The organism is Nibrella viscosa, from assembly GCF_039541875.1.
Taxonomy (GTDB): Bacteria; Bacteroidota; Bacteroidia; order Cytophagales; family Spirosomataceae; genus Nibrella; species Nibrella viscosa.
Map to the genome: position 1 here is coordinate 230,686 of NZ_BAABHB010000007.1, position 46,758 is coordinate 277,443.

A 46,758-nucleotide genomic window follows, 5' to 3' on the forward strand; every position below is an offset into this window, starting at 1 on the left:
ACGTGAGCGTAGTACAGATCCGCCACCACTACCGCATTGAAGTTTAGACCATACTTTCCGGTTTTGTTAGCTAACTTGGTAACGGCAGCCTGATAGGCCGGACTAACCTGGTTCTTGTTCTGCAAGACAGCCGCAGATGACTGACTACGGCTTGCATTGTCATCTGCCGGCGTATACAGTTGGGTAGTAGGCTGTGCCCCCAGCGAACCGGCATTGACCAGCAGCGTCATTTCCGTTGAGGTTAACGTTGTTTTAGCGGTTTGCCCTGAGGCAGTGGTGATCTTTACACCCTGTGCCCACAGACAGGTACTGCTTAAAAGCAGGGCCAGCATACCGGTAAAAGCAGTGATTTGTTTCTTGTGTATCATGGCTGTCTTATTTTGTGGCTGAGGTAGCCATCAGGGCGTCAATCTCTGCCTGATTGATAGGAGCCTGAGGCTTATCAAATACGGTGTTGAAGGCCATAAGCGAACGCATCAGCCGGTCATAATCCACACTCTGTAGCCCGTATTGCTGTCCGCCCGGACCCGCAATTGTGTACAGCTTCTGGCCGTTTATTTTAGTGGCCTGACTCATGGCATTGATCAGATCAACGGTGGGCTTGACAAAGCTGTTGAACCAGGCGTTGCCATTGGGGTTGGCTTTAAGCAATACCATGGGTGGCCGGACCTTGCCATTTCCTACTTTCTCCCAGTTAAGTTCGTAGGTATCAAATCCCTCCTGGGCCTGCACGGGCACACTGAACACGCCATCGGGTAAGGCAGCGAAAAACAGCAAAGTCTGATCCGCCTTTACCTGACTGTTCTGCACTTTTGTGTCTTGCAGTTTATCAGCCAGGGTGTTGTAGCGGCTGGTCTGGAAAGGGTAGCTGTACAGTACCTGCTCAAACTTTTTCTTTATGGCCGTTAGCTGTTGTTCTGGTGTTACCTTAAACGTAGGGCCTCCTGTGGCGTTGGTACTCTCCTGAATGCCTATTGCCAGACTGGTATTGGCTAGGTTACCTTTACCAAATTGCTGGACTTCTACATAATTATTGATGTACACAGTGGCCGTTTTGTTGACAGCTACCGCTTTGTCGCCCAGCCCTGCTCCGGGACTAATTGAGGCCACCTGTATACCCTGTGCCGCATTGATGCTGGTTGTGCCAGATCCGTTAGCGACCTGAGTATTACTGGCCAACAGGGGAGAGTTAGGCATGCCGGGGTTGATGGTTGCCCCGCCAAACTTGGTCGAAGCTATCTGCGCTGCGAGGAGGGCTGCTTTATGCTTCTCCAACTCCTGCTGTTGCGCTTTTATGAAATTGTTGTTGGGAATTCGTACAACATCAAGCCGGTACAGAGACTGCGTTTTTAAACCTGAAGGCAGGCTGTACGATAAGCGTACATCATCAAACTTGACGTTGGTGGCCATCAGGGCCTGAGATTCATCAAACTTGCCGGAAAACGGCACAAATCGTACCGCCAGATCGAAGTTCGCATCACTCTTTATTTTATCCCCACAGCACAGAATAGCCTGCATCTCGACAAAGCCGTTGGTGGCATCGCCTATAGTAAAGTACCGCTGCCCCTCGAACGGAAAGGAATAACTAACGGTTGCATTTACGCCATCGCGGGTCAGGCTGCTGTTGCATTCGCCCGTTGTGAACGTAACGGTCTGGGTCTCATTCACACTTTTGGGAGCACCTAATTTCCCGCTCTTATCCTTACTGGCAAACATATACTCGGCCCACACCGGTCCTATGTTCTGACAGTTGGCTACCGGCGATGTGGTGCAGTTACTTGACTTGATATACACCTGAATGCCAACGGTGAGCGAATAACTGGTAAATGGCTGCAGGGCTGCGTCGCGGTAGAAGGTTGCGTTGTAGCTGGCATCGTCGCCGGTGCCCGAGCGGTCCATCACCAGCCGTCCGGCTTCTGTCGTGGCGCATTTGACGCTGGCAGGAGCCTTGCTGTTGAATGGAGTTAGCTTGAACTGCTGACCTGGCTTAAAATCGAGCCGGAACGTACGGAAACTCTCCAGGGGTTTTCCTTGTGAGTCAACATCGTTGACTTCAATCAGCGCCCGTACCGGGTAGTTGAATTCAGCATAGAGCGGAGTAATAGACGCAACAGGATCTTTACTGCTGCCATTCGGCAGCACCGCAGCGATGATTGGCATACTGGCAAACGGATTCGGTTGCTGCATGGCTACCACGCAACGGTCCTCCTTTCGATACCAGAATTCGGCATGGACGCTTCCCTTGATTCTTCCACCTAATACCCGGTATTTCAGCAGAGCGCTACCATGCAGCCAGATAGGGTTGACCATTCCCCCCTCGAGCAGAGCAGCCGCCGTAACGCGCAGCGCTTCCAGCCGCCCCGAATAGAACCACATGTCGACGTCAATGCCCAGGGCAAGGTCCAGCGCTGCGTAAAGTTGTCCGTTGGCATACCAGCCATTGAGACCGGGTTTGCTAATGGCTGGTGCCGGCGGATTGCCGGTAGGGTCACCCGCACAACTTATGCCATTTTGCAGCACCAGATCGTACCCTACCTGCGCCGAAAAGTCGATATAAAAAGGACCAAAGGTATTGTCGTACTCAAAATTGAGCCCGGCTCCGAACGCGAGCGCTTTGCTGGAAGCCGATTTTCCGCCCATATAGCCCAACTGTTTCAGCAGGGCAGGGTCCACTTTGTAAGGATCGGGCGGTAACTTGGCTATTCCCGCCAGTTTGGCGTTGCCCATGAAGAAATAGGTGCCAAAATCCAGGCTGATCGCGTTTTTAAGGCCAAACGTAATGTTTACCCGCTGAGCCGGGTCACTAACGGGTTTCCCCAGATAGAAAAAGAAGTTTTCGGAATTCTTCAGATCCACATGCAGTCCGAGGGTACCATTCCCGATGGCGTAAAACGCCCCTTCCGAATAACTGGCCTTCAGCGATGCCGCTCCGGCTATAACGGAAGGCTTGCCGTCGGCGAAATCAATGGCAAACACGCCCCGGCCCTCAGCCAGTGGCTTGGCGGCTATCAGCAACTGCGCGTTGGCATCAATGGCTATGTTGCTCAGGCTCAGGGTGCCGTCACAACCGTTAAAACCAACGGTGAGCCTTCCCGTGAGACCCAGTGCGGAGCCGTCTGTGGTAGTAATGCCTACAGCCGCCTGGAAGCCGCAGCCGCCCCGTTTAGGTACGAACGAAACACTGCCGGTGGGCTCCCCGGTAGCGGTTGTGTCGAGCGTGAGCTGCATGTTGTTGAAGGCTCCTCCGCCAAACTTGCGGAAGTTGATCGCCGGGCTAATGGGTACACCTGGTGAGCCCAAATCCGCATACCCGCCCACCTGCCAGTACCGGAACCGGCCACTGTCATCCGCTTTGCTACCGAAGTATCCCTGAAGGGCTGCTCCGCCAAAACTCGCTCCTAATACTGCTACCGTCAATTCTGCTTTTAAGCCTTTACCATACTTGCCGTCTTCTGCCCCGTTATAGCCAAATAAATTTAAGGCACCACTCAGGCTGACAGGCCCCAGAACGCCACTGACGGTAGCTCCAGTGATACCGGTATCGATATATTTCCAGTCGGGTCTGCCTTTGGAGTTGTTACCCACCCAAAAGCGGACGTAGCCCGTTGCGCCGGCTTTAATAGACGATATGTTGGTTAGGTTCAGCCCACCTGTCAGGTTAAGGTCGTATTCTCCGGTTTTTTTAGAAGCGGCCTTGGTTACACTGACCTCTTTCAGCTCAAGGGGGAGGCCACTCTCGTCGCTGTCGCCCGCAATATACCGCTGGGGTGAGTTGAGACCGGCCGTAAACAGACCCGGATCAAAAAAGTCTTCGCCTGCTGGAGGACTGGTCTGAAAGGCCAGCCCCTCAACACTCATGCCGGGAGCCACCACCACGCCTGTATTCAGGCTCAGCGTCATATTCAGAACCGCTTTGGCGTTAAAACCGGAAGCGTTATAGGTAGCGGTAATGGCAGTGGTATTCGGCTGGCCATTTTTTAAAACGGTCAGGGCCTTACCCTGCTTCTGAATAGTCAGCTGTGCTTTCCACAGATCAACATAGGCGTCGTTTTTGGGAGAAACCACAAACTGAAACGACTCACCAACTTTGGTATAGGTACACGTCCAGGGCCATACCGACGGCTTGGAGGCATCATCACCCGTATTGTATTTAAAAATGGGCAGTACCACCTGTCCGTTTAATCCTCCGCTCACAAAACTGCTCTGCAGGAAGGTAAGAGACAGCTGTTCGGTTGAACAGTACCAGCCACCCATACTCCCATCGCCAAGCGCAATCAGGGGTGCCTTTTCGGTTCCGGCAAAGGCTTTGCCGGTAAAGCCATTGGCGTCGTAAATCATGCCTTTGACGCCAATTGGCACGTCTTTACCGTTATTGAGGGACTTCAGAAACGGCATAGTAATCGAGAGAGCAGGCATGTACAACCCGTGCCAGGTCGGGTCTTTGCCGGGATCATACCCTTCCGGCATTATGCCGGGGTTTTTTACATCGTCGTGATCATACATGGCCGGCACCAGTTTCCCAAGCGGATCGCGCATTGACAGCACAAAATCCGACATGCCTGCCACATAGAAATCATCTTCCGACTGCACCTGACCCATCCAGTTGCTGAAATCGGGTGTTGGCAAATCATAGGTCATCTTCATTTCCAGCGGCAGGTTGTCCTTTTTACGCAAAAGCCCCGGTGTAGTAATCCCTGCTACAATGCGCATACCGGCAAAGCCATTAGCGTCGTACCTGACGCTGGTAGCCGTGGCGGGAGTTGGAGGTCCTTCCACATCGTCGGGGCCTTTCAGCGAAACTTTCAAACTCCCACTGCCGAACTCCACCTTATCAGCCAGATAGAGCACTTTGTCGCCACAGGTTTCTGAACCGCTCCCGTTCCACTTTATACAAACCCGGCTGGCACTTAGCGGAATACCTTTGAACTTGGCTACTTCCGGCACACTAATCCACATGTTAGCATTGAAATAAGCATCGGCAGGGGTCAACGTCAGGTCGGTAATAGTGAAAACACCCCCCGTTCCGCCAAACTTTTTCTCAATTCCAAAAGGAACTTCCCATCCAATACTTTGCTTGGCGTTGTTAGCCTCAGAAACCAGCCCCTCCTTGTAGCTATCCCAGAATGACCCGAGGTTACTGATCTGATCGGAAGATAGCGCAGGCGGGTTGATATCGGGCTTCGTAAACGCAGGCCAGGGACCGGGCTTACTGGTTTGAATGGCCTGTACAAATCCGCTGATGACTTCACCGGCGGCATTACACTGGACATCAACCAGCCGGCAGCGCACCCTGGCATAAGATGAGTTGATAACCGGCATAGGGACCATAACCGTGCCCGACAACGTTTTTTTCGCCGGATCTTCTTTGACATCCAGCAGGAATGTTAGCGGAAAACCGCCCGCAATTGTGGCAGACTTCTGGGCAAGCGCTTTGCTGTTATCGACTACATCGCCCCCCGCCGGTGGCGTTTTGCAGGAGCAGGAAGCCGGCAGCATATAGGCAGTAGCTGTCATGTCCGTCGGTAGCGTAACCCCGGAGGGTAACGTCAGGCCTGGTATATTCAGGCCAACCGGAATGGGTGTCTGGGCGATTTCGATACCAGGTTTGATAATCTCCTGCACCGGCCCGCTACCGTAAGTGAACAGACAGACCGGGCTTTTACCATCGTTCAGCAAGTTGAGTTTTCGGCTGCGGTCGATGGCCTGTACCCGCCAGGCATACCGCTTGCCTACCACCAACGGCGGTTGGGTGGGGCCGTACAGGAACGTACTGGTTCGCAGGTTCCGCACCTCTACGCCTGAACGGGGCAGCGTTATCGCGTCAATAAACACGTTGGGGTCTATATTGACCTGGGGCAGTTCGACGATGCGGAGTGTGTACTCCACCTGAGTGGGTGATACCCCCACCGGAGGTGTCCAGGTAAACACCGTTGCCTGAGGGGTAGTGGGCGTTATGCTGGCGTCGCAGAGGGGACTAACCAGGATAGGGGGGTCAGCAGCCCGTACAACGATCGGGGCAGAGCAGCCCAACGGAAACTCGGCCGAAAGCGGCTGGCCAAAAGCTACACCGGTGGTATTGCTGACGGTCTCGTTAAAAATCCGGACGCATAGCTGGTATGTGCCATCTGGCAGGGGAAGTCCCCGGGCCAGCAGGTTTTTATCAATGCCTGTTACCTCAATCTGATTCAGGTCAAACAGTCCTTCCAGATCGGTGCGGTTCAGTAACGTCTGTCCGGGTGGTACCATTAGAGGTCTGGGGGGGCGGTAATTCGGAGCCGTACGGATTTCGACGCCGTTATCACCGATCAGTTGTCCGGACAGGCGAACCCGGTACGTAGTCGGGCTGGTGTTACTAATAAATACCCGCACTTGCTGACCGGTACCTGGATAATCCTGTAGGTAGGCGCTGTAGGGTGGCATTACGTTTACCTGAACCTGTAACGGAAATTGCTGCGCCCGGCCCATTAGCGTTATGAGGGCGAGCGATACTATTAATACGAGTTTACTGGCAGAATTAGAACGTAATACCATAGCCCAGGTTGCCTCTAAGTTCGTTGAAAGTCTGTTCCTGAATGCCTGTATGTGAATACAGGTAAATAAGCGATGCACTGATCGTCTGGCGTTTAGCCACCTGATAACCACCGTTAGCCGAAACGGTAAGCACGTTGCCCAATACACCCGCCTGCTGATTGAACAGATAGCTGGCGTTAACCGAGGTGGTCATCTTCTTTTCAAAAAATGCCTGCGTGGCACCCAATGTTGGACCATAAAAACGAACCATTCTGTTGCTGTCACCGACAGCCAGGGGCAGTTGGGTTTGCGTATACGATACCATGCCGTTGATCCCCCAGCCGGTAGTAGTCTGCTGGTAGAAGTAGCCTAAATTGAGGTTCGTATTGTTATTCTCTGTCTGACTGGCAGTACGGTTATTAAGGTCGCTAAGCTTCTGATAGGTAGTTGTCAGGGTAAAAACCTGCATTACATCTTCTTTCTGGAGCGAATAGCGGGTATTAACTGTTGCAGAGAGGTTATTTTGTGCCAGGCGTAGGGTATCAATCACAGGCCGCAGACCCGCCTGCTGACTAAGGCCATAGTTCGAGAGCTGAATGTCGATTCCGAACTTTGTAGCCGGATTGTACGAAACTACCAGTGAGCCAATGCTGCGGCCGGTACGGGCGTTTTTATTACCAGCCAGGTTGTCGTATTGTACGCCGTAACTACCCGCCAGCCGCAGTTTACCCGCCAGTAAGGTCAGATTGGGAGCTATAGCATAACTCTCTATATCGCTCTGGAAGTAGTAGGCCCCCATAGTCTGAAAATTGGGGTCAATGCGCTTATACTGGACCTTGATGCCGTATCCTTTTCCCTGATATCCCAGAGCCGCCTGAGTCGCCTGCGTTACCTGCGTCGACAGCCGGGGTGTAATAAGCTGCCCAAAAAGCCGGACAATTGGTGAGCTTCCCTCACCCGCCACAACACTGCTGCGCAGGTCGCGGGTGTAGGTGCTGACGGCGGCATCCAGTTCTACGGTAATATGCTTCAGAATGAGCAGCCGGCTGGTGGCTCCGACTACCAGATTTTCGGCAGGTTTCACGGTGCGCTCGGCGGTGAGTGGTACGGCCCCAATGGAGGTTGAATCGTCCTGCGCCCGCAGCATCACCAGGTCAACATAGTTGCCGGGCTTACCATAGCCCAGTTTTACGGCATATCCTGTGCGGCCGTAAGCGGGAATTACATCGGGTTCGGCCAGGTTGGAGGCTATGGCTTTGTTGAACCGGCCGTACACTGCGCCAAGCCTCAGCTTGCCGGGGTTCAGCTCTACCCCTCCGCCCAGAAACGTATGCCCCGCCAGCGTAAAGGGAGAGAAATATACATTGCGGTAGCCGGCATGTGCCGTTGCCCACTTATAGGTCGGGCTAACGCCAAACTGATTGAATGGCTGCCGGAACGATGCCCCCTGGTTGCCCAGCACCGCCGAAAACGGCAGCGACACTCCGCCGGGCAGGGTAACGGTAACCGCTCCGCTCAGGCCAAAAGGGGCGGGCTGGTTGCGGGCCGGGATACCGCCGGCCTTATAAAAGCCAGCGTAGGCGTTTAGTCCTCCCGACACCGTTACCGCCGGGGAAGACGTCTGGGCGAAGAGAGGGAGGCCGACGCTGCTAAGGCAAACAAGGAGTGGATAAAAACGCATACGCAGGGTGTTGTTTTTTGCCGTTTGGCTGAAACAAATGTACCCGGCAATGCAAGGCGCGTCAATCGGATAAATGTATGAGCGGAAAACTACGCGGACGGGCTAAATCAGATCCGACAGCCTTTAAAACAGCCAATTGCAGGCGCTGCGACCAATAGGTCGGCGGGTAGAGATCAGGTAGAAATCCGGGGGGCGGGGCGTATGGCGGCTTACTTAAACATACCGGTCTTCAGTGCCCTGGCCACGGCTTCTGATTTGGAGTTGACGTGCAGCTTTTCGTAGATGTTCACGATATGGGTCCGGACCGTTCCCATGCTGATGCCGCAGTGGTAGGCAATCAATTTATAGCTATCGCCCTCCACCAGTCGTTGAAGCACCTCGCGTTCTTTATCGGTCAGGGCCATCATGTCTGGTTTGACAGAACGCGACCCGGCCTGTTGAAAGGCGGCCAGTACCTTCAGCGCCACCGAAGGGGTCATAGCGGCACCGCCGTCCATAACATCCCGGATGGCATCGGCAATGCGGTCGCCGGGCGTTTTCTTGAGCAGATACCCGACGGCACCGGCCGAGATGGCGTCAAAAATCCGTTCGGTATCGTCAAATACCGTCAGCATCAGAATCTTAACGCCCGGCAGCCGGTTCGCGTCGCGCAGCAGCCGCACAGCCTCGATCCCGGTCCGGCCCGGCATGTCGATGTCCATCAGGATCACATCGGGTTGGTCGCGGCTTACGTTTTCGACAACCGACAGGGCATTGGCATAGGTGCCCGTCGGCAGCAGGTCGTCGGTAGCGTCGAAGAGGAGCGCCAGTGTATCGCGCAGCGAATCGTTATCGTCGTAAATGGATACCCGGATCATGCGAGGCAGGTTTTTGGCGTTAGGGTGCCGCAACCGCAGCGACCACAACAAAGGTAGGCGTTAGCCAACGTCTGTAAATCGGATAAATATATGAGCCTCAAGCTACCTCGGTGGTCAGTTGAAGCGTGGTGCCCTGCCCCGGTGCCGACCGGATGGTCAGGTTGCCGCCCATGGCTTTGGCCCGGTCCTGCATACTCTGCTGCCCCGTGCGCAGGCTGGGCAGTGCCGGATCGAATCCCCGGCCGTTATCCTCAATCAGAACCGTCAGCTGATCGTTCCGGCGCTCAAACCTGACCGTTGCCTGCGTAGCTTCCGAGTATTTCACCAGGTTGTTGATAGCCTCCTTGCCGATCAGATACAGATTCCGGCGCACCTCCATCGATACCGGCATGTTCTCTAGGTCCGGATCAATGGCAAACAGGAAGCGAATCTCCTTCGACTCCATCAGCGGCCGGGCATACTCCTGCAACCGCAGGGCTATGCGCTGCAGCGAATCGTTGCCGGGGTTGATAGTCCAGATGATCTCATCCATCGCTTCCAGGATCTGACGGGCATCGGTGTAAATTTTTTGTACCATTCGGTGAGCCGTTTCCGGGCGGTTATCGGTCAGCAGCTTATCGGTCATTCCGCTCAACAGGGAAATACTGCTCAGCGTACTGCCTACCTCGTCGTGCAGGTCATGGGCAATCCGCTTCCGGAGCCGTTGCGCTTCCTGCAAACGCCGGAGTTTGGCGCGGTTGAGCAGCCAGGCGGTCACGGCGGCTCCCAGCAGCAACAACAGCACGGCACCAGTCAGCAGGGCGTTGGCCTGCCAGCGGGCGCGGTCGGCTTCTTTCTGCTGTAATTGCTTCTCTTTTTGCAACAGGCGGATCTGCGCTTCTTTTTTGTCGGTTTCGTACCGGGCCAGCAGCCGCTGCACTTCCGCATTGGTCCGTACCGTAACGGTTGAGTCGATCAGCTGGTTCTTCTGAAGCTGAAACGCGTAGGCTTCTTTGTACTTGTTTTGTCCGGCATACAGGTCGGCCAGCTCCTGCGAGTATGTTTTTATTTTCTCCTTGTCCTGTAGCGTATTCGCCAGCGCCAGCGCTTTTTTTAAATAGGCTTCCGCCTGAGTTGTATCGTGAAGGGACTGGTATAACTGGCTGATGGTGTTGTACGCCGTAGACATAGCCTCTTTGTTGTCCTGTTTTCGGGCCAGCAACAGGGCTTTCTGCACATACGGCAGGCCGGCTGCCGGTTGCTTCAGGTCATCAAGCATCCGGGCTATATTGACCAGGCCATCGGTTTGTAACAACTCAAAGCCGATGGCCTGGGCTATTTTCAGAGAGGCCCGGTAGTGGTTTAGCGCTTCACGGGCCTGTCCGAGGTCATCGTACAGGTTACCCAGCTTATTTTCGTCGACCGATTCGTTTTGCTTATTGCCCGATTGCTGATCTATCGCCAGCGCCAGCCGGGCATAAGGCAGGGCCTGCCGGGCCTTACCCAGCTTTTTAAGCGCATCGGCAACGGCCATGTACGTATTTGCGTAGCGGGGTTGCAACTTGTACTGCTCCTGCAGCCGGATGGCCCGGAGTGCCGTTTGCATCATCGGCTCCCACTGCCCCAGTTTTCCCTGCGCCACGGCCACATTGCCCAGATAGGCGTATAACTGGTCTTTGGGTAAGTTATACTGTTCTGTCACCTCCACGGCTTTCTGAAAATACAGCAGGGAGCGCCGGTGTTCGGCAGACAGGTGATAGCGGGTTGCCCGGTTGTTGTAGCAAGTGGCTAAGCCCAGCCACCAGTCAAATTTTTTGGCCAGTGCCTCCGAGTGGTCTAACAGCGAATCGACACGGGTATAATCAGCCCGCTCAAAAAGGAGCTTCCAGGCGGTGCGGTTCAGGGCGCGGACATAGCTGGTATCGGTTGGCGTATGGGTTCGGAGGTATTGGTCGAGGGAGTCGAGTTGCTGCGGAATTGTCTGGCCTGTAACGGATGTAATGCAACCGGCAAAGCTGAGCAGCAAAACCAAACGAAGGTAGGTTTGAGCCATAGGGCACTAAGGGGTTATGTCCCCAATCTACAAAAAAAGCAGGTTCCCAGAACAGGCGGTTTAGCATTCGATTCTTTTTTTACAAGTAGAGGCCTTGCCTTACTCCACCTTATCCAGCTTGAACGAGAACGTGGTTCCTCTGTCTACCTTGCTCATAACGGAGACTTTGGAGCGGTGGGCATTCAGGATGTGCTTCACAATGGCGAGGCCGAGGCCGGTGCCGCCCCGCTCTTTGGAGCGGCTCTTGTCGACACGGTAAAAACGCTCGAAGATGCGGCTGAGGTGTTCGGGCGGGATACCGGGGCCGTCGTCTTTGACGAATACCAGCACCTGCTTTTTTTCTTCTTCCAGCGTCACCAGCACCTTGCCGTTATCATTGCCGTATTTGATGGCGTTCTCCAGCAGGTTGGTCATTACCTGATGAATGCGCTGCGGATCGGCTTTGACCCAGTAGGAACCTGGCCGGTCGGTTCTAATACGCAACGTGGTGCCTTTGGTATGCGCTTTCTTCTCCAACTGCTCAAAAGCCTCGGTGATAACCTGATGAATATCAACCCGCTCGAAGTGCATCTTCAGTTCGCCCGTTTCAAGCTGCGAAAGCGCTACCAGGTCTTTGACCAGCGCATCCAGCCCATCCAAGCTTTTAGCAGCTTTGGCCAGGAATTTATCGCGGACGTTCTCATCGTCAATGGCTCCGTCAATCAGGGTATGAATAAAGCCCTGAGCGGCAAAAATGGGCGTTTTAAGTTCGTGAGAAACATCGGCCAGAAACTCGCGCCGGAACAGTTCGAGTCGTTTTAGCTCTTCAATCTCTTTCTGCTTACGGGCAACGTACACAAAAATCTCGTCGTTGAGCTTCTTGAAGGGATTGTTGTTCTTGATGATGGTTTTCCGCGAAATATTAAAATCACGGATCTTCAGCTTATGGATGGTTTTGTACATTTTATTAACCTCCCGGTAAACCAGCAGTTCAATGGCGTACAGCACCAGAAAGAAAGAGACGGCAAACGACGACACGGCCACTACAAACAGCATATTGTTAGTAACGCCCTCCACAAACGTCAGGAAGACGACCGTCAGCACCGAAATCAGGAAGGCCAGTAAAAACGCAATAATGCGGGGACTCAGCGACATGCGTCAAAGTTCGGAAACTTATTCGACTTCAAACATATACCCCACCCCCTTCAGGGTCCTGATGTAGCCTTCGCCTACCTTTTCGCGCAGTTTGCGGATATGTACATCTACCGTCCGTTCGAGCACGTAGATGTCGGCTCCCCAGATTTTTTGCAGCAACTCTTCCCGGCTGAATACCTTGTTGGGATTCTGGGCCAGGAAAAACAAGAGTTCAAACTCTTTCTTGGGCAGAATGACCGACCGTTCGCCCTGGTTGACCGAATAGTTTTTGCGATTAATAACCAGATCGGCAATTTCGATCTTCTCACCCGGATCGGCCTTCTGGGCTTCGCGCCGGAAGAGCGCATTGATGCGGCTCATCAGCGCTCTGGGTTTAATGGGCTTGGTGATGTAATCGTCGGCTCCAATCTCAAAGGCGGCCACTTCAGAATATTCTTCGGAGCGGGCGGTCAGGAAAAGGATGTAGGCCTGCCGCAGTTCCGGAATTTCGCGAAGCTGGCGACCGGTCTCAATGCCGTCGAGCTGAGGCATCATAATGTCCAGCAGCACCAGTTCGGGCAGGAAGGCTTTGGCGACCTCCAGCGCCTTACGGCCATCGGTGGCAGTGCGAACGTCATAGCCTTCCTTTTGCAGATTATACTCTAGTAATTCAATAATATCCGGATCGTCGTCGACTACCAGAATGCGGTGAGTTTGTTGCGCAGCTTTGGCGGCACTCATCAGTGATGTTTAGCTAATTTGGTACCCCCAAGTTAGATAGGGTTACCGGGTATTTTATGAGCGTGGCTAATTTCTTAACATAAAGTTAACAAGACAAGTCGTCATTTTCGACTCACCAAAAACATTTTACCTTTCTCGTTGGTAATGACAAAGTCGGTCGGTGATACAAAGCTGACGGCTTCGGTCTGGCCTCTGGGTAATCGAATGCAGTGCAGCGGATGCCGGAAATTCACCTGATTATTCTCCACCGCAAATAATAAGACTTTTCCGTAGGTAAGCAAGGCAAACTGGCGACCGTCGGGACTGATGTCGGCACCTGTCACCATTGAGCGGATATATACCGAATCAACCGGCAACAGCGCGTACTCTCCGGCACGGGCGGGTAGCGCGTATTGCTTAACATAATGATTAGTCAGCGAACGATTTTTTGAGAACAGATACAGCCGGTTAGCCGAATACAGCATAGCTTCGCAGTCGAAATAGTGCTGGCTGGGCGGGGGCGGAAACGCAGCCTGGTCGGCATAGTGAAACACAATCGCATCGGCCGGGCCGGGCTGGGTCAGGTCTACGCGGTAAATGGTCAATTTCCGGCGTGTCTGCTGGTTATTACCAATATCGCCGATAAACAGCACGGTGGAGTCCTGCTGTGCCAGTTCTTCCCAGTCGACGTTGGTCAGGCCGGGCAGCGGCAGTGAATCCACCAGCGTCCCGTTCCGGGTAACCTGGTAGAGGGTGGGGCGGCCGCCACTGTCGTTGTGCGTCCAGAAGGTCTGCCGGCCGGCGCGGTAGGCCAGGCCCGAGCTTTCGCTGACCACGCGGGGCAGGCGACCGGTGCGGACAACGTGGTACAGCGGGCGACCGCGCTCGAAGCCGCTTTTGCGGATTTCCGGCTGGCAGGAACAAAACGCCACTTTAATGGCCAGCAACAGTTTTAACAACGAATACATCTGACGAATAGAGTCTACTAACCATGGATAGCCGGGCACCCAAAGTACAATTACCATCCTACGTTAAATTAACCAGCATTCTCATTTCGGTACTGATTGTCGTGTACGGCCTGTACATGCTGGAGGAAATCCTGGTTCCCCTGATCTTCTCCATTCTGCTGGCCATGGTGCTGTACCCGCTATGCCACCGGCTCGAACGGGTTCATATGCCACGTATCTGGGCCATTGTGATCTGTATTTTGCTAGCCGTAGCTGTACTGGCCGGGCTTATTTACCTGGTATCACTCCAGATCGGCAATTTTACGCAGGAAGCGCCGAAACTCATGGAACGCGGCAACGAATTGCTGGATAAACTACAAACGTTTGCCGATGAACACCTGAACATCGACCGGCAGCGGCAGGTATCCGAAGCCCGTAAGTACCTGAACCGGCTAATGGAAGAAAGCGGCACCATCCTGACCTCTACCCTGCTGGCCACCACCAACACCCTAACCACCATTTCGCTGCTGCCGCTGTTTATTTTCTTTTTTCTGCTGTACCGCGATTTTTTCCGGTCCTTTTTCTACAAAGTGTTCAGCGATACGCACCGGTCAAAGATAGACGGCATTTTCCAGCGAATCTATGCCGTGGTGCGGGACTATATGGTCGGGCTGGTGCTGGTCATTATCATCGTAGGCATTCTGAATACCGTAGGGCTGGTTATCCTGGGCATCGATTATGCTATATTTTTCGGTTTCTTCGGCGCGGTGCTGATCCTGATTCCGTATTTCGGTATAGCCATCGGTTCGCTGCTGCCGGCCCTGTTTACGCTCATAACGGCCGATAACCCGCTTATTTCCCTGGGGGTGATCGGTGTATTCCTGTTCGTGCAGATTCTGGAGGGCAACTTCATCACGCCCATGATTGTCGGCTCCAAAGTAAGCATCAATCCGCTGGCGGCCATTATCGCCCTGATTATGTGGGGGCAGTTGTGGGGACTACCCGGCCTGATTCTGGCCCTGCCCATGACCGCCATAGTCAAAGTAATCTTCGATTCCATCGAAGCCCTGAAGCCCTATGGCTTTCTGCTGGGTGAAGCTGAACGACCCGCTCCGCCGATCCGTAACTTCTCTGATCTGAAACGCAAACTCCCGCAGCGGCTGAAGCGGATTGGTGAGGTTGACGTTAAAAGGTGAGCGGGTCTAGGTTTTTAAAATGACCGTTCATGCGGATGCGCTGCTTGGTGCGCTCCATCTCGGCCACCACTGGAATCACCTTATTGAGGTGACGGATCAGAAACTGCTGGCGCTCGGCTTCGCTGTCGAGTGTCAGCAGCTCGTATTCCTGCTCGATAGACAGGCCAACCTTGTGGGCAATCCGGTACGAAAACTGTTCGGCCGTGGCGTCATAGTCCACCTCGATCTGCAACAGGTCGTATAGCCGCTCCAGCTTTTCCAGCAGGGTGTTCAGATAGGCACTTTCCGGATCGCCCGGCTCCACAGGCTGCACCTCTCCGCCGGCATAGAGTTTGCCGGGCACCGGATTTTCGAAGTTGACCAGCCGGAAAATGGAAAGTCCTTTGGTCATAACGTCCATACGTCCGTCTTCGTAGCGTTTGTGCAGCAGGGCCACCTGCATTTCGGTGCCGTAGCCCGGCATTTTGTTGTTGATGAAAGCCGGAATGCCAAACGGTTTGTCTTCATCCAGGCACTCGTTGATCAACTGCCGGTAACGGGGCTCAAAGATGTGCAGGTTCAGATCTTCGCCAGGGTACACAACCAGATTTAGCGGAAACAGGGGCAGGTGCTTCTCCATAGGTTAGCAAATTAACGGTTTTCCCGCTTATGCACATCAATCCTGCTTTTCAGCGCAGCTTTTGGGATGGAGTGTTGTTGTAATCCATTGTCGAGTAATTTATAAACATGAACAGTGGTGGCATTGTGCTGCCGCTTAACGGGCGCCTGAAAATAGTTTTCGCCGTTAATAAACTCCATCTTCCGGTTTTCTTCGATGGTCTCGTAAAAATGCTGCCGCTGCTCGCGTTCATGCGCCAGGGCAGCCTGCATTTTCTCGATAAACAGGAAGGCATCCGGACGGCGGAGGGTTTGTTCGAGCAGGGCAGTTTCCATACAAACGGCTTTCGGTTGGCTTATCAAAGATAACAAATTTTGGTGGGCGATAGAATGAACGAAAAACGAGGTTTAAGTAGTAATGCTTATCTTAGCAACCTAATCACCTAAACCTCTGTTCATTATGATACTCATCGTTGGAGCCACGGGCGTACTCGGACGCGAGACCGCCCTGCAACTGCTGGCCGCCGGCCGTTCAGTGCGAGCGATGGTCCGCACCCCCGAAAAAGCTGCCGACCTGCAGCAATTAGGTGCCGAGATTGTACAGGGTGACCTGACCGACCCAACTTCAGTAGCCAAAGCCTGCCAGGGCGTAGATATTGTGCTGGCTGCCGCCCACAGCCTGCTGGGCCGGGGCAAATACCGCTCCGAAAATGTTGACGATGCCGGACACCGCTCCCTGATCGATGCCGCCAGACAGGCCGGTGTCAGTCACTTTATTTATACCTCCATCTATGGCGCCAGTCCCGACCACCCTATTGATTTTGACCGTATAAAATATCAGATTGAGCAATATCTGATCAACAGCGGGCTAACCTACACCATTCTGCGCCCGTCGGCCTTTATGGAAACACATGCGCACTTCCTGCTGGGAAAAGACATTCTCCAAAAGGGCAGGGTCACTATTTTTGGTCAGGGTAATAACCCGACTAATTTTGTCTCTACCCGCGATATTGCCCGTTTGATCACCCTCGCCCTGAACGACCCGAAGGCCCGCAACCGGATCATTAACATTGGTGGGCCGACGAACCCCACCAAAAACGAAGTTGCCGGCTTATACGGCCGCCTGGCAGGGGTTACTCCCAAAGTCGGACATATGCCACGGGGTACGTTGAAACTGTTATCCAAAGTCATTAAACCGTTCCATCCCGGCATCGGCCGCATCATGCACATGAGTGCCCTGATGGATGAAATCGATGTAACAATGGATATGAGCGAAACCCTGAACGATTTTCCGTTAGAGCTGACTTCCATCGAAGAGTTTGTTCGGGAGCAGGTTGCGAAGCATCAAACATCTGCTATCCCAGCAGCTCGATAAAACTTAATCAGCGTTGACATAAGGCCGGCAATTCCATAGATTGCCGGCCTGACATCTGCTACACTATGGACGAATTTATGCAAGAGGCCATTCGGCAGGCCCGCAAGAGCCTCGACGAAGGCGGTATTCCGATCGGCTCGGCGCTGGTAAAAGACGGCAAACTGGTGGCCTCAGGCCATAACAAGCGTATACAGGAGGACAACCCCATCCTGCACGGCGAAATGGACTGCCTCAACAATGCCGGGCGCGTCGGCTCGTTCCGGAACACGGTTATTTACTCCACGCTGATGCCCTGCTACATGTGCGCCGGCACCATTGTGCAGTTCAAAATTCCAAAGGTGATTGTCGGCGAATCCCGCACCTTTGCCGGTGCCCGCGAGTTTATGGAGCAGCATGGCGTGGAGGTGATTGAACTGGATCTGCCGGAGTGCGTGGCGATGATGGACCAGTTTATTGCCCGGAAACCGGAGGTCTGGAACGAGGATATAGGCGAACTATAGTCACCCTGGTTTACAAGTGAGAGCCGCAGTATTTACAGTATGCAGCGTCGGCATCATGGCCTTCGCGGCCGCAGTTGGGGCAGCTTTGCGATGAGTTCCCTTTCTGAACGGCAGACATAAATTCGGTGGTGACAATACCGGTTGGCACGGCAATGATGCCGTAACCGCACAACATGATAAACGCTGCGAAAAACCGGCCCAATGGCGTTACCGGTGAAATGTCGCCGTAGCCGACGGTGGTCAGGGTTACAATGGACCAGTAAATGCTGGTGGGGATGTTGTCGAAGCCGTTTTCGCCCCCTTCAATCAGGTACATGATCGATCCCATGATCGTCACCATGATTAGGATAAACAGCAGGAAGACGCTGATTTTGATATAACTCCGGTAAAGCGCCTGTGCAATGATCCGCCCTTCGGCAATGAAATGCCACATTTTCAGAATGCGGAAAATGCGCAGCAGCCGCAACGCCCGCACAACCAGCAGGTACGAAGCACCAGTCAGGAAAAGGCTGAAGTAGGTGGGCAGAATGGCCATCAGGTCCACCAAACCCATAAAGCTAAACATATACCGCAGCGGCTTCCGGATGCTGATAAGCCGGAGCACATACTCGATGGTAAACAGGATGGTAAAGAACCATTCGGCCCGGTACAGCCAGTCGCCGTAATGTTGCGCAATTGACTCGACGCTATCAATGACAACGACCAGAATGCTCAGGAGAATGGCCCAGATCAGCGAAATATCAAACGCCCTTCCCTCCACCGTATCTACTTCGTAGATGATCTCGTGAAGCCGCCTTTGCCAGCGACGTTCGCCCTTTTGTTCCGCTTCCATAGGAGTAGTTTCCGGATTAAGGTGTACAACCTGACCCCTAATGAACGGCAGTAGGTGGAGATAAGCAAGCCCGTTGTAGATTTGTATCCGTAATAAACCTTCTGTCTTTTGTTTCCGGACGAGCTGATTTCTGCGCTGCATCAACGCCCCATTAGTACCGTACCGATTCAGGCTGGTTTTATTACGCCTTTTCGGGTGGTGCAGTTGGCAGAAACCCAAATCCTGCTTCACCTGATTGACATCAACACGTATGTCCGCTTTCGGCACCAACACGATTCCCATTTTTTCTTTCAGCAGTTCTCAGAGACACTGGCAACAGCAGGCCGGCAGGTGATTCACCTGTGGGAAGATGTCTGGCGGCAAAAACCGGCCATTGTCCTGTCCCGCCTGAACGCCCTGGTTGGCCTGTCGGAACGGATCCCGGCCCGACTCACCCAAATCCGGCGGGTCGACCGGCCTACGGCAACTCAATTTTTGGAAGACAATCACCTGCAGGTAGTCACCTTATCGAAGTACCGGTATGGCTTGTACCTGCCTCAGCGGTACTTTCGGGTATTGTCACCGGAGTTCCGGCCACAGCTACCAGTCGGCGAAACCGAATTGCTGGTAGCGTTGGCGACGTTCAGCCTGCCACGTCGTATCGAGCGGGAGGAGAAACAATACCGGTCGGTGGAGTTGGTGCGGTTTGCCAACCGGCTGGGTTGTACGGTCGTGGGTGGTCTGGATAAACTACTGAAAGGCTTTATCACCGAACACCAGCCCGACGATATCATGACCTACGCCGACCGCGACTGGTCCGACGGCCGCAGCTACGGAAAACTGGGCTTCACCCGCATCGAGTTGACTGAGCCGCAGCAGTTCTGGCTGCACCCGGAGGAAATGCTTCGATATTACCCGCACCGGCTACCGACGGAGGTATCGGCAGATCAGTTGCTGCCGGTTTATAATGCGGGGAGTATTAAGTTTGTTAAGCTTTTAATATGAACAAACTCATCGTCATCCTTGGCCCCACTGCCAGTGGCAAAACGCGGCTCGCCGTGCAGGTAGCGCACCGGCTGGGTGGCGAAATCATCAGTGCCGACTCCCGGCAGGTGTACCGCAATATGGACATTGGCACCGGCAAAGATCTGGCCGAATATCAGTTTGGCGACGAGACAATCCCGTACCACCTCATCAACATCACCGATGCCGGCCGCGACTACAACGTCTACCAGTATCAGCAGGATTTTTACCGCGAGGTACCGGAAATACTGGCGCGAGGCCATACGCCTATTGTCTGTGGAGGCACTGGCCTGTACATTGAAGCCGTGCTGAAAGGTCACCAGTTTACGGCCATTCCTATCGACCTGGATTTCCGGGAGGAGTTAAGCCGTAAAACGGACGAAGAGCTTTTACTCTTATTTCAGCAAACCGCATCGGCCTACACGGCGGTAGCTGATACCTCTACCCGAAAAAGAGTAATCCGGGCCATAGAAATAAACCGGTATTTAAACGGGCATAAGCTAACAGAGATACCCGCCATGCCTGTGCTACCGGAGTACGAGGTTTTCGGTATTGACCTGCCTGTCGAGGTGCGTCGGCAGCGTATTACCCGCCGGTTGCACGAACGACTCCAAAACGGCATGATTAAAGAGGTAGAGCAGTTGCTGGCGTGTGGTGTACCCGCCGAAAAGCTGGTTTTCTACGGTCTGGAGTACAAATTCATTACCCATTACCTCCAGGGGCAGCTTGACTACGACACCATGGTCAACCGGCTCGAAACGGCCATTCACCAGTTTGCCAAACGCCAGATGACTTTCTTCCGCAAAATGGAGCGCGACGGGATACCGATTCGCTGGCTGAATGGATTAAATACGACCGACACGCTCACGGAGGAGATTCTGACGACTATTTAGTCTCTGTGCCCCATTTACGACGCTAAAGAGAGTATTGACCGGCCCTTATTGACTTTTACCGGCAGAACCTTTACTTTTTTCAGGTTCCTGAACCCTATGGAACGTATCAACCGCCCTGGTCCGGAAACACCAGTTAGCAATCCAACCACTGCGACCGACCCGTACCGTCCGTCGTCAGAGCGAATCCGGTCGGCTCCTACTACATTGTTCGGGCAGTTGCGGCATCTGGGGCCGGGGTTCATCCTGTCGGCGGCAATTGTCGGTTCCGGGGAGTTGGTAGCTACAACGGCTTTGGGAGCCAAAGCCGGTTTTGTTACGCTCTGGGTCATTCTGGTCAGTTGTCTGGTAAAAGTTGCCCTGCAACTGGAGTTTGGCAAAAACGCCATCTATACCGGCATACCCACCATGCAGGCCCTGAACCGGCTGCCGGGACTACGCTTCCGGAATACGCACTGGACCCTCTGGCTGTGGCTGTCGCTACAGGGGCTAAAAGTGTTACAGGTTGGTGGCATTGTAGGCGGGGTAGCCATCGTGCTGCATATGAACTTTCCTGTGCTGCCCACGGGTGTATGGGCCGCTTTATCGGCAATGTCGGCGTCCCTGCTGATTTACAAAGGCTACTATACATGGGTGGAAAAAGGAGCGCTACTGATGATTATGGCCTTTACCGCCCTGATTTTAGTGTCGCTGCTCCTACTGCAGCAAACCGAATACGCCATTACCGCCGATCAACTGGCCGAAGGATTACGCTTCTCGCTGCCGCCGACGGCCGTTGGTGTGGCGCTGGGTGCGTTTGGCATTACCGGCGTGGGGGGCGACGAAATCATGTATTACAACTACTGGTGCATTGAAAAAGGCTATTCCGCCTATGTTGGGCCGAACGACAACACCCCCGCCTGGGCGGAACGCGCCAAAGGCTGGATACGGGTGATGTACCTCGATGCCCTCTGCTCAATGCTAGTGTACACCACCGTTACGGCGGCTTTCTACCTGCTAGGCGCGTCGCTGTTGCACGAGCAGGGGCAGATACCCGACGGCTACGGCATGATCGAAGCCCTATCGCGGCTGTTTACTGCCACGCTGGGGCCGGGGGCCAAAATTATTTTCATGATCGGGGCTTTTTTTGTGCTGTATTCCACCCTGTTTACCGCCAACGCCAGCTGGGCGCGTATTTTCGGTGATGCCTTCGGGCAGTTCGGCTGGGTACGGTTTAGTACGCCCGCCGAACGGAAGCGGGTCATTGCAGTCCTGGCCTGGCTGTTTCCGGCGCTATGGTGTGTCTCTTTCCTATTCCTGCAGGTGCCGGTGCTGATGATTCTGCTGGGCGGAGTGGCTACGTCGGTGCTGCTGATTGTAGTCGTCTGGGCGGCCTGGCAGTTCCGATACCACCAACTGCCGGCCAGTCTGAAGCCAACGCTCTTTTACGATTTCTGCTTCTGGGTCAGCATACTGTCTATTCTGGGCGTAGGTACCTATGGTATCTGGCAGGTGCTGTAGCTACGCCTGTTCCGGTTGACTTTCTTCCGGACGATCGCCCAGAAAATCCTTCACGTATACTTCTTCGATAAACGTTATTATAGCCACCAGTGCCGGAGTAGCAATGATAATGCCTGGTAGCCCGAACAAGGCACCTCCGAGCAGCGCCACAATCATAATCAGCGCGGGAGGCAGCGAAACTGTCTGCTGCTGCACCAGCGGCACTACCAGGTAACTCTCAATCTGTTGCACGGCTACGTAAACCAGCGTGACATACAGCGCCATTTGCGGCCCCTGGGAAAAAGCAAGCAGAATCCCCGGGATAGCGCCAATAATAGGGCCAACAAAGGGGATAAAATCGGTCAGAAAAGCAATTACGCCCAACACCAGCGCCAGGGGCATATCCAGAAAAGCCAGACCGGCCCACACCAGAACACCCACCACCAGCATAGAAATAAATTGCCCCAACAGCCACCCTCGTAGTTGTTTACCCATGCACCCTAACACCTCATACACACGGGGCCGACGGCTAAGCGGGAACAGTTTGGCCACACCTTTGGTATAAAGCGTGGGACTTAGAGCCAGAAAAAGTCCGCCAAAGAGCAACACCAGCGCATTTGTCACCGCGCCGAACAGACCCGTTATATGCCCGAAGCCGGTGGCCAGATCGGGAGTGGGGGTATTTTCGCGAAACTCTTTCAGAATGTAACGTCCGACGCCGGAGCGCTCCAGGCGTTGCTCGATATCCTGTAGGGATGCCGGCACTTCTTCGGCCAGCTTTTCGGCCTCTGCCGATATGCTGGGCGCTGTTTTGTAAATAAATATACCGAATAGGGCAACCAGCAGAAAGAGCGCGATACCAACGGCGGCCTTTTCCGGAAAACCCGGCAACACCCGGCACAGCAAGTCGGCTATAGCCCGGAGCATCAGAGCGAACAGAATAGCGCCGAAGCTCAGAAACAGAATGGAGCGGCTACCCCACAAAAACGTAAGCAAGAGAAACGTGACAACCAGTATCCCGACAGCAAGAGTTACCCGTTTCACGTACAGACGGGATGCCGGTGGCTGTTTTTCTTCGGCGTTGCGTGGCACCTCAGCCGCGAGAAGGTCCGGGGCAGTGCCAGCTACAGGAGAGGGGGCCGGCTCCGATTCTACGGAAAACAATCGACGCAGTACTGACTTCATCCACGGTACAAGGCTGGTTAGTAATCAGATACCTTTTATTGAATACCGGCAGCCGACGTCTTTTGTTTGTATTTACTTTTTATCGTACTGTTTCATGATCTCCAGCACTTTCTCTACCGGCAACGCTTCTACCACCCGGCCCTGCTCCCCTTTTAGCGTCTGAGCGGCAAACAGGGAGTTGATAATGGCCTCTTCCGTAGCTTCAATGGCAGCCATGAATAAGGGCGATACATTGTCGTTGCGCAGCAGCTTTAACGCATCAACGGTAGCTTTTGATTCGTGCGGAATCCGGTAGGCTGTCGATATAGCAATGACGTAATCCCCGCTGCCGTTGGCGGCAATGCCGCCGGTTTTGGCCATACCCATAAAGGCCCGCCTGGCCAGCCGCTTCAGGTTGCGGGCGTCGAGTGGGGCATCGGTCAGCACCACCATCATGCAGGAGCCGTCGCCGGAGCGGTCAAGGGTTTCCTTGAACGAATACCTGCCCAATTCCTCGCCCACCGGTACGCCGTCTATCTGCAAAACCCCACCAAAATTAGTCTGCACCAGCACCCCCACCGTGTAACCGCCCAGGGGAGCCGGTAGCTTCCGCGAAGCCGTTCCGATACCACCTTTAAAGCCAAAGCAAACGGTGCCGGTACCGGCACCAATATTTCCTTCCTCCACGGGTCCGGTCGTTGCTTTCTGCAAGGCGTCCAGCACATGCTGCCGGGTCACGTGCCGCCCGCGAATGTCGTTCAGGCCACCATCGTTGGTTTCACCCACCACCGGATTCACCGACCGCACCTGCTCATTGCCCGGCTGCCGCAGGGTATAGTCGATAAGCGCATCGGCAGCCGTGGGAACGCTCAAAGTATTGGTCAGCACAACCGGCGTTTCCAGCGTGCCCAGTTCCTCCACCTGACTATACCCCGCCAGCTTGCCGAAGCCATTGCCGATGTAGATAGCGGCCGGGCATTTCTGCTGAAACAGGTTACCGTCGTGCGGCAGAATGGCCGTAACACCCGTACGGATGTTGTCGCCTTGTTTTAGCGTCACCTGCCCAACCTTTACGCCCGGCACATCGGTAATGGCGTTGAGGGTACCGGTCGGCAACACACCGATTTTGATGCCGTAGTCGCGGGGACGTTTAGGAGTCTGTGCCAAAGTAATCTGGGCGAAGGTGGCTAATAGTAGAATGGGAAGCACGTAGTGGGTCATGTGTGTACCCCGGAATGTAATTCCGGCTTTTGCGTGTACCCCGGACCGGACCGGGCTGCCGGGCGGTTAACTCCGGCTTTAAAAAAACAAAGCTAACTATTTCGTGAATGTACTACTTTCCTCAAAACCGGCGACACCCGGAATTACATTCCGGGGTACTAAATCTGCTCCTTTGGGCAAAAATAGGTGGTACGGCCGCCGACTTCGGTTTTGGCGATGCGGGTGCCGCAGCGGGGGCAGAATTTGTGGGCTTCGACATCCTCGTAGGGAGAGTCGTCCCAGTTGCGAACGTGGATCAGAAAGCCCATAGGAAAGTCCCGGTAGGTAGCTTCGTGGCGGATGGCGGTTTCGAGTACCCGCCGGATGGCAACGTGCAGCTGCCTAATCGCTTCGTCAGACAACGTAGGCGTAGACCGTTCGGGGTGGATACAGGCCTGGAACAGGACCTCATCCACGATCCAGTTGCCGAGCCCGGCTACCGTACGCTGATCCATCAGCACCGGTTTGATGAGCGACTTCCGACGGCGGATTTGGGCCGTTAGCTCAGAAAGCGTGATAGCCAGCCCATCCGGCCCGATCTTCTTTCGCTGCAAGTATGTATCTATGCTGTCGATTAGCCCAATGCGCTCAAACTTACGGGGGCAGATAAAGCCGAGGTTAAAGCCGTTGCGAAAGTGGAACACAATGCGGGCGTGGCGGGGACGCTCGACCGACCCGTGATAATACGCCAGATCGCCGGTCATGCCAAAGTGCATGTGTAGTATAATGCCAGGGTGATCGGTCAGCACAAACAGGTTCTTGCCGACCCGCCGGGTATCCGTGAACGAGCGGCCGGCGAGGCTTTCGTGCAGGGTGGCGAAATCAGTAGTGAGCAGTTTATGGTCCTCCACTGCAAGGGTTTCGATGGGCTGGTTTAACGAGGATGTTTCAAGGTATTGACGATAAATTTCAACCTCTGGTAATTCAGGCATAATTTGAGTTTAATGACGTTAAAAGCAGTTTACGTCTATATTTTGTTTGGGTAACAGCCTGTTTGTCAACATTAAAATAAACTGAAAAGAAACTTTTATGCCGCAAAAAACATTTTCCTGCTGTACCAGTTGCAGATGCAATATTTTAGTAAAGAGCTCGTTAAAGCTTTATGTTTTGTGAGCCGTTACTTCTTCATAGCACTAGTTCTGTTTTCTTAACCAATTTTTTCGCACAAAATGCAGCAAACTCTACACATCCCTTTTCGTGTATGTTTAACTGTTAATTTAAATTTTTATGGAAAACAATCAGCCTAAGTCGAAAGCGAACGGCGCATTGCTGGCCGCTCTGATCATCATGACGGGTCTGGCCGGTATTACCAGCTACCTGTACTTTGACCAGAAGAAGGTAGCCGAAAACCAGGAAGTTACCATTTCGCAGCGGGTCGAAGAACTGTCGGCCACACGGGTAAAGCTGGATTCGATCTCTACCGCGCTGGATGCCAAGATTGCTGAAGTTCAGAAGCTGGGTGGCGATGTAAGCGAACTGCTCAAAGTAAAAGAGCAACTGGAAGTCGATAAAGCGGCTTTACGTCGGGGACAGCGGGTATCTATTGCCAAATACGAAGCGAAGATCAAGGAGTATGAGCGATTCCTCTCGGAGAAAGATACGCTCATTGCCGGTCTACAGCGCGAAAATGTAACCCTGGCTACTAATAACGAAACGCTGAATCAGGAAAATACAACCCTGAAAACCGAGAAGCAAAGCCTGCGGGATACGGTAGCGACGATTACGACGGTCAATAAAGAACTGGCGGACAAAGTAACGCGTGCCTCGGCACTGAAAGCGCAGAACGTTCGGGTTTATGCCGTTAATCCCCGTGGTAAAGTTAGGGAAGGTGAAAGCTTTAAAGCGCGTCGGGTAGATAAGCTGAAGTTTATGTATACGCTGCTGGATAACCCGCTGACGAGAGAAGAGCCGAAAGAAGTGTATGTTCGGGTGCTTGATCCGGACGGTGCCGTTGTATCAGACATGGCCAACGGTTCCGGCATGTTTACGGTAAACGGCAACGAAACGGTTTACACGACGAAGCAGACGATTAATTACACCAACAATAACCAGAGTGTCGAACTGCTCTACACTCGTGGTATCCCGTATAAGCCGGGCAAGTACACGGTTGAATTGTACTCAGAAGGTTATAAGATTGGCAACGGCGAATTTGCGATCAAATAAGCAAGCTGGTCATTATTAAGTACGGCGCGGCATCCGAGGGTGTCGCGCCGTTTTGTTTTACCGTTTGTAGCCGATAAAGTACAGCTTGTTCCGGGAGTCGTTGTCTGCTTTGGCTATCCGCAGCACATTCCCCTGGGTTTCCATACCACTGTTGGTAAATACCCGGTCGGTCTGATAGGTGCCGATTACCTCGCCGTTATACAGCAGGCGGATACTTTTGTCGGCCTGAGGTTGCAAGGTAATGTTCGTCAGCGTTTGGGTATTGGTATCCGGATGAAACCGGCGCAGCGTTACGGTCACCTCACTGTCCGATTCGGCCTTCAGTTCTGCTACGGGCATTTTATCAGCCGGCAGCGCAATACACAGCACATCCAGAAAGCTGTTAGTCTGGTAGGCTCCCGCCAGCCGGCCCGCCAGGGTAGCCGACTCCGGCTCAATCTCCTGCCGACACGCAGCCAGCAACCCGGTAATGACGAACAGTAAAAGTCTGTGTTTCATAATGAGTCCATCTAAGGTAAACTCCTGATGCTAAGACCCGACTTCTGCTTACACGGTTGTAAGGTACAAAAAATTTCTCTCCCTCCGGCTACTGCCCCACTACCTTCACCAGCTCGACACCCAGCTTATCCAGATCGGTCAGGGAGTTTGCCAGGATAACTACGGCCATTTGCCGGTCCTTCCGAAATCCGGCGAAGCTGGAATAACCGCCCGTTTTGCCGTTATGCCATAACCAGCCCTGAATGTCGCCAGTGGCCATATGCCACCCCAGGCCGACAACGCGCCCCTCCTGCGTATAAGTCGGCTTATGCGCCAGGGCCATAGCTTTGACCAATGGCTTAGGGCCTTTGCCCCACTGTGCCTTCAGGTAGATCAGCATATCGTTGACCGTTGACCGGATACCTCCGGCCCCGGCTAATGCCTGAAAGTCCCAAACCGAAGCAGGTTCTTTCCGGTCATTATACCCCTGGGCCATATCTGCCTGCCCGGCTTTGGTAAGGGTGATGGTTGTATGCTGCATACCCAGGAGCCGGGTAATATGGTCTTTTACCAGCGACTCGTAGGGCATGGCATGCACCCGCTCCAGAATGACGCCCAGCAGGCCAACGGCCAGGTTGGAGTATTCATACTGCGTGCCGGGCTGCCGCAAAAGTTGTGCCCGTTTCAGCCAGGCAAATAAGTCCTGGTGGGTGTAATGTTTGTAGGGGTTGATCAGGCTGATGGAACCGCTAAACAAATTATCAGGTAAGCGGGGCAGACCTGAGGTATGATTGGAAAGCATTTTAGCCGTTACCGGCACGCCATTTTTCTGCAATATCGGAATTGAATCGGGCAGGTAACGGTTTACCGGAGCCTCCAGTTTAATTTTATTGTCCCGCACAGCCTCCGCCAGCAGCGTAGCGGTAAACGTCTTACTCACCGATCCAATCTCAAACACGGTGTTACCATTGGGAAGACGATTAGTACCTTTGGCCGTTTCGCCGTAGCCGTACACAAAAACGCTGTCTTTGCGTACCACACCCACGCAAAGACCCACCACGTTGCCCTGCTCCTGCACAAACCGGGTAACAGCATCGTCGAGCCGCTTGTCCAGCACAGTCCGCAGTGGGTTCGACGTGGGCAGCAGTCGCTTCTGAAGAACTACATGTTCCGGCGTCTCTCCTCCCCTGACTATTTCGTCCTCCTGACCCGGCCATCGGCTCTGCCGCAGTTCCTGAACGGCTTTCGTTGTGGATCGCATCTGCCACAACCCGGCTTTGGCGGCTGATGAAACGATAAAAAAAAGCAAAAATGAAGGTGCAATTTTTTTCATAGCATGGGTAAAGCAACCGTCATATAACTTATTTTGTGCCGCGCTACTTCGTCTCCTCTACGCTCATTTCTTCCATCCACTCTTCGAACTCACCGGGCGAGCCATAGGCGTTGGGCAGCGTAATGGCCCGGCGGCTCCGGCGCTCGGGTGCTTTCAACTCCCACTCTTTTTCGGCTTTGGCTCCTGAGGAGGTTTCAAACACAAACGTGTATTTGCCCGGCCGCAGGTACACCTTTTTGTCGTCGGCGGGCTTCAGGTCTACTTCTTTTTCGTCTTTTTTCCGGGTATCGTTCAGGTATTTCTGATACCCCTCGGCCACCGATGCATCTACCGAATAGTCGTAGGTGAGGTAGTTCAGGCCGGCTTCGCTGTCGTCGGTGAGCGTTTTCAGTGTTAACCCTTTGTCGGTCGTCAGGCGAACGGTTGTTTTGCCGGCCGTTTTCACGTAAAACGGCAACTCAAATTTATACGCTGGTGCTTCTTCGTATTTGTTGTACATGCGGCCCCAGTTTGGGCTGTAGGAAGCCGGCTTCAGCGCGAAGATATGGATGGGCTTATTGGTGAGCGTATCCGTCAGTTGCTGGAGATGCTCAACGCTGCCGATGTACAGTGAACGGCCATGCGTGCCCACAATCAGATCGTTGTCGCGGGGATGTACTACCAGGTCGTGTACGGCAACAGCCGGCATACCACCATTCAGGTGCATAAACGTACGCCCCTTGTTAAGTGATACATACACTCCGTGGTCAGTGCCAACGTACATAATGTTTGAGTTCTTCGGGTCTTCTTTCACTACGTTCACCGGCTCCATCGGCAAATCGGTCCCGATGGGTTGCCACGTCTGACCGTAGTCGGTGGAGCGGAAGACATAGGCGTTAAAATGGTCGTCGCGGTAGCCGTTCAGGGAGACATAGACGGTGCCTTCGTCATGGGCCGAGGCCGTGACGCGGCTAACCCATAGGTCCTGCGGCAGTTTGTCGGAGATGCGCGTCCAGGTATAGCCGCCATCCTGCGAGACATGCACCAGCCCATCGTCACTGCCAACGTAGAGCAGGCCAAACTTCAGGGGTGACTCATCGATGGTCGTCAGGGTACCAAACGAGACATCGCCGGTTTTGAGCCCTTTGGTCAGGTCGCCCGAAAGGGTCTTGAATTCATCGCCCCGGTTCATGCTGCGGTGGAATCGGTTGGATCCGAAGTACACCACATCCTGGTTGTGCCGCGACAGCAGAATAGGTGCCTGCCAGTTCCACCGCAGTTTTGCCTCGCCTACCTCCTGCGGCACCGTCAGCCGCTTCATTTCGCCGGTTTGCCTGTTAATGCGAAAATAGTTGCCGAACTGGAAGCCGGTATAGACCGTGTTGTTGTCCCGCCAGTCGACCTGCACCTGCATACCGTCTCCGCCGAGCAGGCGCTTGTATGGATACTGACCGCCATCGAACCAGTCGTATGAGGCTTTGTAATTGCCCGGCCCGAACCAGACGCCGTTGTCTTGTAAGCCTCCGTACACGTTGTACGGCTTTGCCATATCCACCGCAATGGCGTAAAACTGGGCGACCGCCGGGGTATTGGCCTTGAACCAGGTTTTGCCGTTATCGTAGGTAATGTTCACCCCTCCATCATTCCCCAGAATCATGTGATTATTGTTCTTCGGATTAATCCAGAGCGCATGGTGGTCGGCATGAACGTTGCCGTTGTCCATCCCCTTGTAGGTCTTTCCGCCATCTTCGGAGCGGATGACGGGTACGCCCGCAATCACAATCTTGTCGGCATTGTCGGGTGCAATCCAGACATTCCCGAAGTAGTAGCCATAGGTGTTATACAGGCCGTCGAGGTAATCGGCGTTGACCTTGCGCCACGACTGCCCGGCATCGTCCGACCGGTACACTTCGGCGCCGATAACATCCGTGTTGATGATTCGTGAATTGGCATCGTCGGTGTATTCCAGCACGGCAATGGGTTTAATCTTATCCGATTGTACCAGTTCCTTGAGCGATTTGGCCGTGTACTTTTCGGGGAAGTTCTGCTCATCGAGGTATTCCGTCAGTACCGCATCTTCGGCTTTAAGAAAATCGTCTTTCGACATCACCCGAAGCTGGTCTTTGGTTAGCTTGTGGGGGTCGTTCTTCTGCTCTTTTTTTGGGCGGGCCGTTTGGTTGTCCAGAATCGCGTAAAGGGTATTCGTGCTCTTTGGAAAGATGCTAAGCCCGATGCGCCCGCTGTTCTCGTCCTGCGGGAAGCCACTGCTGCCGCCCGTGATCAGCTTCCAGGTAGTGCCCCCATCGGTGCTCTTGTAAATACCGGATGTTTTGCCACCTTCCACAAAATTCCAGGCCCGACGCTCTTTATGCCACATGCTGGCGTAGAGCACCTGCGGGTTAGCGGGGTCAATATCAACGTCGATAGCGCCGGTTTTATCATCGATATACAATGTTTTTGCCCAGGTTTTGCCGCCGTCGGTCGTCTTGTAAATACCCCGCTCCGGGTTCGGCGTGTAGAGGTGGCCGACAGCCGCCACCCAGGCCGTATTCGGGTTGGTCGGGTGCAGCACAATGCGGCCAATGTGGTGACTATCGGCTAAGCCCAGGTGCTGCCAGGTTTTGCCCCCATCGAGACTCTTGTACATACCCAGGCCCGCGTACGACGACCGGCTGGCGTTCGACTCGCCCGTGCCAATCCAGATGGTGTTGTTTTTCCAATCAACGGCGATAGCACCGATGGTCATTACAGCCTCATTATCGAACAGGGGCGTAAAGGAAATGCCATTGTTATCGGTGCGCCAGAGTCCACCACTAGCGTAGGCGACATAAAACTGCGTCGGATTATCCGGGTTAACGTCCAGGTCCACCACCCGGCCGCTCATGACCGTTGGCCCTACCGACCGGAAGGGGATATTCTTGATAAGCGAGGCATCGGCCAGTTTTTGGCGCTGCTGTACGCCGGCCATGCGTTCGGCAGGTGCCGTGATTGAAATTACTGCGGGCGTAGTAGCGATTTTCTTTACTTTTTTCTGAGCAACAGCGTCTGGTGGGAGGGCACACGCAACAGCCAGGGCTGTTACTGCGAGGGTTAAGTGTCTCATGCAGAAGTGATATATTGGCTTTTAGCAGGAATAATTCATGGCACAAAAATAGGTGAACATTGCTTCAGGTTTGCCAAAAATGATGAACAGACAAGTAGAAGTCCCACCGAATACTTTTAAATTTAATTGCATTTTAAACAGAACACATCTCTGTGTTTCGTTATATTTACAGAACATTATTGCACAATTTACCGTAACAACCTATGAATACGCGCCCTGATGTAATCCCCGGAATATACAATTATTGTAATTCGTGGTGTGAGCGTTGTCTGTTCACGCAGCGTTGCCAGAGTTACCTTCAGAAAAAAACAGACGAAGATACAAAAAACGCCGACCCCAACGCATCGCTGGTACAGCAGCTTACCGAAGCATTGAACCTGACGAAACAATACCTGGGTAAACTACAGCAGGAAAAAGAATCAGCCGGCGCAGATGAAGCCCGCGAAGCAGAGAGACAGGCCCTGGAAATTCAGGCCGCTTTTCGTCGGCAGCAGGCTAAACAGCATCCGGTTTCCATGCTGGCGAATCGCTACCTGACCTCGACCGGCCATTGGCTGCACCAGGAGAAGAGCCTGCTGGAAGACGCCGGCCGGCAGCAGTTGCAGGAAGTAAGTTTGGAGATTCGGTCTGACGATGAAGCACTTGCCATCCTTAACAGCCTTAAAGATGCCTGTGAAATCATCCGCTGGTACCGTACATTAATTCCGGTAAAAACCACTTCGGCCCTGCGTATCCTGACGGAACCTACCACCGATAGCCACTTACTGGATTACTACAACGGCAAAGCCAAACTGTTGCTGGTCAGCATCGATCACTCCATGGCTGCCTGGGAGACGGTTATCACCCTTTTCCCCGACAAAACCGACGATATACTGGATATGCTCGCCCTCCTCTACACCCTCCGCCGGGAAGTCGAAGCGCTGTTTCCGGATGCGCGGGCGTTCAGACGACCGGGGTTAGATTGAGACGGTTTTAAGTTTCAGGTTTCAGGTTGCTCTGCCTTAACCTGGAACCTGGAACCTGGAACATTGAACTTGGAACGTTCTCGTTCTATTTTTTAACAATCACAAACTCCACCCGCCGGTTTTGCTGGCGGCCTTCGTCGGTGTCGTTGGTGGCAACGGGCTTGCTTTCGCCGTAGCCTTTGCTGCCGACGCGGTCGGGCTCGATACCTTTGCCGATGAGGTATTCCCGCACGGAGTCGGCGCGGTCCTGCGAGAGTTTCAGGTTTGACTCGTCGGAGCCGGTATTGTCGGTATGACCGCCGAGTTCGATGGTCATTTTGGGATTCTCGTTCAGGGTGACGACAACGCGGTCAAGCTCGGGGAAGGACTCAGGACGCAGTTCGGATTTGTTGACGTCGAAGAAGATGTTGTTCAGACGCACGGAGCGGCCCACTTCGATGGGTACCAGTTTCAGCTCTTTGCCTTTGATTTCCTGGTAGCCCTTGGTTTCGGTCAGGTCTATGTTTTCCCCTTCGGCGATGAAGTCTTTAGCAATGGCTCTCATGCTGTATTTCTTGCCGTAGGGCAGCACAATCTTGTATTCACCCGTGAGCGGGTTGGAGATAGCCTCCCCGGCTTCGGCACCGTCGGGCAGCGTCTCATACACAATGCGGGCTTCAATAGGCTTGCCGGTTTTCTCATCTATTACCTTGCCGCTAATCAGCACCACGGGGTCGGGCAGCGTCTCTTTCGGAGCCTGGGTATCGGGCTGGCTGGTGTCGATTAGCTTGATGCGGACCACATCGCCTTTTCCCATCGTGTTCTTGAACGTGGTCATGTAGGCGTATTCGCCGGAAGCCGCTACGGAGTAGTAGGCATCATAGCCTTCGGTGTTGATGGCCGGGCCCAGGTTCACCGGTTTCGACCAGCGTTTCCAGGTTTTATCAACCCGCTTGGTCACGTAAATATCATTGCTGCCCAGGCCACCTTCACGGTCGCTGGAGAAGTACAGCGTAGCCCCGTCGGGAGCCAGAAAAGGCGTTGTCTCGGTAAATTTGGAGTTGACATCCGGGCCGAGGTTCATCGGCTTACTCCAGGAGCCGTCTTTTTGCCGGAAGCTGACGTAAATATCATCCTCCTTGCTGTTCTTCTTCTCGCTGAACGCCATAACCAGCACCTTGCCGTCGGCCGACATAAAGCCGCAATCGAACTGCCCCTGGCTCATTTTTTCATAACCCGGAATAGCCAGTTTCTGCGGAGCCGACCAGCCGTTAGCCGTGCGCTTGCTGATGGAAAAGCCTCTGGTTTCGTAATTGCCGTTGTTGTAGGCCCCCTTAATGAGCATGGTATTGCCGTCGGGCGTGATGCTGTAGGCGCTGTTATACTCGTCCTTGTTGAGCGGGAAGCCCATACGCCGGGCGGTGCCCCACTTCCCGTCGGGTTGCAGTTCCGAGTACCAGATATCCTGACTGCCTTTGGCCCCGTGGGTATTCTGTGGGTGGCTGATGCGGGCAAAATAGAGCGTTTTGCCGTCGGGCGAGATTACCGGATTAATTTCGTTGTACTCCGTATTGACCTGCCCGCCCAGGTTTTCGGCTTTGGCCTGGGTATTCTGCTGGGCAATGGCTTTGCCGGCCATAATAGAGAAAAGACCTATCAGAATAGCGCCTTTACAGTTCATTCGCTTTACGCTCAGGTGGTTTTACAAAAAACGAAGATACGCTATTGTTAGTCTACTGGCCCCCGGTTATATAACCTCCTCCCAAAAAGCTTCGAACTCCGCCAGAATCTCGTCAATGGTTTCTGCCACAATGAGCAATGCCCGGTTTTCCGGCTTCAGAAAGCCTTCTTCTACCATACGATCGAGCTGCTTCAGCATCAGGTCGTAAAAGCCGTTGACGTTAAGAACCGCCACCGGACCATCGTACAGCTTTAGCTGCCGCCACGCCAGAATCTCGAATAGCTCATCCAGTGTACCGTAACCACCGGGCAGCGCAATAACGCCTTTGGAAAGCTGCACCATCTTGAACTTCCGCTCGTGCATGGTCTCCACAAAGTGCAGTTCAGTAAGAGTTTTGTGGGCCACTTCCAGTTGGGCCAGAAAGTTGGGGATCACGCCGGTTACCTGACCGCCGGCCGTTAAAGCCGCATCGGCCACGGTACCCATCAGGCCGAGGTTGCCGCCCCCGTAGATGAGCCGGATTTTGCGGGATGCCAGTTTTTGCCCCAGTTCAACGGCAACATCCCGGTATTTCATGTTGGTTCCGGGGTTGGAACCGCAGTAAACTACTATACTTTGCATATACAATTCAAATAACACTACACCAACTCGTTCGCTACTTTCAGGATGTCCAGTCCGCCGTAGGTGCCGGAACTCATCAGCAAAAATACATTGGCGGCCTGCCGCTGCTGCAACAGAAAATTCTCCAGGTCCGCGGTGTCGGTAAATACGTTCAGGTCGGGCCGGTCGAAGGCGGTTTTTACATCGTCGACGGAGATGGGTGCCAGGCGCTTCTGCTGGAGCGTGTGTTCGTTGAAGTACACAGCCGCCACATCGGCCGCGTCGAGCCGGTTTTTGTACTGGCTCAGAAAATTTTTGTTCAGGCTGCTGAACGTATGCAGTTCCACGGCTGCCAGCAGCTTACGGTCGGGATACTGCTCTTTTACGGCCTGCGTGGTAGCCTCAACTTTGGAGGGGGCGTGGGCAAAATCGCGGTATAATATCCGGCCGTCGTTCTCGGCCACTTTTTCCAGTCGACGGGCAGCTCCCTTGAAACTCTGAATGGCTTCGTAGAACATTTCGCTGGTGACACCCAGTCGGTCGCAGACGGCCATGGCTCCGCTGATGTTCTTCATGTTGTGTTCGCCGAACACCAGCACCGGCACATCTCTTCCGGTGTCGGTAACCAGTACAGTCTGACCATGCAAAATCCGGTGCCGATGCGCTTGATAGGGGACACTATGCACATCGGGACGTTCCTTGAGACCAATGACGTCAAGCATATCATCGGTTTCGTCGAAGATGAGTACCCCCGCCTTCGGCATCGCTTCGGCCAGCAGTTCAAACTGGTCGACGTACTCTTCGTAGGTCGGATAAATGTTGACGTGGTCCCAGGCAATGCCGCTGATAACGGCGATATGGGGCTGGTAATGCACGAACTTCGGGCGCTGATCGAGGGGTGACGTGGCATACTCGTCGCCTTCGATGACGATGAGCGGAGCGTCTTCGGTCAGTCGCACCATCGTGTCAAAGCCCTCAATCTGGGCACCCACCAGGTAATCAAAATTCCGGTTGAAATACTTCAGCACGTGCAGAATCATGGCCGTAATAGTGGTTTTGCCATGACTGCCGGTGATAACGACCCGCTGTTTCTGCTCGCTTTCCTGAAAGATGTATTCGGGGTACGAGTACACCGGCAGGCCTAATTCCTGCGCTCTGGCCAGTTCCGGATTATCGGCTCTGGCGTGCATACCCAGAATAACGGTATCGAGGTCTTTATGAATTTTTTCCGGGAACCAGCCATCCTGTTCGGGCAGCAGGCCATACTGCTGCAACCGCGTGCGGGAGGGTTCGTAGATTTCGTCGTCGGAACCGGTGATCTGATATCCCTGCCGATAAAGGGCAATCGCCAGGTTATGCATGGCGCTGCCACCAATGGAAATAAAATGAATAGCCTTCGGCTTCATTCGCTGATTTGTCTGGTCGGAAATGGGTGCAAAATTACGGTAACTTTTCGGTTTGCCGAAACCGGGCCGATAATCTGCCGGAGCGGTAAAATTTATGGGTATTCAGAATCAAAAACCAGCAGTTTTGCGTTGTGTAACTTGGGTATGATGTTCAGTTGCCTGACATTGTATTTTGTGCCAATTTCGCACACTTTTTTTTTGACCAACCAAACACGTTTTATGCGCCGGACTAAGGGATGAAGACTTACACCGACCTGATCGAACAGACCTTTGAATTTCCTACACTGGAGTTTCACGTCGAAAACAATGAACTGCTGTTCAATAATGTACCCTTGATGGACATTATCAAACAGTACGGTACACCGCTCAAACTGACGTATCTGCCGAAAATCACTGAGCATATTGAACACGCCCGACTGCTTTTCAAGAACGCGATAAAGCGGTATAATTACAAGGGAACGTACACGTACTGTTATTGTACCAAGTCATCCCATTTCCGTTTCGTGCTGGAAGAAGCACTGAAAAATAATATTCACCTGGAGACCTCTTCGGCTTTCGACATCCCCATTATCCGGGAATTGTATAAGCTGGGTAAGGTGAACCAGAGTACCTACATCATCTGCAACGGCTATAAGCGGCCCCTGTACACCCAATACATCCGGGAGCTGATTGAGGATGGATTTACCAACTGTATTCCGGTGCTTGACCATCTGGGTGAGATTGACGCGTATGAAAATGTCAGCGCCGAAACGGTAAATCTGGGTGTTCGGATTGCGACGGATGAGGAACCGAATTTTGCTTTTTATACTTCGCGGCTGGGTATTCGCTACAGCGACATCAACGAGCTGTATAAAACCAAGATTGCCAACAGCGAGAAGTTTAAGCTAAAGATGCTGCACTTCTTCATCAATACGGGCATCAAAGACAGCGCGTATTACTGGAGTGAGTTGAGCCGCTTCATGTACAAGTACTGCGAACTACGGAAACTCTGCCCGGATCTCGACTCCATCGACATTGGGGGTGGCCTGCCGATTCAGACGTCGTTTCAGTTTGCGTACGATTACCAGGCGATGATTGACCAGATCATCGAGAGTATCCAGTGGATTTGCAACAAAAACAACGTGCCGGTGCCGCATATCTTTACGGAGTTCGGCAGCTACACGGTGGGTGAAAGCGGGGCGGTTATCTACAAGGTAATCGACCAGAAGCTGCAGAACGATAAGGAGCTCTGGTACATGATCGACGGCTCGTTTATCACGCAGCTTCCCGACTCGTGGGGCTTAGGGCAGAAATACATCATGCTGGCGGTTAACAACTGGGACAACCCGTACCAGAAGGTCAACCTCGGCGGCCTCACCTGCGACTCGCACGATTTCTACAATACCGAAGCGCACAGCGCCGACCTGTACCTGCCCATTTTCGACACCGATATGGAAGACCAGTACGTGGGTCTGTTCCATACGGGGGCCTACCAGGAATCGCTGGGCGGCTACGGCGGTATTCAGCACTGCCTGATTCCGGCCCCGCAGCACGTGATTGTGGAGAAAGACGAAAACGGGAGCATCAAAACCCGGCTGTTTGCCCCGGAACAGAACAGCGATGTGATGCTGCGTATCCTGGGCTTCAACCCGTCTGACGAGCCGGCTCCTACCGAAAAAGAAGCCGCTGAGGCCGAAGCTGCCGCCGAGTCTGAGGCTACAGCGGAGACCGAAAAAGAAAGTCAGCCGGAAGCGGAGTTAGTAAGAGAAGAAAATTAGTATCTTTACCGTTAATAGACAGTTAGTCTGTCTATTAACGGTATTTTTATCGAATGAACATGAAGAAGCTACTTATCTTTTGCGGTGTCATCTCCTTGCTATCGCTTAGTTCATGCGCCCGCCGGGGTGCGTGTCCGGCCTACGACAGCGCTTACCACCAAACCGAACGCGCTGTATCAACCAACGCTTAATACATACCGCGAGGCCTCCAGTAGGCTGGCGGCATGACCGTCGCCTACCGGGGGCTGTGGTATATTGTGAGTGATGTATACCGTCCGGACACCCACGCGCCGACCGGCCTGGATGTCGCGCAGGGCATCCCCAAACATCCAGGAGCCGCTCACGTCGATATTGTATTTGGCAATGGCCTTCTCCAGCAGCAGCGATTCGGGTTTGCGGGCCAGCGAGCGTGAGGTGAAGTCGGGATGGTGCGGACAGTAGTAGATATCGTCCAGCACGTTGCCGCACTTCGTCTGAATATAGTGGTGGCAGCGCATCACATCGTCGCGGGTGTACAGTCCCTTGGCAATGCCTGCCTGATTGGTAATCACAATCAGCAAATAACCGGCTTCTTTCAACATCTGTAGCCCCTCGGCTACGCCATCCGGAATTACCATATCCTCGGTTCGGTAGACATAATCGACCCGGTCTTCATTCAAAACGCCATCCCGGTCCAGGAAAATAGCCTTTTTCATCTCTGTAAAATTGTCAACGGTGTGAGTGAGCCTTTGTAAACTTTGCTCAAGAGTAATACTTTTCTGCTAATTTTTATAAATTAAATTAGCACACGAAGTGAATATTATAATTTATTAACAAAAAAGCCGGCAATAAGACCGGCTTTTCTGAGGCAACAGCCCTTTTGTGTTATCTCTCGCTCGTCCGCCGGCCCGCCGGAGCGGATTGTATCGCGAGCGGGGGCGCGGGTCAGCGAATCAGTTGTACCCAGCCTTTGTACTGCCGGTCAATCTGGGCGCTGGAGAGTACATAGTAGTACGTTCCGGCAGGCAGGTCGTCGCCGGTCCACTCGTTCCGGTAAGCCTCGCTTCGGTACACCCGCCCTCCCCAGCGGTTGAAGACTTCCAGCCGCCAGGGAAGCAGGCTGATGCCCTCGATAAAAAACGTTTCATTGACCCCATCGCTGTTAGGGGTGAACACATTGGGTATGTTACCAGGGCAGTCGACAACCCGGATACGAATGCTATCCGCCTGCCGGCAGGCAGCCGATTCCGAGCGCACCCAGTACAGGCCGGATTCGGCCACCGACAGGGTGGACCCCTGGAAGCCGTTACTCCACAACAAGGTTGTGTTAGGGGCACTCGTCGGTGTTATGGCGAAAGGAATGCCCCGGCACAAGGTGGTATCGGCCGGCAGGCGCAGGGTCACTTCCTGAGCCACGCGAAAGGAGTCGGTCAGCGTACAGAGGCCGGAGGTAGCGGTAACCGAATACAGCCCGGCCTGACGGATAGTGTAGGTTGGGGCGGTAGAACCGTCCTGCCAGCGGTACTGGGTTTGTGAATCATCGGGCAGTGATAGGTCGATAGACCGGGCCGGGCACAGGATGGTATCCCGCAGGGAGAACAGAGGGTAATTGGTAAGATTTGTTTCGGTTACCAGTACATCATCAATGAAGTAATAAGCTCCTCGTCCGCGTCTGTCGACTTCTATGTAGCTGGTCTGTTGGTCACTAAAAAAGTTCCCGATGGTTAAAAACTGGTAGGCTTCTTTTGCCTGAAAGCAGCCACTTACCTTGTGCCATCGACCTGTTTCACTAACAATACGAGATTCGTTGATTTGGGGGAGATACAAAAATTCAGAAAACTGATTAGTATTCCCCACAGGCTTGTAGATTGAATCTACTGAAAAATAGGCACCCAAATTATTACTGTAACAAGAGGCTATAGAGCCAAAATTAACATCGAATGGAGAAACGTAAAATTCTACATAGTAGGTCCGCCCAACTGTGAGAGGGCTGGTTAATTTAACCTGTATATATTCCCGGTACGGCTGTGCCCCCGATATTACACTTAGCCTGGGAGAATTCCCTAATGTATAAAGGCCCGCACATACATTACCTGTATGGGGTTGAAAGCTATATCTACTTAAATTATTGGTACATGTGTCAGCTATACCTGTAACAAAGTGAATATCGCTGGTTCCGCCAGTAGGCGCTACCCAGTCATAAACATAATTTTTAATGTTATCAAGTGGGGAAAAGATTCCGCCACAATGAGTTCTTCTAATAGATTCGAAACTCGAATTTGGAACCAGATTCTGGGCACATAAGCGAAATTGAGAAGCAACCGTTATAAAAACACAAATTAATAAGCGAAAGACGGCCATGGTACTTTTAATCGTTAGCTTGTAGACTTAACTCGACTACTGATTTGCTGACCAACAATTTGGAGGTTGTGAAATGAAGTCTTTTTAACGTTTAAGGTCTATTAACAAATAAGAACAGCAGACCATTTGTATAGTCTGCTGTTCTTAGATTACTATTTTATTCCAGAATTATTTGATGCTTTTCAACTTCGTTGCCAACTTTTACATGGAGGTAGTAAGTACCTCTGGCTAAGTCTTTCGTAGAGATTTCAATTGAACTTTTGCCACTAAAAGACTGCGTTAGTTGTTGTGCATCTGCCTGATAACACGCTTTTCTGCTTTCATCATATAAGGTTATCCCTTGTATGACAGTACCTGCCATATCATCATAATCCAACAATAAACTCACGACATCTTTGCCTGGATTAGGACCAACTCGATAACCTGAATAGCCTTCTTGTGTACTCAGGTAAAAAGTCCATGACCCGCCACCGGAACACCGGTTACTTGCCTCGACAACGACCCGAACAAAATTGCTAAAACTTACACTACAATTACTACCACTAGTATACAACGAGCCACTACCATTGGCTACGTACCAGTTGATAGACGATGCACCGCCAATAGTGGCAGCTAAATTGCAGTAACCACTGGGTACGTAGTAGGTACCACCATTCCAGAAATTTCCGTTTATAGTTCCATTACTTACCGATGCAGGACCATACCAGAGAATGGCGGAACTTGACGTATTATAAGGTGCATTACAATCGGAGTAATACGCCGTTATCGACACAGTTCCAACCTGACCATTGGAAACCCCACTACTTGGTACAGTTATTATCATAGGGTCCAAACCAGGGCCGCCTTGTGAGCCCCAAAATGGACCATATCCAGAATTATAATTTCCAACAGTAAATAACCAATTAGATGGTCCGTTCCATTGGATGCCACAGTGAAAGTAACACGGGTCAGAAGGAGAGGAAGGCAGTGTAGGAACTGCGCTGATGGATATACTTTCTCCCAGGGAACATCCAACGACTAATCCACCGTTAGGTACACCTGGACTTGGCGGATTGGTACAGGTAAATGTTTTGGCTTTATTAGTTTTGGCGTTTTTTACAACTTTTAAAGGTCTCGATTTTACTCGTGCTTTTTTGTAATCACTAGCTGGTCTTTTTTTATCCTCAGGCGATGTTGGTGAGTTTCTAAAGGTAGAATTGGCTAAGGAAGTTAACCTTATAAGATTTCTACCATTGATAGTACTCTTGGCTTTTACTGAAATACCATATAGCCCAGACAGGATGAAAAGAAGTGTGCCTAAAAATAGGCCAAAACTTGTTTTGGTTAGTAAATGCATAAATTTCATAATTATGAAGTGATTAAATGTGAAAAAATGAAATGTTTGCTATGAAGCAGTTCGGTGCAGACCTTAAACTATAGATGCCACTATTCAGCCAATCCCTGGCGGGATGTTATTAAGTTTGGTATTGAGTGTTCCTTTTTGAGAAACAAGTCATGTGCTGAACAAACACCTCAGTAGTACAAATACACACAGGAAACGGATTAATTTAATCTGGAGCTAACGGTTTCATAACGTTTCAAGATTTAGAGGAGTAATCTAAAGTCACATATAGTTAGTTATTAAAACCATATAAAATATTAGAAAAATCTTAATCCCGTATAAAGTCTTGATAATCAGTAGAGATTTAGTTTACAGATTTATTAAACGGTAGCTTTATGGTGGCAGCCTCGCTGGTTTTACAATGTTTCAGCTTACTTGAGTATGAGAGTGAAAGGGGTTTTACAACAGGATGGCCTCAGCACGGACATGTAACCGGCACGGAGATAGTCATTGACAATAAAAAAAGCCGGCCTCGCGACCAGCTTTTCTGAGGCAACAGCCCTTTGGCTTTACCTGGAAAGTGCCAAGAGACTCTCTTCCAGTGTTTTGATTTTGGCTTCAGCATCGGCGAGTTTCTGCCGTTCCCGCTCCACTACATCGGGCTTGGCGTTGGCGACAAACTTCTCGTTGGCCAGCTTTTTCTGCACCGAATCGCGGAAGCCTTTGGTGTACTCCAGCTCTTTTTCGAGGTTGGCCCGCTCCTGATCCACGTCAATTTCGCCGGCGATGTTGATGTAAAACTCATTGCCTTTAATCACAAACGACATACCCTCGGCCTTATCGCTGACGTACTGTATCTCCGACACATTCGCCAGTTTCTGAACCAGACTCTCCAGCGGCCGGAACCGGTCCGGCGTTTCGGTGCGGATGGCCAGCGGCAGCTCCGTCTTCGGCGCAATCTGCTTGCTGTTGCGGATGTTCCGGATGCCGGATACCAGCTCGAACAAGAGGTCAAAATCGGCTAGAACCTGCATATCCACCGAGCCTGCTTTGGGGTAATCGGCTACGCAGATACTTTCGCCGTCCTGCCGGGGGCGGATGTCCTGCCAGATTTCTTCGGTGATGAACGGCATGAACGGATGCGTCAGCTTCATCAGCCGCTCAAAGAAATCAATGGTGCTCTCGTATGTTGCCTTATCGATGGGAAGCTCGAAACCCGGCTTAATCATCTCCAGGTACTGCGAGCAGAAATCGTCCCAGATAAGTTTATAGATGGTCTGCAACGCATCCGACATCCGGAACTTGCTGAAATGGTCCTGCAAGTCGGTTATCGTCTGGCTCAGCTTTGCCTCAAACCAGCGAATAGCCAACTCATTGCCGCCATTTGCCGGCTGCTCGGTTACCTGCCAGCCTTTTACGAGCCGGAAAGCATTCCAGATTTTGTTACAGAAGTTACGCCCCTGCTCACATAGCTTTTCATCGAACAGCAGGTCGTTGCCGGCCGGGGAACTGAACAGCATACCCGTCCGCACGCCGTCGGCACCATACTGTTCTATAAGGCCAACCGGGTCGGGCGAGTTACCCAACTGCTTCGACATCTTACGACCGAGCTTGTCGCGCACCATACCCGTGAAATACACATTCCGGAACGGCAGATGACCTTTAAATTCATAACCAGCTATAATCATCCGGGCGACCCAGAAATAGATGATATCAAAACCAGTTACGAGGTCATTCGTCGGGTAATAGTAGTTTATATTGGTATTGTCCGGGTCTTTGAATCCGTCGAACACCGACATGGGCCACAACCACGACGAGAACCAGGTATCCAGCACGTCCTCGTCCTGCGTCAGGTCGGCTTCGGTCAGGGCAAACAGCAGCCGCTCACGCTGCGCTTTCCGCAAGGCTTCCCGCTTGTTCTTGGCCACGATAATGGTACCGTCTTTCATGTAAAACGCCGGAATCCGGTGCCCCCACCACAATTGACGGCTTATACACCAATCGTGCGGGTTTTCCATCCACGAGCGGTACATATTCTTGAACTTAGCCGGGTGCAGTTGAATAGTATCATTCATGACGTTCTCCAGCGCCGGCTTCGAGAGGTCCTTCATTTTCAGGAACCACTGCAGCGACAATTTCGGCTCAATCACCGCATTGGTACGCTCCGAGAAGCCCACATTCGACTTGTACTCTTCCGTCTTAACGAGGTACCCTTTCTCCTCCAACTCCTTCATAATGGCCTTGCGGGCGGCAAAGCGGTCCATACCCACGAAGATTTGCGCCTGCTCGTTCAGCGTACCGTCTTCGTTCAGGATGTCAATCACCGGCAGGTTATGCTTCACGCCGAGCTCGTAGTCGTTCGGGTCGTGAGCGGGCGTTACCTTCAGACAGCCCGTTCCGAAGTCCATGGTTACGTACTCATCCGTGATAATGGGTATCTCCCGGTCTATCAACGGAATCAGCACTTTTTTGCCGTGCAGGTGCTTGTACCGCTCGTCGTTGGGGTTCACGCAGATGGCGGTATCGGCCATAATCGTCTCCGGCCGAACGGTAGCAATCGTTACAAACTCACCCTCCTGCCCTTTTATCGGGTATTGGATATAGCTAAGCTTCTGCTGAACTTCTTTCGTAATTACCTCTTCGTCGGAGACGGCCGTGCGGCCCTGCGGGTCCCAGTTCACCATCCGGACACCCCGGTAAATCTGGCCTTTGTTGTATAGGTCGACGAACACCTCGATAACAGCATCGTACAGGGCCGGCTCCATGGTAAAGCGGGTCCGGTCCCAGTCGCAGGACGCACCGAGTTTGCGGAGTTGCTGCAGGATGATACCGCCGTATTTATGCGTCCACTCCCAGGCATGTTCGATAAACTTCTCCCGGCCAATGTCTTTTTTGCTGACGCCCTGCTCTTTCAGCATGGCCACCACTTTGGCTTCGGTCGCGATAGACGCGTGGTCGGTACCGGGCACCCAGCAGGCGTTTTTGCCCTCCATCCGGGCTTTCCGGATCAGCACATCCTGAATCGTGTTGTTCAGCATGTGACCCATATGCAGCACACCCGTAACGTTCGGGGGCGGTATCACAATGGTATACGGCTCCCTGTCGTCAGGAGTGGATTTGAAGAACTGCTTGTCCAGCCAATACTGGTACCACTTTTCTTCAATGTCTTTCGGATTATACGTCTTCGAAATCATGCTCAGCTATCCTTTGCGTCCTCTGCGAAACCTTAGCGCCTTTGCGGTTAAATCTACAACAGAGGCAATACGTTTTAGCAGCAAACAGAACGTTCTCAATAAAGTGCCACAAAATTAGTTAATTCAGAACGGGCGCGAAAACGAAAGCCTTTTTTCGTAGTTTTAACAAGACACTTCACTCCTGCACACCATGGAATTCGGCAAAGTACATAACCTCCATACCGTCGATTTCAGGCTGCCGCCCGGCCACCCCTATAACCTGAAAGTTTGGGAGACAACAGAGCCTGCATCGCACCCGGAAGTCTACATCGGCGGCCCCATCTGGGCCAATAAAAACTATGTCGGCAAGATTTACCCTTCCCAGGCGAAGGAAAAAGATTTCCTCTCTTACTACACCCGGCAGTTCAACACCATCGAGCTGAACCTGACGCACTACCAGATTCCGACCGCAGCCATGATTGACAAGTGGAAACGCGATGCCGTGGAGGGGTTTGTCTACTGCCCGAAGTTTCCGCAGGTCATCAGCCACGAGCGCATGCTGGTCGGCTGTGAAGCGCTGACGGAAGAGTTTGTCGATGCCGTGCTGGGTCTGGAAGAGTTCTTAGGCACCACCTTTCTGCAACTGCCTCCTGCTTTCGGTCCTGATAAATGGCCAGTCCTGGAGCGATACCTCAGAAGTCTGCCGGATGACTTAGAGGTCGCCGTCGAGTTCCGCCACCCCGACTGGTTCCGCAAAGCCGATGGCGGTTCGACCTGGCAACGGACCCTGGAAGGCCTGCACACTCTACGCCGGGATGTGGTGATGACCGACGTAGCCGGTCGGCGCGACGTGCTGCACATGAGTGTATCAAGCCCCGTGCTGGTGCTGCGGTTCATCGCCAACGACGGCCACCCCACCGACTTCACCCGAGCCGATGCCTGGGTACAGCGACTGAAGACCTGGTTTGAGCGTGGCCTGCAAACCGCCTACCTCTTTATCCACGGCGGAGCCGAAAACGACACCACACCCGAGCTGGTACTCCACTGGGTACGGCAGCTAAACGAGCATTGCGGCCTGAACCTCAAAGAGCCAACCTTGCAGCCGAAGGTCGTGCAGGGGAGTTTGTTTTAAAATTTGCTAACTTGTTACAAGCACAGGCAGCAGGATATGACCTATAAAGACCGAATCAGTTCTGACCACCAGATTATGTTAGGTAAGCCGGTTATCAAAGGAACCCGGATTACTGTAGAACTTCTCTTGCGTAAGATGTCTCAGGGAGCTACTATCCCCGATTTACTCACCATGTATCCTCATCTGGAAGAGGCTGATATTCTGGCTGCATTGATGTATGCCTCTGAGGTACTGGCCAACGAGGAAGTTATCGACGGTTCAGCGGCATGATTATAGCCGATGAAATCATTGTAATTTTCCCCTCACGAGAGTACCTTTGCCTCATGATTTTAGCAATCGCATTTCATCAGCACCATCATCACGTCTGCCAATGAGGACAGACCGGTGCTTTTGTTTTTGTGACCCGTATTGAACGAAATTACTTTCCGATACACACAAAGCCCGGTTCTGTCGATGAGCCGGGCTTTTTTGCTATGAAAACAGTCATCATCAAATACAACGCCGGCAACGTCCAGTCCGTCATGTACGCGCTGGACCGGCTGGGCGCCGGCTACCTGCTCACCGACGACGAGGCCGAAATCCGTTCCGCCGACAAGGTTATCTTCCCCGGCGTGGGCGAAGCCAGCACAGCGATGGCATACCTCCGTGAACGGGGGCTGGATACGCTGATTCCGTCGCTGAAGCAGCCGGTGCTGGGTACCTGCGTCGGTATGCAGCTCATGTGCCGCTACTCTGAGGAGAACAACACGACCTGCATGGGCATTTTCGATATTGATGTCCGGCGGTTCCCGACTACTCCGGGTTATAAAGTACCGCACATGGGCTGGAACAGCATCAGCAACCTGCGTAGTCCGCTAACGGCCGGTCTGCCGGAGCAGGCCTATATGTATTTTGTCCACAGCTACGCGGCTGATGTTTGCGACTATACCATCGCCGAGTGCGAATACGTTCGCCCGTTCAGTGCCATGCTGCACAAAGAAAACTTTTATGCCGCCCAGTTTCACTGCGAAATCAGCGGTAATGTTGGGCAACGAATATTGGAGAATTTTTTGAGGTTGTAAGTGTACCCCGGATCGGATCGATTTCTATGATCTAAACAAGTGAAATCGTATAATTTTCGTCATAATTTCTGTTCTGGCGAACACAGGCAAAAATCCGTTGGACAATCTTGTTGCGTACATTGTTGAGTACTAA

Annotated in this window: 36 protein-coding genes and 1 pseudogene (1 of these 37 only partly in view); 12 read left to right on the forward strand and 25 right to left on the reverse strand. The window is 52.8% G+C overall.

Annotation, left to right across the window (positions count from 1 at the left end; translation table 11 throughout):
* The 8 genes from ABD931_RS18140 to ABD931_RS18175 form a co-directional block, all read right to left on the reverse strand.
* Window positions 1–368, reverse strand: the 5' portion of a protein-coding gene (locus ABD931_RS18140; protein WP_345269278.1) for a hypothetical protein. 658 nt of this gene lie to the left of the window's left edge; the window shows 368 of its 1,026 coding nt (coding positions 1–368); its start codon is at window positions 366–368; its stop codon lies beyond the left edge, outside the window.
* A 7-nt stretch (window positions 369–375) separates the two neighbouring features.
* Window positions 376–6,531, reverse strand: a complete 6,156-nt coding sequence (locus ABD931_RS18145) for a hypothetical protein (RefSeq protein WP_345269280.1) — start codon at window positions 6,529–6,531, stop codon at window positions 376–378.
* Window positions 6,515–8,191: a hypothetical protein gene (locus ABD931_RS18150; RefSeq protein ID WP_345269281.1), complete on the reverse strand. Its 1,677-nt coding sequence runs from the start codon at window positions 8,189–8,191 to the stop codon at window positions 6,515–6,517. The genes ABD931_RS18145 and ABD931_RS18150 overlap by 17 nt, the downstream gene beginning before the upstream one ends.
* A 209-nt stretch (window positions 8,192–8,400) precedes the next feature.
* On the reverse strand, window positions 8,401–9,099 hold the full coding sequence (locus ABD931_RS18155; protein ID WP_345269282.1) for a response regulator transcription factor: 699 nt from the start codon (window positions 9,097–9,099) through the stop codon (window positions 8,401–8,403).
* Window positions 9,100–9,145: 46 nt separating this feature from the next.
* The gene (locus ABD931_RS18160) at window positions 9,146–11,080 is read right to left on the reverse strand and encodes a tetratricopeptide repeat-containing sensor histidine kinase (RefSeq protein ID WP_345269283.1); all 1,935 of its coding nucleotides are present in this window, start codon (window positions 11,078–11,080) and stop codon (window positions 9,146–9,148) included.
* 99 nt (window positions 11,081–11,179) lie between these two features.
* A complete protein-coding gene (locus ABD931_RS18165; protein WP_345269284.1) occupies window positions 11,180–12,214 on the reverse strand; it encodes a sensor histidine kinase in 1,035 nt (344 codons plus the stop codon).
* Window positions 12,215–12,232: 18 nt separating this feature from the next.
* On the reverse strand, window positions 12,233–12,934 hold the full coding sequence (locus tag ABD931_RS18170; protein WP_345269286.1) for a response regulator transcription factor: 702 nt from the start codon (window positions 12,932–12,934) through the stop codon (window positions 12,233–12,235).
* Window positions 12,935–13,035: 101 nt separating this feature from the next.
* Window positions 13,036–13,881 (reverse strand): SdiA-regulated/phytase-like domain-containing protein, encoded by an 846-nt coding sequence (locus ABD931_RS18175; protein ID WP_345269287.1) that lies wholly within the window; start codon window positions 13,879–13,881, stop codon window positions 13,036–13,038.
* Window positions 13,882–13,904: 23 nt separating this feature from the next.
* Between ABD931_RS18175 and ABD931_RS18180 the strand changes: the two genes are divergently transcribed.
* Window positions 13,905–15,056, forward strand: a complete 1,152-nt coding sequence (locus ABD931_RS18180) for an AI-2E family transporter (RefSeq protein ID WP_345269288.1) — start codon at window positions 13,905–13,907, stop codon at window positions 15,054–15,056.
* On the opposite strand, the gene ABD931_RS18185 is transcribed toward ABD931_RS18180, so the two are convergent.
* Both ABD931_RS18185 and ABD931_RS18190 read right to left on the reverse strand, forming a co-directional pair.
* Entirely contained in the window at window positions 15,046–15,675 is a 630-nt protein-coding gene (locus ABD931_RS18185) for an LON peptidase substrate-binding domain-containing protein (protein ID WP_345269289.1), read from the reverse strand. The two genes, ABD931_RS18180 and ABD931_RS18185, sit on opposite strands and share 11 nt — an antisense overlap.
* Window positions 15,676–15,686: 11 nt before the next feature.
* The gene (locus ABD931_RS18190) at window positions 15,687–15,989 is read right to left on the reverse strand and encodes a hypothetical protein (RefSeq protein ID WP_345269290.1); all 303 of its coding nucleotides are present in this window, start codon (window positions 15,987–15,989) and stop codon (window positions 15,687–15,689) included.
* A gap of 124 nt (window positions 15,990–16,113) precedes the next feature.
* On the opposite strand from ABD931_RS18190, the gene ABD931_RS18195 reads away from it, so the two are divergent.
* Window positions 16,114–17,028, forward strand: coding sequence for an SDR family oxidoreductase (locus ABD931_RS18195; protein WP_345269292.1), 915 nt, complete (start codon window positions 16,114–16,116; stop codon window positions 17,026–17,028).
* 65 nt (window positions 17,029–17,093) lie between these two features.
* Entirely contained in the window at window positions 17,094–17,528 is a 435-nt protein-coding gene (locus ABD931_RS18200; protein ID WP_345269293.1) for a nucleoside deaminase, read from the forward strand.
* Between the two features lie 10 nt (window positions 17,529–17,538).
* On the opposite strand, the gene ABD931_RS18205 is transcribed toward ABD931_RS18200, so the two are convergent.
* Complete coding sequence (locus ABD931_RS18205; protein ID WP_345269294.1) at window positions 17,539–18,360, reverse strand: ion transporter; 822 nt, start codon at window positions 18,358–18,360, stop codon at window positions 17,539–17,541.
* Between the two features lie 108 nt (window positions 18,361–18,468).
* On the opposite strand from ABD931_RS18205, the gene ABD931_RS18210 reads away from it, so the two are divergent.
* The 3 genes from ABD931_RS18210 to ABD931_RS18220 all read left to right on the forward strand — a co-directional run bounded on the left by ABD931_RS18210 (window position 18,469) and on the right by ABD931_RS18220 (window position 21,752).
* The gene (locus ABD931_RS18210) at window positions 18,469–19,344 is read left to right on the forward strand and encodes a hypothetical protein (protein ID WP_345269295.1); all 876 of its coding nucleotides are present in this window, start codon (window positions 18,469–18,471) and stop codon (window positions 19,342–19,344) included.
* On the forward strand, window positions 19,341–20,255 hold the full coding sequence (miaA, locus tag ABD931_RS18215) for a tRNA (adenosine(37)-N6)-dimethylallyltransferase MiaA (protein ID WP_345269296.1): 915 nt from the start codon (window positions 19,341–19,343) through the stop codon (window positions 20,253–20,255). Before ABD931_RS18210 ends, miaA begins: the two co-directional genes overlap by 4 nt.
* Before the next feature lie 96 nt (window positions 20,256–20,351).
* Window positions 20,352–21,752, forward strand: a complete 1,401-nt coding sequence (locus ABD931_RS18220; protein WP_345269297.1) for an Nramp family divalent metal transporter — start codon at window positions 20,352–20,354, stop codon at window positions 21,750–21,752.
* Here the strand turns inward: ABD931_RS18220 and ABD931_RS18225 are convergent, their stop codons facing one another.
* The 3 genes from ABD931_RS18225 to ABD931_RS18235 all read right to left on the reverse strand — a co-directional run bounded on the left by ABD931_RS18225 (window position 21,753) and on the right by ABD931_RS18235 (window position 25,087).
* On the reverse strand, window positions 21,753–22,916 hold the full coding sequence (locus ABD931_RS18225; protein WP_345269298.1) for an AI-2E family transporter: 1,164 nt from the start codon (window positions 22,914–22,916) through the stop codon (window positions 21,753–21,755).
* A 72-nt stretch (window positions 22,917–22,988) separates the two neighbouring features.
* Window positions 22,989–24,116, reverse strand: coding sequence for a DmpA family aminopeptidase (locus ABD931_RS18230; RefSeq protein WP_345269299.1), 1,128 nt, complete (start codon window positions 24,114–24,116; stop codon window positions 22,989–22,991).
* A 158-nt stretch (window positions 24,117–24,274) separates the two neighbouring features.
* Entirely contained in the window at window positions 24,275–25,087 is an 813-nt protein-coding gene (locus ABD931_RS18235; RefSeq protein ID WP_345269300.1) for an Fpg/Nei family DNA glycosylase, read from the reverse strand.
* A 295-nt stretch (window positions 25,088–25,382) separates the two neighbouring features.
* On the opposite strand from ABD931_RS18235, the gene ABD931_RS18240 reads away from it, so the two are divergent.
* Window positions 25,383–26,318: a DUF8428 domain-containing protein gene (locus ABD931_RS18240; RefSeq protein ID WP_345269301.1), complete on the forward strand. Its 936-nt coding sequence runs from the start codon at window positions 25,383–25,385 to the stop codon at window positions 26,316–26,318.
* 57 nt (window positions 26,319–26,375) lie between these two features.
* Here ABD931_RS18240 and ABD931_RS18245 read toward each other — a convergent pair whose 3' ends face one another.
* From ABD931_RS18245 to ABD931_RS18255, 3 genes are all read right to left on the reverse strand, one after another.
* A complete protein-coding gene (locus ABD931_RS18245; protein ID WP_345269302.1) occupies window positions 26,376–26,816 on the reverse strand; it encodes a hypothetical protein in 441 nt (146 codons plus the stop codon).
* An 88-nt stretch (window positions 26,817–26,904) separates the two neighbouring features.
* The gene (locus ABD931_RS18250; protein ID WP_345269303.1) at window positions 26,905–28,128 is read right to left on the reverse strand and encodes a serine hydrolase domain-containing protein; all 1,224 of its coding nucleotides are present in this window, start codon (window positions 28,126–28,128) and stop codon (window positions 26,905–26,907) included.
* A 43-nt stretch (window positions 28,129–28,171) separates the two neighbouring features.
* Window positions 28,172–31,210, reverse strand: a complete 3,039-nt coding sequence (locus ABD931_RS18255; RefSeq protein ID WP_345269305.1) for a WD40/YVTN/BNR-like repeat-containing protein — start codon at window positions 31,208–31,210, stop codon at window positions 28,172–28,174.
* Between the two features lie 203 nt (window positions 31,211–31,413).
* Here ABD931_RS18255 and ABD931_RS18260 point away from each other — a divergent pair, with 203 nt between their 5' ends.
* Entirely contained in the window at window positions 31,414–32,175 is a 762-nt protein-coding gene (locus ABD931_RS18260; RefSeq protein WP_345269306.1) for a hypothetical protein, read from the forward strand.
* Window positions 32,176–32,260: 85 nt separating this feature from the next.
* Here ABD931_RS18260 and ABD931_RS18265 read toward each other — a convergent pair whose 3' ends face one another.
* The 3 genes from ABD931_RS18265 to ABD931_RS18275 form a co-directional block, all read right to left on the reverse strand.
* Entirely contained in the window at window positions 32,261–33,793 is a 1,533-nt protein-coding gene (locus ABD931_RS18265) for an OmpA family protein (RefSeq protein WP_370469331.1), read from the reverse strand.
* A gap of 108 nt (window positions 33,794–33,901) precedes the next feature.
* Window positions 33,902–34,456 (reverse strand): LOG family protein, encoded by a 555-nt coding sequence (locus ABD931_RS18270; protein ID WP_345269308.1) that lies wholly within the window; start codon window positions 34,454–34,456, stop codon window positions 33,902–33,904.
* A gap of 17 nt (window positions 34,457–34,473) precedes the next feature.
* Window positions 34,474–35,841 (reverse strand): UDP-N-acetylmuramate--L-alanine ligase, encoded by a 1,368-nt coding sequence (locus ABD931_RS18275; RefSeq protein WP_345269309.1) that lies wholly within the window; start codon window positions 35,839–35,841, stop codon window positions 34,474–34,476.
* Window positions 35,842–36,077: 236 nt separating this feature from the next.
* Here ABD931_RS18275 and ABD931_RS18280 point away from each other — a divergent pair, with 236 nt between their 5' ends.
* Window positions 36,078–37,598: a type III PLP-dependent enzyme domain-containing protein gene (locus ABD931_RS18280; RefSeq protein ID WP_345269310.1), complete on the forward strand. Its 1,521-nt coding sequence runs from the start codon at window positions 36,078–36,080 to the stop codon at window positions 37,596–37,598.
* A gap of 176 nt (window positions 37,599–37,774) precedes the next feature.
* On the opposite strand, the gene ABD931_RS18285 is transcribed toward ABD931_RS18280, so the two are convergent.
* The 4 genes from ABD931_RS18285 to ABD931_RS18300 form a co-directional block, all read right to left on the reverse strand.
* Window positions 37,775–38,293, reverse strand: coding sequence for a D-glycero-alpha-D-manno-heptose-1,7-bisphosphate 7-phosphatase (locus ABD931_RS18285; RefSeq protein WP_345269311.1), 519 nt, complete (start codon window positions 38,291–38,293; stop codon window positions 37,775–37,777).
* Between the two features lie 229 nt (window positions 38,294–38,522).
* Window positions 38,523–39,404 carry a T9SS type B sorting domain-containing protein gene (locus ABD931_RS18290; RefSeq protein WP_345269312.1) on the reverse strand — a complete coding sequence of 294 codons (882 nt, stop codon included), beginning with the start codon at window positions 39,402–39,404 and terminating at the stop codon, window positions 38,523–38,525.
* Window positions 39,405–40,095: 691 nt separating this feature from the next.
* Window positions 40,096–41,283 carry a T9SS type A sorting domain-containing protein gene (locus ABD931_RS18295; RefSeq protein WP_345269313.1) on the reverse strand — a complete coding sequence of 396 codons (1,188 nt, stop codon included), beginning with the start codon at window positions 41,281–41,283 and terminating at the stop codon, window positions 40,096–40,098.
* A 545-nt stretch (window positions 41,284–41,828) separates the two neighbouring features.
* Window positions 41,829–44,453, reverse strand: a complete 2,625-nt coding sequence (locus ABD931_RS18300) for a valine--tRNA ligase (protein ID WP_345269315.1) — start codon at window positions 44,451–44,453, stop codon at window positions 41,829–41,831.
* A 190-nt stretch (window positions 44,454–44,643) separates the two neighbouring features.
* Here ABD931_RS18300 and ABD931_RS18305 point away from each other — a divergent pair, with 190 nt between their 5' ends.
* The 3 genes from ABD931_RS18305 (at window position 44,644) to hisH (ending at window position 46,625) form a co-directional block, all read left to right on the forward strand.
* Window positions 44,644–45,564, forward strand: coding sequence for a DUF72 domain-containing protein (locus ABD931_RS18305; protein WP_345269316.1), 921 nt, complete (start codon window positions 44,644–44,646; stop codon window positions 45,562–45,564).
* Window positions 45,565–45,600: 36 nt separating this feature from the next.
* The gene (locus ABD931_RS18310) at window positions 45,601–45,834 is read left to right on the forward strand and encodes a DUF433 domain-containing protein (RefSeq protein WP_345269317.1); all 234 of its coding nucleotides are present in this window, start codon (window positions 45,601–45,603) and stop codon (window positions 45,832–45,834) included.
* Between the two features lie 203 nt (window positions 45,835–46,037).
* Window positions 46,038–46,625, forward strand: coding sequence for an imidazole glycerol phosphate synthase subunit HisH (gene hisH / locus ABD931_RS18315; RefSeq protein ID WP_345269318.1), 588 nt, complete (start codon window positions 46,038–46,040; stop codon window positions 46,623–46,625).
* 31 nt (window positions 46,626–46,656) lie between these two features.
* Here the strand turns inward: hisH and ABD931_RS29385 are convergent.
* Window positions 46,657–46,758 (reverse strand): annotated as a pseudogene (locus ABD931_RS29385) (IS110 family transposase); the annotation flags it as partial.

Bases quoted from the DNA above. Each gene is read 5' to 3' on its own strand.
- ABD931_RS18145 (WP_345269280.1), bottom strand. From the start codon at position 6,531: ATGGTATTACGTTCTAATTCTGCCAGTAAACTCGTATTAATAGTATCG.
- ABD931_RS18150 (WP_345269281.1), bottom strand. From the start codon at position 8,191: ATGCGTTTTTATCCACTCCTTGTTTGCCTTAGCAGCGTCGGCCTCCCT.
- ABD931_RS18160 (WP_345269283.1), bottom strand. From the start codon at position 11,080: ATGGCTCAAACCTACCTTCGTTTGGTTTTGCTGCTCAGCTTTGCCGGT.
- ABD931_RS18165 (WP_345269284.1), bottom strand. From the start codon at position 12,214: ATGTCGCTGAGTCCCCGCATTATTGCGTTTTTACTGGCCTTCCTGATT.
- ABD931_RS18170 (WP_345269286.1), bottom strand. From the start codon at position 12,934: ATGAGTGCCGCCAAAGCTGCGCAACAAACTCACCGCATTCTGGTAGTC.
- ABD931_RS18175 (WP_345269287.1), bottom strand. From the start codon at position 13,881: ATGTATTCGTTGTTAAAACTGTTGCTGGCCATTAAAGTGGCGTTTTGT.
- ABD931_RS18180 (WP_345269288.1), top strand. From the start codon at position 13,905: ATGGATAGCCGGGCACCCAAAGTACAATTACCATCCTACGTTAAATTA.
- ABD931_RS18185 (WP_345269289.1), bottom strand. From the start codon at position 15,675: ATGGAGAAGCACCTGCCCCTGTTTCCGCTAAATCTGGTTGTGTACCCT.
- ABD931_RS18190 (WP_345269290.1), bottom strand. From the start codon at position 15,989: ATGGAAACTGCCCTGCTCGAACAAACCCTCCGCCGTCCGGATGCCTTC.
- ABD931_RS18195 (WP_345269292.1), top strand. From the start codon at position 16,114: ATGATACTCATCGTTGGAGCCACGGGCGTACTCGGACGCGAGACCGCC.
- ABD931_RS18200 (WP_345269293.1), top strand. From the start codon at position 17,094: ATGGACGAATTTATGCAAGAGGCCATTCGGCAGGCCCGCAAGAGCCTC.
- ABD931_RS18205 (WP_345269294.1), bottom strand. From the start codon at position 18,360: ATGGAAGCGGAACAAAAGGGCGAACGTCGCTGGCAAAGGCGGCTTCAC.
- miaA (WP_345269296.1), top strand. From the start codon at position 19,341: ATGAACAAACTCATCGTCATCCTTGGCCCCACTGCCAGTGGCAAAACG.
- ABD931_RS18220 (WP_345269297.1), top strand. From the start codon at position 20,352: ATGGAACGTATCAACCGCCCTGGTCCGGAAACACCAGTTAGCAATCCA.
- ABD931_RS18225 (WP_345269298.1), bottom strand. From the start codon at position 22,916: ATGAAGTCAGTACTGCGTCGATTGTTTTCCGTAGAATCGGAGCCGGCC.
- ABD931_RS18230 (WP_345269299.1), bottom strand. From the start codon at position 24,116: ATGACCCACTACGTGCTTCCCATTCTACTATTAGCCACCTTCGCCCAG.
- ABD931_RS18235 (WP_345269300.1), bottom strand. From the start codon at position 25,087: ATGCCTGAATTACCAGAGGTTGAAATTTATCGTCAATACCTTGAAACA.
- ABD931_RS18240 (WP_345269301.1), top strand. From the start codon at position 25,383: ATGGAAAACAATCAGCCTAAGTCGAAAGCGAACGGCGCATTGCTGGCC.
- ABD931_RS18245 (WP_345269302.1), bottom strand. From the start codon at position 26,816: ATGAAACACAGACTTTTACTGTTCGTCATTACCGGGTTGCTGGCTGCG.
- ABD931_RS18250 (WP_345269303.1), bottom strand. From the start codon at position 28,128: ATGAAAAAAATTGCACCTTCATTTTTGCTTTTTTTTATCGTTTCATCA.
- ABD931_RS18255 (WP_345269305.1), bottom strand. From the start codon at position 31,210: ATGAGACACTTAACCCTCGCAGTAACAGCCCTGGCTGTTGCGTGTGCC.
- ABD931_RS18260 (WP_345269306.1), top strand. From the start codon at position 31,414: ATGAATACGCGCCCTGATGTAATCCCCGGAATATACAATTATTGTAAT.
- ABD931_RS18265 (WP_370469331.1), bottom strand. From the start codon at position 33,793: ATGGCCGGCAAAGCCATTGCCCAGCAGAATACCCAGGCCAAAGCCGAA.
- ABD931_RS18270 (WP_345269308.1), bottom strand. From the start codon at position 34,456: ATGCAAAGTATAGTAGTTTACTGCGGTTCCAACCCCGGAACCAACATG.
- ABD931_RS18275 (WP_345269309.1), bottom strand. From the start codon at position 35,841: ATGAAGCCGAAGGCTATTCATTTTATTTCCATTGGTGGCAGCGCCATG.
- ABD931_RS18280 (WP_345269310.1), top strand. From the start codon at position 36,078: ATGAAGACTTACACCGACCTGATCGAACAGACCTTTGAATTTCCTACA.
- ABD931_RS18285 (WP_345269311.1), bottom strand. From the start codon at position 38,293: ATGAAAAAGGCTATTTTCCTGGACCGGGATGGCGTTTTGAATGAAGAC.
- ABD931_RS18295 (WP_345269313.1), bottom strand. From the start codon at position 41,283: ATGAAATTTATGCATTTACTAACCAAAACAAGTTTTGGCCTATTTTTA.
- ABD931_RS18300 (WP_345269315.1), bottom strand. From the start codon at position 44,453: ATGATTTCGAAGACGTATAATCCGAAAGACATTGAAGAAAAGTGGTAC.
- ABD931_RS18305 (WP_345269316.1), top strand. From the start codon at position 44,644: ATGGAATTCGGCAAAGTACATAACCTCCATACCGTCGATTTCAGGCTG.
- ABD931_RS18310 (WP_345269317.1), top strand. From the start codon at position 45,601: ATGACCTATAAAGACCGAATCAGTTCTGACCACCAGATTATGTTAGGT.
- hisH (WP_345269318.1), top strand. From the start codon at position 46,038: ATGAAAACAGTCATCATCAAATACAACGCCGGCAACGTCCAGTCCGTC.